The organism is Nocardia sp. CA-145437 (assembly GCF_050956485.1).
Taxonomy (GTDB): domain Bacteria; phylum Actinomycetota; class Actinomycetes; order Mycobacteriales; family Mycobacteriaceae; genus Nocardia.
Map to the genome: position 1 here is coordinate 1,150,443 of NZ_CP191204.1, position 55,059 is coordinate 1,205,501.

56 protein-coding genes and 1 riboswitch (2 of these 57 running past the window's edge) are annotated in these 55,059 nt (G+C 68.6%); of the genes, 32 read left to right on the forward strand and 24 right to left on the reverse strand.

Going from position 1 to position 55,059, the window contains the following annotated elements; translation table 11 throughout:
• Window positions 1-38, reverse strand: a riboswitch (SAM riboswitch); it reaches 74 nt to the left of the window's first position.
• A 33-nt stretch (window positions 39-71) separates the two neighbouring features.
• Window positions 72-809, reverse strand: a complete 738-nt coding sequence (locus ACQPYY_RS05005) for a TetR/AcrR family transcriptional regulator (protein ID WP_433592902.1) — start codon at window positions 807-809, stop codon at window positions 72-74.
• Window positions 810-944: 135 nt separating this feature from the next.
• Here ACQPYY_RS05005 and ACQPYY_RS05010 point away from each other — a divergent pair, with 135 nt between their 5' ends.
• From ACQPYY_RS05010 to ACQPYY_RS05020, 3 genes are all read left to right on the forward strand, one after another.
• A complete protein-coding gene (locus tag ACQPYY_RS05010) occupies window positions 945-2,441 on the forward strand; it encodes an MFS transporter (protein WP_379105369.1) in 1,497 nt (498 codons plus the stop codon).
• 115 nt (window positions 2,442-2,556) lie between these two features.
• Complete coding sequence (locus ACQPYY_RS05015) at window positions 2,557-3,189, forward strand: hypothetical protein (RefSeq protein WP_433592903.1); 633 nt, start codon at window positions 2,557-2,559, stop codon at window positions 3,187-3,189.
• Window positions 3,190-3,336: 147 nt separating this feature from the next.
• Window positions 3,337-6,753 (forward strand): BTAD domain-containing putative transcriptional regulator, encoded by a 3,417-nt coding sequence (locus ACQPYY_RS05020; protein WP_433592904.1) that lies wholly within the window; start codon window positions 3,337-3,339, stop codon window positions 6,751-6,753.
• A 23-nt stretch (window positions 6,754-6,776) separates the two neighbouring features.
• Here the strand turns inward: ACQPYY_RS05020 and ACQPYY_RS05025 are convergent, their stop codons facing one another.
• Complete coding sequence (locus tag ACQPYY_RS05025) at window positions 6,777-7,412, reverse strand: hemerythrin domain-containing protein (RefSeq protein ID WP_433592905.1); 636 nt, start codon at window positions 7,410-7,412, stop codon at window positions 6,777-6,779.
• Window positions 7,413-7,681: 269 nt separating this feature from the next.
• Between ACQPYY_RS05025 and ACQPYY_RS05030 the strand changes: the two genes are divergently transcribed.
• The 4 genes from ACQPYY_RS05030 (at window position 7,682) to ACQPYY_RS05045 (ending at window position 11,420) form a co-directional block, all read left to right on the forward strand.
• Window positions 7,682-8,899 (forward strand): NADP-dependent isocitrate dehydrogenase, encoded by a 1,218-nt coding sequence (locus tag ACQPYY_RS05030; RefSeq protein ID WP_357282226.1) that lies wholly within the window; start codon window positions 7,682-7,684, stop codon window positions 8,897-8,899.
• A 297-nt stretch (window positions 8,900-9,196) separates the two neighbouring features.
• Window positions 9,197-10,435 (forward strand): MFS transporter, encoded by a 1,239-nt coding sequence (locus tag ACQPYY_RS05035; protein WP_433592906.1) that lies wholly within the window; start codon window positions 9,197-9,199, stop codon window positions 10,433-10,435.
• A 56-nt stretch (window positions 10,436-10,491) separates the two neighbouring features.
• Window positions 10,492-10,983: an ester cyclase gene (locus ACQPYY_RS05040; RefSeq protein ID WP_433592907.1), complete on the forward strand. Its 492-nt coding sequence runs from the start codon at window positions 10,492-10,494 to the stop codon at window positions 10,981-10,983.
• Window positions 10,984-11,183: 200 nt separating this feature from the next.
• Window positions 11,184-11,420: a hypothetical protein gene (locus ACQPYY_RS05045; RefSeq protein ID WP_433592908.1), complete on the forward strand. Its 237-nt coding sequence runs from the start codon at window positions 11,184-11,186 to the stop codon at window positions 11,418-11,420.
• Window positions 11,421-11,456: 36 nt separating this feature from the next.
• On the opposite strand, the gene crcB (ACQPYY_RS05050) is transcribed toward ACQPYY_RS05045, so the two are convergent.
• Window positions 11,457-11,816, reverse strand: a complete 360-nt coding sequence (crcB, locus tag ACQPYY_RS05050) for a fluoride efflux transporter CrcB (RefSeq protein ID WP_433592909.1) — start codon at window positions 11,814-11,816, stop codon at window positions 11,457-11,459.
• Window positions 11,813-12,316 carry a fluoride efflux transporter CrcB gene (crcB, locus tag ACQPYY_RS05055; RefSeq protein WP_433592910.1) on the reverse strand — a complete coding sequence of 168 codons (504 nt, stop codon included), beginning with the start codon at window positions 12,314-12,316 and terminating at the stop codon, window positions 11,813-11,815. The genes crcB (ACQPYY_RS05050) and crcB (ACQPYY_RS05055) overlap by 4 nt, the downstream gene beginning before the upstream one ends.
• 114 nt (window positions 12,317-12,430) lie before the next feature.
• On the opposite strand from crcB (ACQPYY_RS05055), the gene ACQPYY_RS05060 reads away from it, so the two are divergent.
• The 9 genes from ACQPYY_RS05060 to ACQPYY_RS05100 all read left to right on the forward strand — a co-directional run bounded on the left by ACQPYY_RS05060 (window position 12,431) and on the right by ACQPYY_RS05100 (window position 22,195).
• Window positions 12,431-13,741, forward strand: a complete 1,311-nt coding sequence (locus tag ACQPYY_RS05060) for an RNA-guided endonuclease TnpB family protein (protein ID WP_433592911.1) — start codon at window positions 12,431-12,433, stop codon at window positions 13,739-13,741.
• Window positions 13,742-13,880: 139 nt separating this feature from the next.
• Window positions 13,881-14,528 carry a TetR/AcrR family transcriptional regulator gene (locus tag ACQPYY_RS05065; protein WP_379105387.1) on the forward strand — a complete coding sequence of 216 codons (648 nt, stop codon included), beginning with the start codon at window positions 13,881-13,883 and terminating at the stop codon, window positions 14,526-14,528.
• 147 nt (window positions 14,529-14,675) lie between these two features.
• Window positions 14,676-15,881, forward strand: a complete 1,206-nt coding sequence (locus ACQPYY_RS05070) for a lipid-transfer protein (protein WP_379105389.1) — start codon at window positions 14,676-14,678, stop codon at window positions 15,879-15,881.
• Between the two features lie 28 nt (window positions 15,882-15,909).
• On the forward strand, window positions 15,910-16,353 hold the full coding sequence (locus tag ACQPYY_RS05075) for a type II toxin-antitoxin system Rv0910 family toxin (protein ID WP_433592912.1): 444 nt from the start codon (window positions 15,910-15,912) through the stop codon (window positions 16,351-16,353).
• A gap of 14 nt (window positions 16,354-16,367) precedes the next feature.
• A complete protein-coding gene (locus ACQPYY_RS05080) occupies window positions 16,368-17,231 on the forward strand; it encodes a MaoC/PaaZ C-terminal domain-containing protein (protein WP_433592913.1) in 864 nt (287 codons plus the stop codon).
• Window positions 17,232-17,252: 21 nt separating this feature from the next.
• Entirely contained in the window at window positions 17,253-18,131 is an 879-nt protein-coding gene (locus tag ACQPYY_RS05085) for an SDR family oxidoreductase (RefSeq protein WP_379105394.1), read from the forward strand.
• An 18-nt stretch (window positions 18,132-18,149) separates the two neighbouring features.
• The gene (locus ACQPYY_RS05090; RefSeq protein ID WP_433592914.1) at window positions 18,150-19,412 is read left to right on the forward strand and encodes an acyl-CoA dehydrogenase family protein; all 1,263 of its coding nucleotides are present in this window, start codon (window positions 18,150-18,152) and stop codon (window positions 19,410-19,412) included.
• 93 nt (window positions 19,413-19,505) lie between these two features.
• Complete coding sequence (locus tag ACQPYY_RS05095; protein WP_433592915.1) at window positions 19,506-20,429, forward strand: alpha/beta fold hydrolase; 924 nt, start codon at window positions 19,506-19,508, stop codon at window positions 20,427-20,429.
• Complete coding sequence (locus ACQPYY_RS05100) at window positions 20,426-22,195, forward strand: AMP-dependent synthetase/ligase (RefSeq protein ID WP_433592916.1); 1,770 nt, start codon at window positions 20,426-20,428, stop codon at window positions 22,193-22,195. The genes ACQPYY_RS05095 and ACQPYY_RS05100 overlap by 4 nt, the downstream gene beginning before the upstream one ends.
• Here ACQPYY_RS05100 and ACQPYY_RS05105 read toward each other — a convergent pair.
• The 3 genes from ACQPYY_RS05105 to ACQPYY_RS05115 form a co-directional block, all read right to left on the reverse strand.
• A complete protein-coding gene (locus tag ACQPYY_RS05105) occupies window positions 22,192-23,574 on the reverse strand; it encodes a family 1 glycosylhydrolase (protein WP_433592917.1) in 1,383 nt (460 codons plus the stop codon). The genes ACQPYY_RS05100 and ACQPYY_RS05105 overlap by 4 nt on opposite strands.
• Window positions 23,575-23,757: 183 nt before the next feature.
• Complete coding sequence (locus tag ACQPYY_RS05110) at window positions 23,758-24,582, reverse strand: SAM-dependent methyltransferase (RefSeq protein WP_433592918.1); 825 nt, start codon at window positions 24,580-24,582, stop codon at window positions 23,758-23,760.
• Between the two features lie 82 nt (window positions 24,583-24,664).
• Window positions 24,665-25,519 carry an alpha/beta fold hydrolase gene (locus tag ACQPYY_RS05115; RefSeq protein WP_433592919.1) on the reverse strand — a complete coding sequence of 285 codons (855 nt, stop codon included), beginning with the start codon at window positions 25,517-25,519 and terminating at the stop codon, window positions 24,665-24,667.
• A 69-nt stretch (window positions 25,520-25,588) separates the two neighbouring features.
• Here ACQPYY_RS05115 and ACQPYY_RS05120 point away from each other — a divergent pair, with 69 nt between their 5' ends.
• The 4 genes from ACQPYY_RS05120 to ACQPYY_RS05135 all read left to right on the forward strand — a co-directional run bounded on the left by ACQPYY_RS05120 (window position 25,589) and on the right by ACQPYY_RS05135 (window position 28,649).
• Window positions 25,589-26,395 (forward strand): exodeoxyribonuclease III, encoded by an 807-nt coding sequence (locus ACQPYY_RS05120; protein ID WP_433592920.1) that lies wholly within the window; start codon window positions 25,589-25,591, stop codon window positions 26,393-26,395.
• Window positions 26,392-26,892 (forward strand): ribonuclease domain-containing protein, encoded by a 501-nt coding sequence (locus ACQPYY_RS05125; RefSeq protein ID WP_433592921.1) that lies wholly within the window; start codon window positions 26,392-26,394, stop codon window positions 26,890-26,892. Before ACQPYY_RS05120 ends, ACQPYY_RS05125 begins: the two co-directional genes overlap by 4 nt.
• Window positions 26,892-27,413: a barstar family protein gene (locus ACQPYY_RS05130; protein WP_379105412.1), complete on the forward strand. Its 522-nt coding sequence runs from the start codon at window positions 26,892-26,894 to the stop codon at window positions 27,411-27,413. Before ACQPYY_RS05125 ends, ACQPYY_RS05130 begins: the two co-directional genes overlap by 1 nt.
• A 111-nt stretch (window positions 27,414-27,524) precedes the next feature.
• The gene (locus ACQPYY_RS05135; RefSeq protein ID WP_433592922.1) at window positions 27,525-28,649 is read left to right on the forward strand and encodes a PQQ-binding-like beta-propeller repeat protein; all 1,125 of its coding nucleotides are present in this window, start codon (window positions 27,525-27,527) and stop codon (window positions 28,647-28,649) included.
• Here the strand turns inward: ACQPYY_RS05135 and ACQPYY_RS05140 are convergent, their stop codons facing one another.
• On the reverse strand, window positions 28,650-29,288 hold the full coding sequence (locus tag ACQPYY_RS05140; RefSeq protein ID WP_357282208.1) for a TetR/AcrR family transcriptional regulator: 639 nt from the start codon (window positions 29,286-29,288) through the stop codon (window positions 28,650-28,652). It lies immediately after the preceding gene.
• 114 nt (window positions 29,289-29,402) lie between these two features.
• Here ACQPYY_RS05140 and ACQPYY_RS05145 point away from each other — a divergent pair, with 114 nt between their 5' ends.
• From ACQPYY_RS05145 to yhjD, 3 genes are read left to right on the forward strand one after another with little or no spacing between them, the layout of a single operon-like run.
• Window positions 29,403-30,338 (forward strand): oxygenase MpaB family protein, encoded by a 936-nt coding sequence (locus ACQPYY_RS05145; protein WP_433592923.1) that lies wholly within the window; start codon window positions 29,403-29,405, stop codon window positions 30,336-30,338.
• A 22-nt stretch (window positions 30,339-30,360) separates the two neighbouring features.
• Complete coding sequence (gene trpS, locus ACQPYY_RS05150) at window positions 30,361-31,386, forward strand: tryptophan--tRNA ligase (RefSeq protein ID WP_433592924.1); 1,026 nt, start codon at window positions 30,361-30,363, stop codon at window positions 31,384-31,386.
• A 30-nt stretch (window positions 31,387-31,416) separates the two neighbouring features.
• Window positions 31,417-32,448 (forward strand): inner membrane protein YhjD, encoded by a 1,032-nt coding sequence (gene yhjD / locus ACQPYY_RS05155; protein WP_433592925.1) that lies wholly within the window; start codon window positions 31,417-31,419, stop codon window positions 32,446-32,448.
• Here yhjD and ACQPYY_RS05160 read toward each other — a convergent pair whose 3' ends face one another.
• From ACQPYY_RS05160 to ACQPYY_RS05170, 3 genes are all read right to left on the reverse strand, one after another.
• Entirely contained in the window at window positions 32,449-32,904 is a 456-nt protein-coding gene (locus tag ACQPYY_RS05160) for a DUF6294 family protein (protein WP_433592926.1), read from the reverse strand.
• A 98-nt stretch (window positions 32,905-33,002) separates the two neighbouring features.
• A complete protein-coding gene (locus ACQPYY_RS05165) occupies window positions 33,003-34,307 on the reverse strand; it encodes a serine hydrolase (protein WP_433592927.1) in 1,305 nt (434 codons plus the stop codon).
• Between the two features lie 18 nt (window positions 34,308-34,325).
• On the reverse strand, window positions 34,326-34,997 hold the full coding sequence (locus ACQPYY_RS05170; RefSeq protein ID WP_357282202.1) for an ester cyclase: 672 nt from the start codon (window positions 34,995-34,997) through the stop codon (window positions 34,326-34,328).
• Between the two features lie 240 nt (window positions 34,998-35,237).
• Here ACQPYY_RS05170 and ACQPYY_RS05175 point away from each other — a divergent pair, with 240 nt between their 5' ends.
• Window positions 35,238-36,752 (forward strand): MFS transporter, encoded by a 1,515-nt coding sequence (locus ACQPYY_RS05175; protein WP_433592928.1) that lies wholly within the window; start codon window positions 35,238-35,240, stop codon window positions 36,750-36,752.
• Window positions 36,742-37,362: a TetR family transcriptional regulator gene (locus ACQPYY_RS05180; protein ID WP_433592929.1), complete on the forward strand. Its 621-nt coding sequence runs from the start codon at window positions 36,742-36,744 to the stop codon at window positions 37,360-37,362. The genes ACQPYY_RS05175 and ACQPYY_RS05180 overlap by 11 nt, the downstream gene beginning before the upstream one ends.
• Here the strand turns inward: ACQPYY_RS05180 and ACQPYY_RS05185 are convergent.
• Both ACQPYY_RS05185 and ACQPYY_RS05190 read right to left on the reverse strand, forming a co-directional pair.
• Entirely contained in the window at window positions 37,359-38,249 is an 891-nt protein-coding gene (locus tag ACQPYY_RS05185; protein WP_433592930.1) for a phenylalanine 4-monooxygenase, read from the reverse strand. The two genes, ACQPYY_RS05180 and ACQPYY_RS05185, sit on opposite strands and share 4 nt — an antisense overlap.
• Before the next feature lie 162 nt (window positions 38,250-38,411).
• Window positions 38,412-38,873: a hypothetical protein gene (locus ACQPYY_RS05190; protein WP_433592931.1), complete on the reverse strand. Its 462-nt coding sequence runs from the start codon at window positions 38,871-38,873 to the stop codon at window positions 38,412-38,414.
• A 127-nt stretch (window positions 38,874-39,000) separates the two neighbouring features.
• Between ACQPYY_RS05190 and ACQPYY_RS05195 the strand changes: the two genes are divergently transcribed.
• On the forward strand, window positions 39,001-39,624 hold the full coding sequence (locus ACQPYY_RS05195; RefSeq protein WP_433592932.1) for a PadR family transcriptional regulator: 624 nt from the start codon (window positions 39,001-39,003) through the stop codon (window positions 39,622-39,624).
• Window positions 39,625-39,685: 61 nt separating this feature from the next.
• Here the strand turns inward: ACQPYY_RS05195 and ACQPYY_RS05200 are convergent, their stop codons facing one another.
• The 4 genes from ACQPYY_RS05200 to sdhC are packed head-to-tail and all read right to left on the reverse strand — an operon-like array spanning window position 39,686 to window position 43,070.
• Complete coding sequence (locus ACQPYY_RS05200; RefSeq protein ID WP_379105438.1) at window positions 39,686-40,453, reverse strand: succinate dehydrogenase iron-sulfur subunit; 768 nt, start codon at window positions 40,451-40,453, stop codon at window positions 39,686-39,688.
• Entirely contained in the window at window positions 40,453-42,204 is a 1,752-nt protein-coding gene (gene sdhA / locus ACQPYY_RS05205; RefSeq protein ID WP_379105696.1) for a succinate dehydrogenase flavoprotein subunit, read from the reverse strand. The genes ACQPYY_RS05200 and sdhA overlap by 1 nt, the downstream gene beginning before the upstream one ends.
• Before the next feature lie 33 nt (window positions 42,205-42,237).
• Complete coding sequence (locus tag ACQPYY_RS05210) at window positions 42,238-42,669, reverse strand: succinate dehydrogenase hydrophobic membrane anchor subunit (protein WP_379105440.1); 432 nt, start codon at window positions 42,667-42,669, stop codon at window positions 42,238-42,240.
• Window positions 42,670-42,677: 8 nt separating this feature from the next.
• Window positions 42,678-43,070 (reverse strand): succinate dehydrogenase, cytochrome b556 subunit, encoded by a 393-nt coding sequence (gene sdhC, locus ACQPYY_RS05215; RefSeq protein WP_433592933.1) that lies wholly within the window; start codon window positions 43,068-43,070, stop codon window positions 42,678-42,680.
• A gap of 302 nt (window positions 43,071-43,372) precedes the next feature.
• Between sdhC and ACQPYY_RS05220 the strand changes: the two genes are divergently transcribed.
• From ACQPYY_RS05220 to ACQPYY_RS05230, 3 genes are all read left to right on the forward strand, one after another.
• On the forward strand, window positions 43,373-43,774 hold the full coding sequence (locus tag ACQPYY_RS05220) for a cytidine deaminase (RefSeq protein WP_433592934.1): 402 nt from the start codon (window positions 43,373-43,375) through the stop codon (window positions 43,772-43,774).
• Window positions 43,775-43,861: 87 nt separating this feature from the next.
• Complete coding sequence (locus tag ACQPYY_RS05225) at window positions 43,862-45,148, forward strand: thymidine phosphorylase (RefSeq protein WP_379105698.1); 1,287 nt, start codon at window positions 43,862-43,864, stop codon at window positions 45,146-45,148.
• Window positions 45,149-45,258: 110 nt separating this feature from the next.
• Window positions 45,259-46,350: an adenosine deaminase gene (locus ACQPYY_RS05230; RefSeq protein WP_379105446.1), complete on the forward strand. Its 1,092-nt coding sequence runs from the start codon at window positions 45,259-45,261 to the stop codon at window positions 46,348-46,350.
• Window positions 46,351-46,421: 71 nt separating this feature from the next.
• Here ACQPYY_RS05230 and ACQPYY_RS05235 read toward each other — a convergent pair whose 3' ends face one another.
• From ACQPYY_RS05235 to ACQPYY_RS05255, 5 genes are all read right to left on the reverse strand, one after another.
• Window positions 46,422-47,660 carry a primosomal protein gene (locus tag ACQPYY_RS05235; RefSeq protein WP_379105448.1) on the reverse strand — a complete coding sequence of 413 codons (1,239 nt, stop codon included), beginning with the start codon at window positions 47,658-47,660 and terminating at the stop codon, window positions 46,422-46,424.
• A gap of 33 nt (window positions 47,661-47,693) precedes the next feature.
• Window positions 47,694-48,017, reverse strand: coding sequence for a YbaB/EbfC family nucleoid-associated protein (locus ACQPYY_RS05240; RefSeq protein ID WP_433592935.1), 324 nt, complete (start codon window positions 48,015-48,017; stop codon window positions 47,694-47,696).
• On the reverse strand, window positions 48,014-48,367 hold the full coding sequence (locus ACQPYY_RS05245) for a hypothetical protein (protein ID WP_433592936.1): 354 nt from the start codon (window positions 48,365-48,367) through the stop codon (window positions 48,014-48,016). Before ACQPYY_RS05245 ends, ACQPYY_RS05240 begins: the two co-directional genes overlap by 4 nt.
• Window positions 48,364-49,647 carry an NlpC/P60 family protein gene (locus ACQPYY_RS05250; protein ID WP_433592937.1) on the reverse strand — a complete coding sequence of 428 codons (1,284 nt, stop codon included), beginning with the start codon at window positions 49,645-49,647 and terminating at the stop codon, window positions 48,364-48,366. The genes ACQPYY_RS05245 and ACQPYY_RS05250 overlap by 4 nt, the downstream gene beginning before the upstream one ends.
• Before the next feature lie 561 nt (window positions 49,648-50,208).
• On the reverse strand, window positions 50,209-50,526 hold the full coding sequence (locus ACQPYY_RS05255) for a type VII secretion target (RefSeq protein ID WP_433592938.1): 318 nt from the start codon (window positions 50,524-50,526) through the stop codon (window positions 50,209-50,211).
• Window positions 50,527-50,663: 137 nt separating this feature from the next.
• On the opposite strand from ACQPYY_RS05255, the gene upp reads away from it, so the two are divergent.
• A complete protein-coding gene (gene upp / locus ACQPYY_RS05260) occupies window positions 50,664-51,287 on the forward strand; it encodes a uracil phosphoribosyltransferase (RefSeq protein ID WP_379105459.1) in 624 nt (207 codons plus the stop codon).
• Window positions 51,288-51,394: 107 nt separating this feature from the next.
• Here the strand turns inward: upp and ACQPYY_RS05265 are convergent, their stop codons facing one another.
• On the reverse strand, window positions 51,395-53,008 hold the full coding sequence (locus tag ACQPYY_RS05265; protein ID WP_433592939.1) for a phospho-sugar mutase: 1,614 nt from the start codon (window positions 53,006-53,008) through the stop codon (window positions 51,395-51,397).
• 10 nt (window positions 53,009-53,018) lie between these two features.
• Window positions 53,019-53,822: a purine-nucleoside phosphorylase gene (locus ACQPYY_RS05270; RefSeq protein WP_433592940.1), complete on the reverse strand. Its 804-nt coding sequence runs from the start codon at window positions 53,820-53,822 to the stop codon at window positions 53,019-53,021.
• A 205-nt stretch (window positions 53,823-54,027) separates the two neighbouring features.
• Between ACQPYY_RS05270 and ACQPYY_RS05275 the strand changes: the two genes are divergently transcribed.
• Window positions 54,028-54,732, forward strand: coding sequence for an enoyl-CoA hydratase/isomerase family protein (locus tag ACQPYY_RS05275; protein WP_379105465.1), 705 nt, complete (start codon window positions 54,028-54,030; stop codon window positions 54,730-54,732).
• A gap of 184 nt (window positions 54,733-54,916) precedes the next feature.
• Window positions 54,917-55,059: the 5' end (the start) of a M20 family metallopeptidase gene (locus ACQPYY_RS05280; RefSeq protein ID WP_379105700.1), read on the forward strand. The gene runs 1,045 nt beyond the window's last position; 143 of the gene's 1,188 nt are visible here — the first part of the coding sequence; its start codon is at window positions 54,917-54,919; its stop codon lies off the right edge, out of view.

Here is a 55,059-nt window from a genome sequence, read left to right on the forward strand (position 1 = left end):
ATCAGCAAGCCGGGGCCTTAACGCTGATGCTCTTGACCTAATGCGGGATTCTAGCGGCCGTCCGGCCCGATCTACGCAGTGGGGTTTGTCGCATTTTCGGTGGTATTTCCCCCGTTTACGGGGGGAAATACCGTTGTCGCACCGCAACAGGCCCGCCGGAATTCGCCGAATGCCGCCTGGACGCTGTCGGCGAGCATGCGGGCGGTGGTGACGGTGGTGCAGTCCGGGAGCTCGTCGCTGTCGTCGAACTCGCATTCCATGCCGACCCGCACGATGCCGTGCCAGGTGGTGGCGATGAGCCGCACGGTGAGGTGGTCCTCGGGCAGGCGCAGGCGTTCGGCGAGCACCTCGGACACGGCCCGGGTCTTGGTGTCGGCCGATTCCATGCTGAGCGCGCGGACGGCGACGCTGTCGCGGGTGATGCGCTGCATCTGCTGGAACCAGCGGAAGGGCACGGGCGTGTCGGAGTCGATGATCTGGTCCACGACCGCCAGGAACGCGCCGAGCAGCGCCTCCATCTCGTCGCCGGTGACGGGCTGGGCGCGCAGCTGATCGGCGAGGGCCTGTCCCCAGCCTTCGATGGGGGCGATGACGATCGCCTCCTTGCTCTCGAAGTACCGGTTCACGGTGCGCGGGGAGACGTCGGCGGCGTCGGCGATCTGCTCGACGGTGGTGGCGTCGAAGCCCTGTTCGTCGCACAACCGCAGGGCGACGTCGATGATCCGGGTCCGGGTCTGCTGCTTCTTGCGCTCACGCAGGCCGGGGCGGTGACGCGAGATCACACCGATGTGACTTGACAACTCCGACATCCCTCCATCGTAGGTCCTTGATGTGTTTTCCTGTCCCAGTATGACAACTGTCGCGCTGCGACATTTTTCCCTTGACGCCAATTGTCGGTTGGGGTCACTATGGTGAAGCTGCCTTCGAATCCAGAGGAGAGGCTCATGACCGTAGCGACGGACGCTCTCGGTACAGACGAAAAAGCAAGTCCCGCACAAGATTCCAGGCGTTGGTGGGCGCTGGGCGTGATCGCCATGGCGCAGCTGATGGTGGTCCTGGACGCCACGATCGTCACCATCGCCATGCCGTTCGCGCAGCAGGATCTGCACATCAGCGACGGTGACAAGCAGTGGATCTTCACCGCGTACACCCTGATCTTCGGCGGTCTGCTGCTGCTCGGCGGCCGCCTCGCCGACTACCTGGGCCGCCGCCGGATCCTCATGGTCGGCCTGATCGGCTTCGCCGCGGCCTCCGCGCTCGCCGGTCTCGCGCAGAACCAGGCCGAACTCTTCGCGGGCCGCGCGCTGCAGGGCGCGTTCGGCGCGCTGCTGGCCCCGGCCGCGCTGTCGCTGGTGTCGGTGACCTTCACCGAGGCCAAGGAACGGGCTCGGGCCTTCGGCGTGTTCGCCGGCGTGTCGGCGGCGGGCGCCGCGCTCGGACTGATCGCCGGTGGCGCGCTCGTCGAGTACGCGAACTGGCGCTGGTCGCTGCTGGTGAACACCCCGGTCGCGCTGCTGGCCCTGGTCGGCGCGTTCGCCTTCGTGGTCAAGGATGTGCCCGCGCCCCGCACCGGCGGCTACGACCTGCCCGGCGCGGTCACCGTCACTCTCGGCCTGATCTCGATCGTGTACGGCTTCAGCCGCGCGGCCTCCGACGGCTGGACCGCCTCCACCACGCTGGCCCTGTTCGTGGTGGGTGTGGCGCTGCTGGCGGCGTTCGTGGCCATCGAGGCCCGGACCGCGAATCCGCTGCTGCCGCTGCGTATTCCGGGTGAGATCAACCGCGGCGGGTCGTATCTGATCGCGCTGCTGGTGCCGATCGCCATGTTCGCCATGTTCCTGAACCTGAGCTTCTACCTGCAGATCGTGGAGCACTACTCGGCGCTGAAGACGGGTGTGGCGTTCCTGCCGTTCCCGGCCGGCATCGTGGTGTCGGCGGGTATCGCCTCGGCGGTCCTGCCCAGGATCGGGCCGCGGCCGCTCATGCTGGCGGGTTCGGTGCTGGGCGCGGCGGGCCTGGTGTGGCTGTCACGGCTGGAGTACGGCGACAGCTACGCGACCGCCCTGCTGCCCGCCATGATCCTGATCGCGCTGGGCATGGGTGCGCTGTTCGTGTCCATGCAGACCACCGCGCTGCACCAGGTCGACGCCGAGGATTCGGGCGTGGCCAGCGCGCTGCTGAACGCCGCCCAGCAGGTGGGTGGTTCCATCGGCACCGCGCTGCTGACCACCATCTCGGTGCAGGTGGCCGAGCGGTACGTGCGCAACAACATGACCGTCGACCATGTGATGGAGCGGGCCTCGATCCACTCCTACAACGTGGCCTTCCTGATCGGCGCGATCTTCTTCGCGCTGTGTGTTCCGATCGCGGCGTTCATGGTTCGGGACAAGCCGCAGAACCTGCTCGAGGGTGACGAGCACGCCGTGCACGTGGGCGTGTGAACCACCGCCGGTGATTCCGCACCGTGCCCGCCGCGAATCTCGCGGCGGGCACGGTCCGTTTCGGCCGCAAGTCGGCGGCAAGTCGCGGTGCATCGCCCTGGCCGACAGTACGACCATGACGATGACGATGATGCCCACCGCGACCGATCCGGACCTGCGGCTGCGCGCCGGCGCGCTGATCGCCGGCGGCGTGCTGTTCGCCGTGGGCAATGCCCTGCACCCGCTGGAACATTCCGAGGCGGCCGAACAGTCCGCCACCTGGGGTGCCGCCCACCTGACCTTCAGCGCCGGCGCGATCCTGATGGCGGTGGGACTGCCCGTGGTGTTCGCCGCCTGGCGAGACAGGAATGACTGGCCCACAAAGGTTTCCGCGGTCGCCCGGGTCCTGCTGTTCGTCGGGCTCACCGTCGCGATCCCGGTCGGCGCCTACCACGAGATCTATGTCGCGCCGCGCCTGTCGCACCATGAGCAATCGGCGATCGAGGAGGCCGCCCTCCCGGTGAACGGGCCGCTCGCCGCCGCCTTCCTGCTGGGATTCATCCTGCTGGCGGTGTGCGCGCTGGCGGCCCCGCGTCCGCTCCTCGGGCGTGGGTCCGCGGTCGCGCTGATCCTCGCGGTGGTCGCGATGGCCGGGGCCGAAGGGCTGCCGGGCGCGGAGGGGTGGTGGATCATCCCGGGCACCATCGCCGTCGGACTCGTTCTCGCGCTCGGCGGCTTCCGTGCGCTTCGACTGCCCGCGAGGCGATAAGCCGCCTGGGACAGCGGTCGCCCGCGCGTGCCTGTCGCGGACAGGCGTGGGCGACCGGTGTGTTGCGGTATCGGCGGTCGCCGGTCCGGATCGGCGTCAGTCGTTCGCTGTGTTAGCGAATGGGCTGTCGCAGCCGATGTATCGCCCGTGGTGTTCGTGGAAGTGCTGGGCGCACTGCGGGTGACGGTGGGCGGTCGGCCCGCCCCTTTGCGCGGGCCGAGGCAGGGGGCGGTGCTGGCGCGCCTGGTTTCGGCCGGGGGCGAGGTGGTTTCGGCGGATCGGCTCATCGAGGATCTGTGGCAGGGGGAGCCGCCGCCGAAGGCCTCGGGGGCGTTGCAGGCGCACATCTCGTATCTGCGGCGGGCATTGGAGCCGGATCGGCCGCCGCGCGCGCCCGCCGGAGTGCTCGTGTCGCAGACCCCCGGATACGCGCTGCGCCTGCCGGTTTCGGCCGTCGACGTCTGGCAATTCGGTCACCTGATGTCCGCCGCCGCCACCGAATCCGATCCGGCCGCCCGCCACCGCCTCCTCGATTCCGCGCTGGCGTTGTGGCGCGGCCCCGCCTATGCCGCCTACGCCGACGCGGCCTGGAGCGCCGCCGATATCGCCCGCCTCACCGATATGCGCTGGACCGCGGTGGAACAGCGGGCCGAGGCCGCCCTCGCCCTGGGTCGCCCGGAGGAGGCCGTCGCGGCCCTGCGCCGCCTGGTCGACGAACACCCCGAACGTGAAGCCGCCGTCCGGCTGCTGGCCCTCGCTCACTACCGCCAGGGACGCCAGCTCGAGGCCCTGGCCACGCTGCGCGACCTCCGCGCCACGCTCAACACCGAATTCGGCATCGACCCCAGCCCGCCGGTGCGCGAGCTGGAAGCCGCCATCCTCGCCCACGACCCGGCCCTCACGCTGCCCGCGCCCGCCGAGCCGTTCGCCGCGGAATCAGGTTCGACACGTTCACATTCCACCGATGAGGTCGCGACGATCGCATCGGTGGGGCCCGATCGGCCGGAACCCGTGCCACCGGTATCCGCCCCGGTCGGCTATGCGGGTCAACGTGCGGCCCTGCTGTCCGCCGCCCGCGAAGCCGCAGGCGGCCGCGGCCGATTGGTGTGGCTGGAAGGTGAGGCCGGAGCCGGCAAGACGACGCTGGTGCGATCGGTCGCCGACGAGCTCGCCGCTGCCGGCTGGCGGACCGCGGTCGGCCGCTGCCCCGAGGTCGACGGCGCTCCGGCGGCCTGGGCCTGGATGGAGCTGACCGGTGAATCCGGCGGCAAGGCAGCGGATCTCGGCGCGGACGCGACACCGTTCCGGCTGTCGCTGGGCGTGGTCGACCGCTTCGCCGAATGGACCGGACAGCCCATCGATACCCCGGGTGGGCGGATGAGCCCCGGCTCGGTCGTCCCGGATACACCGAGTTCGGTCGATACGGCGAGTGCGGCCGGGCCGGTGCTGGTGGTGCTGGAGGACGCGCATCGGGCGGACAGCGCGACCCTGCAGATCCTGCGGCAGGTGGTGGCGTGGTCGGCGCAGGCTCCGGTGCTGTTCGTGGTGACCATGCGCGGATCGGAAGTGGGGGACGAGGTTCGGGCCACGTCGGCGGCACTGGCGGCGGTGACCTCGGGACGGCTGGAGCTGACCGGGCTCGACCTCGAGGCCGTGCGGGCGGTCGCGGGGGCGGCCGGTCTGCGCGGAATCGACGATGCCACGGCCGAATTGGTGCGCGATCGCACCGGCGGTAATCCGCTGTTCGTGGCCGAGTTGGCGAAACTCGCTGCCGCCGAGGGGGATCTGCTGGCGGTGCCGGCGGGAGTCAGCGATGTGCTGCATCGCCGGATCGCGCGGCTGCCCGCCGAGGCGGCGCGCATGCTGCGGCTGCTCGCGGTGTGGGGCGGCGAGTCGGATTTCGACGCGCTGCTGGAGCTGACGGGCGAAACCGAAGGGGCCCTGGTCGATCTGGTCGACACCGTGGTGGTGGCCGGGCTGCTGCGCCTGGAGTCCGGGGGCCGGATCCGCTTCGGGCACGCGCTGACCCGGGACGCGGTCTACGCGGGCATTCCCGCGCTGCGCCGGGGCCGCATGCACTGGTCGGCGCTACGGGTGGCCGAGCGGGTGAATCCGGTGGATCCGGCGCTGCTCGCCCATCACGCCCTGACCGGCGCGCACGCGGGAACCGCCGGGGAGGCGCTGGGGTACGTCCTGGCCGCCGCCCGGCAGGACGGTGCGCGCCGCGCGTTCGCCGAGGCGGAACCGCTGTGGCGGGCCGCGCTGGATCTGCACACGCTCGCGGGCCATCGCGAGGACGGCCCCGATCCCGTTGTGGGCGCGGCCATTCTGGAAGTCCGCTGCGCCCTGGTCAACGCCCTCGCCTACCGCGGCAACGACGCCGCCGCCCGCGCCGAGCGCGCCGCCGCCCTCGACCTGGCCGAGCATCTCGCCGCGCGCACCGCGTCGTTCACCGGTGCCGCCATCGATCCCATCGCCCTGGCCCTCTGTTCCTGGCGAGCGCCGCTGATCTGGGGTACCCGGGACAAGCGGCTGCCGGATGATCGGGTGATCGGTGCGTTGCGGGCGGCGCTGGATCGTCCGCTGCCCGAGGCCGTGCGGGTGCGGCTGCTGGTGGGCTTGGTCGTGGAGGTCGAGGGTGATGACGACGCGCTGGCGTTCGCGGCGTCCGCGGAGGCGGTGGCGACGGCACGGGACCTGGGGGATCACGAATTGCTGTGCGCGGCCTTGAATGTCCGCGCGTATGTCGCGCTCGGCCCGGATCTGTGGGATGAACGTGCGGCGTTGGCCGACGAGCTGCTGGCGGTGTCCACGGCGGCGGGTCTGGTCGAATTCCAGGCGGTGGCGCACTTTCTGGGCTGCCTGATCGCCGGTGCGGACAACGATCTGGTGCGGGCGCGGCGGGCGGCCGAGCGCGGGCTGGAGTGCGCGACGGGTGGTCAGCTGCATCAGATGCTGATCGTGCTCACGCTGTTCGATGTGGTGCTCACGGTGCTGCGCGGCGATCTCGACGCCGCCGAGCGCGCGTACGCCGAGGCCAGCGCGCGAATGGTCGCGGCGGGCGCGGCGAACGGCGCGGAGCTGCTCATCGCCGGGGGCATGATGCTGGGCTGGGCGCGCGGCGATCTGTCCGGCCTGGTGGAGCCGATGGCGCAGGTGTACGCGATCTCGCCCGAGGCGCTCGCGCACCCGTACGCGCTGGCGCTGCTCGACAGCGGTGACATCGACGCCGCGCGTGCGGTTTTCGCCGCGGCCGCGCCGATCCGCCGGGACCACTACTGGTCGGTCATGGCGGTCTTCCGTTCCCGGGTCGCGCTGCGGCTCGGCGAGCTCGAGGCCGCGGCCGAGTGCTACCGCGACATGCTCCCGCGCTCGGGCACGGTCGCGGGCCTCGACACCGGTTCGGTCGTCTACGGTCCGATCGACACGGTGCTGGCCGAGCTGGCCGACGCGCTGGGCGACCCGGAGGCCGCCGCCGCGCATCGAACCCGCGCGACCGAGGTCGACGCCCATCTCACCGCCCAGCTCGCCACCCTCCCGTCGGCGGCGCGAACTCGTCGGTAGGGCATTCGGCTGTGCCCGCCGGGTCAGCTCCCGGCGATGAGGGCTTCCCGGCGCCGATGCCCGCGCCCGAACCAGCGCAGCATGAGGCCGAGCACGAGCCCGCCCTCGGCGGTGGCGCGCTCCCATTCCTCGGGCGTGCACATGCCGAACATGCGCGGCAGTTCGAAGCTCATGGTCGCGCCCTTGCGGGCGGCGGCTTCGACGGCGCTCCACTGCTCGGCGTCGAGGTGGGCGGTGATCACCGGGAAGACGGTGTCCTCCTCGTCGGCGATGTGCTCGCTGAGCAACGCGTTCAAGCGGCCGAGGTGGTCGCTGAGCGCCGCCGCGGATCCTTCGCGGGCGAGTTCGCGCGCGCCGTCGCGCACGCTGTCCAGGATCGGGTCGAGCTGGGCGTGGTCGTCCTCGAGTTCGCGCACGTCCACCGCGCCGGTGCCGCGCAGCAGCGGCCACAGCACCTCGTCCTCGATGGTGTGGTGGTGGTGGATGCTGTCGCAGAGCAGCAGCAGGTATTCGGCGATGGCCGCGGCTCGCCGGGGTGGGCAGTCGGCGCGGCCGGCGGCGATGTCGAGGGTCAGGTCGGTGAAGCGCGCGGTGTCGGCGATCATGGCGCGGTGGGCGAGGCGCATGCCCAGCAGGTCGGGCTCGGTGGTGGTCGGCATACTGGAGACTGTGGGCCCGATCACTTGCACCCTACTTGCGAGTAACTGAGGGCGGGTTCCCGCACAGCGGGGGCTGCCCGCGCGGTGAGGTCCATAGCAGCAGTACGCTTGTCTTGCTTGACGCCACATCGGACATGGACCTGGTACCACAGGTCCGGTGCCGGGAGTCATGCGTATACGTTGTCTGTTGAACAGCTGGGGTCCGCTACAAGCGGTGCTCACCGGCCGTGCAATGGGAGCACCACCTTCCTAGGAGGACACGAAGATCCATGTCCAAGATCAAGGTTGAAGGGACCGTCGTCGAACTCGATGGCGACGAGATGACCCGGATCATCTGGCAGTTCATCAAGGACAAGCTGGTCAATCCGTATCTCGACGTGAACCTCGAGTACTACGACCTCGGCATCGAAGCCCGCGACAAGACCGATGATCAGATCACGATCGACGCCGCGAACGCCATCAAGAAGCACGGCGTCGGCGTCAAGTGCGCGACGATCACCCCCGATGAGGCGCGAGTCGAGGAATTCGGCCTCAAGAAGATGTGGCGGTCGCCGAACGGCACCATCCGCAACATCCTGGGCGGCACGATCTTCCGCGCCCCGATCATCATCTCGAACGTTCCGCGTCTGGTTCCGGGCTGGACCAAGCCGATCATCATCGGCCGTCACGCCTTCGGTGACCAGTACCGCGCCACCGATTTCAAGGTGCACCAGGCGGGCACCGTCACCCTGACCTTCACGCCCGAGGACGGCTCCGAGCCGATCCAGCACGAGGTCGTGCGCATGCCGGAAGACGGCGGCGTGGTCATGGGCATGTACAACTTCCAGGAGTCCATCCGGGACTTCGCGCGGGCCTCGCTGAACTACGGCCTGCAGCAGAACTACCCGGTGTACATGTCGACCAAGAACACCATCCTCAAGGCCTACGACGGCATGTTCAAGGACACCTTCGAGGAGGTGTACCAGACCGAGTTCAAGGACGAGTTCGACGCGGCCGGTCTGACCTACGAGCACCGCCTGATCGACGACATGGTCGCCTCCGCGCTCAAGTGGGAGGGCGGCTACGTCTGGGCCTGCAAGAACTACGACGGCGACGTGCAGTCCGACACCGTGGCGCAGGGCTTCGGCTCGCTGGGTCTGATGACCTCCGTGCTGCTGACCCCGGACGGCCGCACCTGTGAGGCGGAGGCGGCGCACGGCACCGTGACCCGTCACTACCGTCAGCACCAGCAGGGCAAGCCCACCTCCACCAACCCGATCGCCTCGATCTTCGCGTGGACGCGTGGCCTGGCCCACCGCGGCAAGCTGGACAACACCCCCGAGGTGATCGGCTTCGCGCAGACCCTCGAGGACGTCGTCATCAAGACGGTCGAGTCCGGTCAGATGACCAAGGACCTCGCGCTGCTGGTCGGCGGCGACCAGGGCTACCTGACCACCGAGGAGTTCCTCGGCGTGCTGGACGCCAACCTGGCTCGCGAGATTCGCTGAAACCCCCACTCCGGGTGGACGTTCCGACGTCCGAGGAGAGCCGCGCGAACGTGAACAGCGCGAAGCGGTGACGATGGCGGCCGGGACCACAGTCCCGGCCAGAACATCCAACCGCGCCCAACGGGCACCTGCCCCCACCGGAACCGGTGGGTGGGCGGGTGCCCGAACTGTCTTCCGGCCCGGGAATCGTCGCGGGACCGGATGGGTTGGCTCCGGGCCCGTCGGTGAGTGAGATCACCGGTCCGGACGGTATCGGGATCGTTCGCCGCTGTGTTGCGCTTGGTTGTGCCAGAATCCATGTCCGCTGCCGCAGCCACCGCCGATGAGACCGTCCTGATCAGGGCGGACGATCCCGTCGAGGCGTCCGCGCGCGGGCGGTGGCCGGTGCCCGCCATGCTGGCGCTGGCCTTGGGCGGGTTCGGGATCGGCACCACCGAATTCGTGACCATGGGGTTGCTGCCCGATATCGCGAAGTCGATGGCGGTGTCCGAACCGGCCGCGGGACACATCGTTTCCGCCTACGCGCTCGGTGTGGTGGTCGGGGCTCCGGTGATCGCGGCGTTGTGTGCGCGGGTACCGCGCAAGCGGCTGTTGATGGTGTTGATGCTGGCGTTCACGGCGGGCAACGCGGCCAGCGTGGTCGCGCCGACGTTCGCGACGCTGACACTCGCGCGGTTCGTGTCGGGTTTACCGCACGGCGCGTATTTCGGGGTCGCGTCGCTGGCGGCGGCCTCATTGGCCCCGGTGGGGCAGCGGGCGAAGGCGGTGGCCGCCGTTATGCTGGGATTGAGCGCCGCCAATGTCGTCGGCGTTCCCGCGGCGACTTGGCTGGGCCAGAATCTCGGCTGGCGGGCCGCTTTCGCGGTGGTCGCCGTGATCGGTCTGGCGACGGTGGCCGCGCTCTTCCGATTCGTGCCCGAGTTGCACGGCATTCGCATGACCGACCCCCGCACCGAACTGACGGCGCTGCGGCGTCCGCAGGTGTTGCTGACCCTGCTGGTCGGCGCGATCGGCTTCGGCGGCATGTTCGCGGTCTACACCTACATCACCACCACGCTCACCGATGTGGCGGGCGTGCGGATCGGCCTGGTGCCGCTGGTGCTGGCGTTGTTCGGGCTGGGCATGGTGGCGGGCAATATCGCGGGCGGCGTGCTGGCCGACCGTGGCGTGGATCGCGCGGTGTTCGTCTCGCTGCTGGCGATGGTGGTGATCCTGGCGGGTTATGTTGCGGCGGTGCACAATCCGTACACGGCGGCGGCCGGGGCGTTCCTGGTCGGCGCGTCGGGCGCGGCGCTGGCCCCGGCCCTGCAGACCCGTCTGATGGATGTCGCCCACGACGCGCAAACCCTCGCCGCCGCACTGAATCACGCGGCCCTCAATATCGCGAATGCCGCGGGTGCGTGGCTGGGTGGCCTGGTGATCGCCGCGGGGATGGGCTACACCGCCCCGGCGGTGGTCGGCACCGGGCTGGCGGTGCTGGGCGTGCTGCTCTTCATGGCGACCGTGTCGCTCGCGCGCCGGCCGGAGCGCCGGTAGCCGGGTATTTCCGGTTCGGCCCCTTCGCCTTCTGGTGTCGCGGGTGGATCATGAATATGGCGCCGAATTACCAGTGGAAGACGTTTCCTGCACGAAAGGACGGGAACGACATGTCAGAGCAGAACAAAGCCACGGCCAAGCGCATATTCGATGCCTGGAACGCCAGGGATCTCGATGTCTTCGATGAAGTGATCGCGGCGGACGCCATCGATCACGATCCACAGAATCCGCACGCGGAGGTGCACGGTCCCGCGGCGCTCAGGCGGCAGGTGGAGATGTACCTCGCCGCGTTCCCCGATACGAGAATGCTGGTCAACGAGCAGTTCGCGGAAGGCGATTTCGTCCTCACCCGGTGGACGGCGTCGGGCACCAACCAGGGCCCGTTGATGGGGATGCCCGCCACCGGAAAGCCGGTCGTCATCGCGGGCATGACCGTCAACCGCTTCCAGACCGACGGCAAGATCGGCGAGAGCTGGGCGAACTGGGACACGCTCGGGATGTTGCAGCAGCTCGGTGTCATTCCGGCGGCGCAGTCGACGTCCGCCTGATTCGTCCGCTGTCCGGGTGGTGTGGTGCGGCGTGCGGGCCGGACCACACCGCCCCGATCAGGTGCGCGCCGGTCTTGCGGTGACCGGCGCGAGTGATGTTTGCTGAAACAGTGCTGGCAATCCGCTCGAGTGTCCAGTAGGGAGCGGGAGCACGCGTTTCGCCGAGCTGACATCGTTCTTCTACGAAGGGACTTCTCGTCATGCGCGCAGTCAGAACCGCCGTCCTCGCCGCGAGTTTGCTAGCCGGGCTGATCGTGCCCGCTCTCGCCGTGCCCACCATCGCCTCCGCCGACGCCATCAGTTGTGGCCAGGACCTCAACGGCTGCGCCTCCGCGTGCCGGGATCGGGTCGGCAATTCCTATGTCCGCCTCACCGACTGCGTCATGACCGAAGCGGGCTGGACCTGTGCCGCCTGCATGTACAACTCGCAGACCTGATCGGCGGCGGCTCTGGCCGACCCGGCGGCAGCCGGGTCAGACCAGGGCGTGTGCCGTGGTGAAGCCCAGCAGCGCCGCGCCCAGACCGGCGACGAGGCTGACCGTCACATTGAGGGCGGCGTAGAGGTACGAGCGTTCCTCGGTGAGACGGATGGTCTCGTAGCCGAACGTGCTGTACGTGGTGAGCGCGCCACAGAAGCCGGTGCCGAGCAGCGCGAAGGTGGGGGAGGAGGTGGCCGCGCCGGTGAGCGCGCCCAGGATCAGGCAGCCCGCCAGATTGACGGTCAGGGTGCCCCACGGGAACACGCTGTCGTGACGGGTCTGGATGGCGCGGTCGGTGAGGTAGCGCACGGGTGCGCCGACCATCGCGCCGAGGATCACCAGCAGTCCGGTCATGCCGCCGCCTTCCGGTAGCCGCCCGCCGCGCGGGTGAGCCGCACCGCGAGCAGGGTGGCCAGGAGCGCGCAGCTCAGCGTGGCGGCCAGATAGGCGAATGCCGTTGCGACAGTGCCGGGTTCGAGCAGTGCGCGGGTCTCGTTGGCGTAGGTGGAGAACGTGGTGAACCCGCCGAGGATGCCGACGCCGAGGAACGGCCGCACCAGCGGGTGGGTGGTGCGCAGTTCGGTGACGATCACCATGAGCACGCCGATCAGGAAGCAGCCCAGCACATTCGTGGCGAAGGTGGCCCACGGGAATCCGTGCGCGGGAGTCGGCCAGATCTGGGCGAGGCCGTAGCGGGCGAGTGCGCCGATGGCGCCGCCGATCGAGATGACGGTCAGGATCGCGCCCTGGGAGTGCAGCAGTTCCTGCCGCTGTTCGGAGTTGCTCAGATTGATGTCGCGGTCGATCGGTTCGGCCACCTCCGGATAAGCGGTCGCATCCAGTTCTCTGGTCACGGTAGGTCTCCTGCACCGGTGCACATGTCGCGTGTCTTGGCACGGTTCGCAACAGTGGTGCCGGGTTTCTGGCGCGTCAGCTTGTTGTCGGTGGTCTTGGTTATGGTCACTGGCGTGAAGGTGGTGCAGGCGTTCAAGTTTGCGCTGGACCCTAACTCGGCGGCGGAGGCTGCCTTGTTCGGGCATTGCGGTGCGGCGCGGTTCGCCTATAACCACATGCTCGCACGGGTGAAAGCAGTCGTCGACCAGAGGAGTGCCGAGTGCTCCTACGGCCTGACCGGTGATGAGCTGACCCCGACGTTGAACTGGTCGGCCTACGGTTTGCGCAAGGACTGGAATCAGCGCAAGGATACTGCCGCCGTTGAGCGCGACACGGGGCTGCCGTGGTGGAGTCGGTATTCGAAGGAAGCGTATTCCTCCGCGATGGCTGATCTGGCTGCGGGCCTGCGCAACTGGTCGCAATCCCGTCACCGAAAGCGTACGGGGCGGGTCATGGGATTTCCCCGGTTCCGTCGCCGCAAGGGCGATGGGGTGGGGTCGTCGGTGCGGTTCACCACTGGCACGATCCGCCTCGAGGGCCGCACCCGTGTGGTGCTGCCGGTGATCGGGTCGATCAAGACCCACGAATCCACCCGTAAACTCGCCCGCCGCATCGAGGCGGGTACCGCGCGGATCATGGCGGCGACGATCAAGCAGGAGCGGGCGCGATGGTTCGTTGTGTTCACCTGTGAGGTCGACCGCAGTGACGGTGGTGTGCACGCAAATCCGCGTCATATCGACAAGCACTTGGCCCGGTTACGGCGCGAATCGCGGCGGGTGTCGCGCAGGAGGGGCCCCGACCGGCGCACCGGTCAGACGGGGTCGGGGCGATGGCATCGCGCCAACCGGGTCCGGAATCGGGTGTATCACCGGATTGCCAACAGCCGCCGCGACAGCCTCCACAAGCTCACCAGTGGACTGGCCGGCACTTACGGGGCGATCGCGGTTGAGGATTTGAACGTTGCTGGGTTGCTGCGCAACCGGCGGATGGCCCGCGCCATAGCTGACTGCGGCTTCGCCATGCTTCGACATCAACTCGAGTACAAGACAGCGTGGCGCGGCAGCGTTTTTGTCGTCGCGGACCGGTGGTATCCGTCGAGCAAGACCTGTTCGGGCTGCAAGGCAATAAAAGCCACGTTGTCTCTGACCGAACGGATATTCACCTGTCAGGTGTGTGGGCTGGTCCTGGACCGAGATTTCAATGCCGCCCGTAACCTAGCCGATCAGATAGGCATCCTCTTCCCGGAGTGGCCGGGTGAGGCGAAACGTGGACGCCGAGGCGATGTCAGACCTGCACAGCGGGCAATCGCCGATGAAACGTCTACCCGACGACCGCTCATAACGGCGGCACAGGGACCCCAGCGCAGTAATGCGCTGGGCAACTGAGACCGATACACACAGTTGAACGGTAGGGACTGTTGGCGGCGCGCGCTTCGCGGATCGGTAGTGGATGAGATCCTTTCGCTCGATGGCCAGCAATTCGGGCGCGAACATACACGGGTGTATGTAAGTGTAAGATTCCGGCATGACCAGCTCCGCCGTCTCGAAGCCGCCGCGCCGCACTCAGGAACAACGCAGCACCGAGACGCGGACGCGATTGCTGGACGCCACCATCGAGTGCCTGGTCGAGTACGGCTATGCCGGAACCACCACGCCGCGGGTGGCCGAACGCGCGGGGGTCACCCGCGGCGCGCAGGTGCATCACTTCGGGTCCAAGAGTGAGCTCGTGGTCGCCGCGATCAGTCACCTCGCGCAGCGGCGCACCGAGGCGGCGATGAAGGAGATCGGGCGGGTTCGCAGTACGGAGGATCCGATCGCCGCGACCCTCGAGGCCATGTGGGAGCTGCATCAGGGCCCGCTGTTCATCGCGGCCATCGAGTTGTGGGTGGCCAGCCGCACCGATCGGGTGCTCGCGGTGGAGATGGAGAAGGTCGAGCCGTTCGTGAACAACGCGGTGCTGCTGGCGGTGGCCCAGCTGGTGCCGAACGAGCTGGACCGCAAGAACGTGCGCGATTTCGCCTACACGGCCATGGACACGCTGCGCGGAATCCTGGTCACCAACTTCATCTCACCGGATCCGGAGCGGGCGCACCGGCGCTGGCTGCGGGCCTCGGCGCAGCTGCGGCTGGCGGCCGCGGCGGTCATGCCGGACTTCCATCTCGGCGACCGATAACCGCCACCCTTACCGACGCCGCTGTATGTGCGGCCGGATCGGCCTGACCTTCTGATCTTGCCGTCCCGCTGTGGATTCGCCGTACCCCCTTGCGGCTTTACATACAGCTTTGTATGTTTGTTTTCGTTCCCCTATGTGAGGAGTTCGATGACGAACAAGGTCTACGTCGTCGGCGTCGGCATGACGAAGTTCGAGAAGCCGGGGCGGCGCAAGAACGAGGACGACAGCGCCTGGGACTACCCGGACATGGCCCGGGAGTCCGGCACCAAGGCGCTCGCGGACGCGGGGATCGACTACCGGGAGGTCGAGCAGGCCTACGTCGGTTACGTCTTCGGGGAGTCCACCTCCGGCCAGCGCGCCGTCTACGAGCTGGGCATGACCGGAATCCCGGTCGTCAATGTCAACAACAACTGCTCCACCGGCTCGACCGCGCTCTACCTTGCGGCACAGGCGATTCGGGGCGGCCTGGCCGAATGCACCCTGGCCCTGGGCTTCGAGAAGATGCAGCCGGGCTCGCTGGGTTCGGTGTGGGACGACCGTGAACAGCCCATGGCGCGCCACATCATGGCGCTGGCGGAGATCTCCGAGGTGCTGTTCCCGGTGGCCCCGTGGATGTTCGGCGCGGCCGGACGCGAGCACATGGCCAAGTACGGCACCACCGCCGAGCACTTCGCCAAGATCGGGTACAAGAACCACAAGCACTCGGTGAACAACCCGTATTCGCAGTTCCAGGACGAGTATTCGCTCGACGACATCCTGGGCTCGCGGATGATCTACGACCCGCTCACCAAACTCCAGTGCTCGCCGACCTCCGACGGCTCGGGTGCGGTCATCCTCGCCTCCGAGGACTTCGTGGACCGCCACGACCTGTCGCGGCAGGCGGTGGAGATCGTCGGCCAGGCCATGACCACCGACTTCGGCTCCACCTTCGACGGCAGCGCCAAGAACCTCATCGGCTACGACATGAATGTTCAGGCGGCCGAGAAGGTCTACGCACAAGCCGGTCTCGGCCCCGAGGACTTCCAGGTCATCGAGCTGCACGACTGCTTCTCCGCCAACGAGTTGCTGCTCTACGAGGCGCTGGGGCTGGCCAAGGAGGGCGAGGCCGGTCATCTCATCGACTCCGGCGCGACCACCTACGGCGGCAAGTGGGTGGTGAACCCGTCCGGCGGCCTGATCTCCAAGGGGCACCCGCTGGGCGCGACCGGTCTGGCGCAGTGCAGCGAGCTCACCTGGCAGCTGCGCGGCACCGCCGACAAGCGGCAGGTCGACAACGTGACCGCCGCCCTGCAGCACAATATCGGGCTCGGCGGCGCCGCCGTCGTCACCGCCTACCAGCGCGCCGAGCGCTGACCTTCGACTCGACGAGGAGCGAAAAGCCATGGGACACATCGAAGCCGGCAAGAACCTCAGCGCGACCCCCGATGCCCTGTGGGCGGTGGTCTCGGACCCGCAGACCTGGGACAAATGGTTCTCCATCCACGAGCGCTGGATGGAGGAGCCCCCGGCCGTACTGGCCCCGGGTGCGAAGCTGACCGCCAAGATCCTCATGCTCGGCATGGCCAACAAGATCGAGTGGGTGGTGGAGAGCGTCGAGACCCCGAACCGACTGGTGCTCAGCGGCACCGGCATGGCGGGCGTGAAGGTGCAGTTCTCCTTCGACATCACCCCCGAGGGCGGCGGCAGCAAGTTCTCCGTCGCGGGTGACTTCGAGGGCGCGCTGATCAAGGGCGCGCTGGGCAAGGCGGTCGAGAAGGACGGCCTGACTCAGCTGGACAAGACCCTGACCGCGCTCGACGCGCTGGCCACATCGGCGAGCCGGTGAGAGGGCGAGGCGAGATGGCGTCGACGGCAGTCGAATTCGACGAGTCCGGCCTGAACGCCTGGTCGGACGAGGAGTCCTTCGAGGTCACGCGGGAGCGGATCGCCGAATACGCCGCTGCCACCAACGATCCCATCGCCGCGCATCTGAAAGGTGATGTGGCCCCGCCGGTCTTCGCCATCGTCCCGGTGTTCGACGCCATGATGGCGCCGGTCATCGACGTGGCCCCGATGAACATCTTCGGGCGGGTGGTGCACGGGGAGCAGGACTTCCACTTCCACCGCCCGATCCGGCCCGGTGATCAGTTGGTCGCCCGGGCCCGCGCCATCGGTTTCGAGGGCAAGGACAACGGGTCCACCATCACCATCCACATCGAAACCCGTTCCGGCGATGGAGAACTGGTCAACGAGCAGTATCTGACCGCGTTCTTCCGGAATGTCGACGCGGGCCGGCAGGCCGGCGCGGCCGCTCCGGCTCACCGTTTCGATGCCGCGCTGGCGGAGCAGCCGCCGCTGGCGACGGTCGCGGCCCACGTGGACGCGGACCAGACCTACCGCTACGCACCGGCTTCGGGGGATCCGGTGCCGCTGCACCTGGATGACCAGGTGGCCAAGGACGCCGGTCTGCCCGGCATCATCGCGCACGGCCTGTGCACCATGGCGATGTCGTCGTGGGGCGTGCTGTCGCAGGTGGCGGGTTCGGATGTGGCGAAGCTGCGCCGATACGCGGTGCGGTTCTCCAAGATGGTCTTCCCGAACGACGACCTGGAGACGCAGATCTGGAAGGTCGGTTCCGCCGACGGCATCACCACCTACGCCTTTCGCACCGTGCGCGGCGACGACACCGTCCTGAGCGACGGACTCGCCGAGATCGCCGACTGATCGAGAACTGAGGAGACATTCATGGGCGCACTCGAGGGACGGGTTGCCATCATCACCGGCGCCGGGCGCGGTATCGGTCGTGAGCACGCGCTGTTGTTCGCCCGGGAGGGCGCGACGGTCGTGGTGAACGACCTCGGCGGCAGCAATGCCGGTGAGGGGTCCGACGCCGGTCCGGCGCAGCAGGTGGCCGAGGAGATCATCGCCGCAGGGGGGCGCGCGATCGCCAACACCGACAGCGTGGCCGACTGGCAGGGCGCGAAGAACCTGGTGGATCAGGCTGTTTCGGAGTTCGGCCGCCTCGATGTCGTGGTGAACAATGCCGGCATTCTGCGCGACGCCTTCGTCGCGGGCATGGAGGAGTCGCAGTGGGATTCGGTGCTGGCCGTGCATCTCAAGGGGCACGCGGCGGTGCTGCGGCATGCGGCCGGGTACTGGAAGGAGCAGTCCAAGGCGGGTAATCAGCCCAATGCCGCGGTCATCAATACGGCCTCCGCGTCGGGCACCACCATCCCCAATGCGGGGCAGGCGAATTACGGTGCGGCCAAGGCGGGTATCGCCGCGCTCACCCTGGTGGCGGCCGATGAGCTGGCCCGTTACGGCGTGCGTGTGAACGCCATCGCGCCGATCGCCCGGACCCGTCTCACCCTGGCCACCCCCGGCATGGGCGAGATGATGGCGGCGCAGCAGGCGGGCCTGGAGGATGGCGAGTTCGACGCCTTCAGCCCGGCCAATATCTCCCCGCTGGTGGCGTATCTGGCCACCGAGAAGTGCCCGATCACCGGCAAGGTGTTCGCGGTGCAGGGCGGCGCCATCTCGGAGCTGGCGGGCTGGCACGACGTGAAGACCATCGAGACCGAGGGCCCGTGGGCCATCGACGATATCGCCGGGCGACTGCCGTAATCAGGAAGGCGGACAACGATGTTCGAATGGTCCGAGACCGATGAGCTGATCCGCGACGCGGTGCGCGGCTTCATCGCCAAGGAGGTGCGGCCGCACCTCGACGCCCTCGACAGCGGCGAGCTGCTGCCGTACCCGATCATCCGGAAGCTGTTCGGCGAGTTCGGGATCGACGCCCTCGGCGAGGAGGCGATCACCGGACTGCTGGCCCGCCAGCGCAAACGGGAGGAAGCCCGCGCGGCGGGCGAGCCGCTGCCGGAGAAGAAGGAGCGCTCCGGTGACGGCAGCCCCTTCTCCGGGCAGGAGTCGATGATGGCGGTGCTGGTCAGCGAGCTGTCCGGGGTGTGCATGGGTCTGGTGAGCGCCATGGGCGTGAGCATCGGCCTGGGCGCGACCACCATCCTCGCGCGCGGCACCCTCGCGCAGAAGGAACGCTGGCTGCCCGATCTGGTGACCATGAAGAAGGTCGCGGCGTGGGCGATCACCGAACCCGATTCCGGCTCGGACGCGTTCGGCGGCATGAAGACCTACGTCAAGCGTGACGGTGAGGACTACATCCTCAACGGCCAGAAGACCTTCATCACCAACGGCCCGTACGCCGACACCGTGGTCGTCTACGCCAAGCTCGACGAGGGCGACGGCGCCGACAAGCGGGAACGCAAGGTGCTGACCTTCGTGCTGGACAAAGGCATGGAGGGTTTCACCCAGGGCAAGCCGTTCAAGAAGATGGGCCTGCACGCCTCACCGACCGGCGAATTGTTCTTCGACAATGTCCGGTTGGGCCGGGACCGGCTGCTCGGCGAGACCGAGGAGCACGAGGGCGGCGACGGCCGCGAGAGCGCGCGCTCCAGTTTCACCGCCGAGCGGATCGGCGTGGCCTTCATGGCGCTGGGCATCGTCAACGAATGCCACCGGCTCTGTGTGGATTACGCGAAGACCCGCAAGCTGTGGGGTCAGGAGATCGGCCGCTTCCAGCTGGTGCAGCTCAAGCTGGCCAGGATGGAGGTGGCGCGGATCAATGTGCAGAACATGGTCTTCATGGCCCTGGAACGCAACCGCGCCGGCAAACCCCCGAGCCTGGCCGAGGCCTCGGCCATGAAGCTGTACTGCGCGGAGGTCGCCACCGACGTGGCCATGGACGCGGTCCAACTGTTCGGCGGCAACGGCTACATGGCCGAATACCACGTCGAACAACTGGCCCGGGACGCCAAGTCCCTGATGATCTACGCCGGCTCCAACGAGATCCAGGTGACCCACGTCGCCAAGGGCCTGCTCGGCCGCTAGTTCCGGTGATTCCACGACACGGTCCGCCCGCGCACCGCTCGGGCGGACCGTTCGCTGATCGGCTCGGGTCGATCGGCACTACGACAGGAGCGCATGACAATGGCGTCATCCGACAAGACGGCGGCGTCATCCGACGACCACGCGGCCGCCGGGGCAGTGATCGAGGAACGAACGGTGTCCTACGCCGGTGTCCGTACCCGCGAACTGGCCGTCGCGGGAGCCGGGCTACCGATCGTGCTGCTGCACGGCTACGCCGACAGCGCCGACACGTGGCGCGGGGTACTGACCCGGCTGGGCGCGACCGGTCGGCGGGCGCTGGCGGTGGATCTGCCCGGCTTCGGCCTCGCGCAGGATCGCCGGTCCGGCGCGCTGACTCCGCAGTTCGACGAGTTCGCCGACGCCGTGGTCGCCGCGCACGGTCCGGTGGTGCTGGTGGGGAATTCGCTGGGCGCGGCGACCACTCTGCGGGCGGCTGCACGGCATCGGGACGGGCGAGTGGCGGGGATCGTCCTGCTGGACGAGCCGCTGCTGGCCCGGCATCGCCCGGCCCGGCTGGTTCGCCGCCGCGAGTACACACGGCTGTTCGGCCTCGCCAGCGCGCTGCCGGTGCCGGCTCCGGTCCTGCGCTGGGGGATCCGGCGGCTCGCCGCGGCCTTCTGCTACGGCCCCGGGGTCACGGCCGACCCGATGTACGTGGACACCTGGCTCCGCTCGATCCCCGACATGCCCGCCGCGGCGGCGCGGGCGCGCGATGCCGTGCGCTACGCCCGCGAACACCCGAACGGACACGGTGACCTGAGCATCGGCTGCCCGGCCCTGGTGGTGCACGGCGCGAAGGACCGGATCATCCCGGTCGCCGCGAGCCGCGAGCTGCACGCATTGTTGCCCGGCAGCGAGCTGGTGGTGCTGCCGCGCGCCGGACACTGCCCGCAGGTCGACTATCCCACCGAGGTCACGCGCCTCGTCCTCGATCACGCCGCCCGCGTGGACCCACGATCCGAATGGAGTGCTTCGTGACCGGTGATCCGACCACCCTGTGCGAGGCGTTCCAGCGCACCGCGGGCCGATTCCCGGACCGGGTGGCGCTGACCGGGGCCGACTGCGGACGGGAGCTCACCTGGGCCGACTATGCCCGCCGGGTAAGGGAATTGGCCGTCGGACTGGCCGGTATCGGGGTGGCCGCTGGGGACACGGTGGCCGTCATGCTGACCAACCGGGTCGAGTTCCATCTCGTCGACACCGCGATCCTGCACCTGGGGGCCACGCCGTTCTCGATCTACAACACCTTCACCGCCGAGCAGATCGCGCAGCTGTTCGCCAATGCGGAAAACCGGGTGGTGATCACCGAGTCCCGCTTCCTGGCGACGGTCCGGGCCGCCGATCCGGACGGTCGGATCGAGCACATCGTCTGCGTCGACGGTGAATTCGCGGACACGCTCACCCTGGACGCCGTCATCGCAACGCCCGTAACGGATTTCGACTTCGACGCGGCCTGGCGTGCGGTGCGCTCCGAGGATCTGCTCACCATCGTCTACACCTCCGGCACCACCGGTCCGCCGAAGGGCGTGGAGCTCACGCACGCCAATCTGCTGTTCGAGTTCGCGGCGATGGAGGCGCTGGCCCTGATCGGACCGGACGATCGGGTGGTGTCGTATCTGCCCGACGCGCATCTGGCGAATCGGGCGTTCGCGCACTACAACAACCTCATCCGGGGGGTGCAGATCACCACCGTCGCCGACCCCAAGCAGCTGATCGCCACCCTGCCGCAGGCCCGTCCCACCCTGTTCCTCGCGGTCCCCGCCATCTGGTACAAGGTGAAATCCGGCATCGAAACCCTCATCGCCGCGGAACAATCCACGCCGCGCGGACTGTTGTTGCGGTGGGCCGTCGACACCGGTGCGAGTGTGGCGAGACTGCGGTTCGCGGGCCGGAGCGCGCCGCTGTCGTTACGGATTCAGCTGATCCTGGCCGACCGCCTGGTATTGCGGACCTTGCGCGCCCGCATGGGACTCGACGCCATCAGAATCGCGGTCAGCGGCGCCGCACCGATCGCCCCCGATGCCATGGCCTTCATTCTGGGACTGGGCTTTCCGGTCTGCGAGGCCTGGGGCATGACCGAGTCCTCGGCCGCGGCTACGGCGAACCGCCCCGACGCCATCCGGATCGGGACGGTCGGGCAGGCGCTGCCCGGCGTCGAGGTACAGGTGGCCGCCGACGGTGAACTGCTCATTCGCGGACCGCTGGTCATGCGCGGTTACCGCCACGATCCCGAACAGACCGCCGCGGCGATCGATGCCGAGGGCTGGCTGCACACCGGCGATATCGGCGGCATCGACGCCGACGGCTACGTGCGTATCCTCGACCGCAAGAAGGAACTCATCATCAACGCGGCGGGCAAGAATATGTCGCCGTCGAATATCGAAGGCGCGGTGCGGGTTTCCTGCCCGCTGGTGCAGTCGGTGATGGCCGTCGGCGACAACCGCAAATACGTGACGGCCCTGCTGACCCTGGATCCCGACGCCTGCGCCGCCTACGCGCGCCGGCACGGTCTCGCGGACGGCGCGCCCGCGGTGCTCGCCGAGCATCCCGGCGTACTCGCCGAAATCGAGTCGGGCATGCGGGAAGCCAATGCCCGGCTGGCGCGGGTCGAACAGATCAAGCGCTATCGGGTGCTCCCGGTGACCTGGGAACCCGGGGGCGATGAGCTCACGCCGAAGATGTCCCTCAAACGCAAGCCCATCGCGGCGAAGTACGCCGCCGAGATCGAGGCGCTCTACGACTAGTTGGGGACGGACACCGGCCGCAGGCAGTCGCCGAACGGGATGGCGACCGAGCAGAAGGCGGGTTTACGGGTGGGGCGGTAGTCGGCGACGACACCGCCTCGTGCCGTGATGTCCTTGAACGCCGCCACGGCGTCGGTGGGGCGGCGGGTCAGGGACGGGTCGGTCTTGGCGTCGACGGTGTAGAGGCCGAATCGCGGTGAGAAGCTGCCCCATTCGTAGTTGTCGGTGAGGCTCCAGTAGTTGTAGCCGATGACGTTCATGCCGTCGGCCTTGGCGCGCTGCAGCCAGTAGACGGTGTCGCGCAGGTGGTCGGCGCGGTCGTAGCTGTCGGAGCGCGGGGCGGCGTTCTCGGTGGGCAGGCCGTTCTCCACCACGTAGATCGGCAGGCCCGGGAACTTCTCGGTGTAGTTGCGCAGGTTGTAGTAGATGCCCTCGGGTTCGATGGCGTTCTTCCACAGTTCGTCGCCGAGCAGCGCGGGGCTGGGCAGGTTCGTCAGGGACGCGCCGTAATAGAAGTCGACGCCGATGTAGTCCATCTTGCCCTTGATCCGATCGGCGAACATCATGTCGGTCAGGTCCTGCACGATCGGGTACTGCGCGATATTGCTGGTGACCTTCGCGCCGGGCTGGCGCGCGTGGATGTAGTCGTAGATCGAGTTGTGCGCCTGGACCATCCGGTCGAACATGGGCAGCGCGTCGAGCACCCCGATGTCACCGATCTTGATCGACTGCGCGACGTAGCCCATCGGTTCGTTGATGGTGACCCACATCGGGTCGTAGCTCGCGTACCGGTCGACGACCTGGCGCATATTGGCGAGCCAGTCCGACACGATGTCCTGTTTCTTCCAGCCGCCGCGATCGGCCTCCCAGCCGGGGATGACCCAGTGGTCGAGGGTCAGCATGGGGCGCATGCCCGCCGCGCGGATCTTCTGCAGAACCGTGTCGTAGAACTGGAAGTCGCGCTCGTCCCACACGCCCGCCTTCGGCTGCACGCGCGCCCATTCGATGCTGAGCCGGAAGACCTTCAGGCCCATGCCCGCGGCGAGGTCGATGTCCTCGGCGTACCGGTCGTAGAAGTCGACCGAGTTCAGGTAGGGGTCGTGCGCCTTCCCGGAGGTGGCGTACCGGCTCCAGTTGCTGTCGGGCGCACGGCCTTCGGACTGGAACCCGGACATGGCGACGCCCCACATGAAGTCGGAGCCGAAGGGATTCACCGTGGTCGGCGCGCCCGAACTTCCGGTGCCGGACCCGCTGGCGCTACCCGATCCCGAGCCGCTGGAGCTACCCGAGCCCGCGCTGCCCGTACCGGCGCTACCGGTTCCGGCGACGTCCGCGGGTGCGGAGGCAGCCACGGCGGACCCGCCCGCCACAATGGCCACGGCCGACAGAATCGAACACAGGACGCGCGTAGGTCTCATCGCGGCGGAATCTCCAGAACTCGGGCGGGCGCGGCGTGACGCCGCGGGGGTGGCCGCCCAGACTCTACTGGTCAATCGTCCAGAACGGGACCCTTTCGACTGGAACTCATTTCAGATCGGGTTTCCCGAAGAATTCGGGCGGGGTCAGGGCTTGCGGGCCAGGGCGGCGGAGATCAGCTGCTCCCAGACGCTCAGGTCATGGTGGTCGCCGCCGATGCGGGAGACGCCCTCGGCGGTGGGTTCGGGGCGCCACAGGGGGCAGGGGACCAAGCCGGGTTCGAGGATCTCGAGGTTGCCGAAGAGGGCGAGGATCTCCTCGTCGGAGCGCCAGCGGCCGCGGCCGAAACTGGCCTGCAGCTTCTGCTCGGCGAGGCGGGTCTCCTCGTTGAAGCCGGAACGGAAGTGGGAGATGTAGAGCATGCTGCCGGACGGGATCTGGTCGGCCCAGTAGCGGACGATCTGGTCGGGCTTCTCGTCATTGTTGAGGTGGTGCAGGATCGCGCTGAAGATCACCGCCACCGGACGGTCGAAGTCGATGAGCCGCTCCACTTCCGAGTGATGGCGGATCTGCTCGGAGTCGCGCAGGTCCGCGTGCAGCACGGTGGTGTACTCGTCGGTCTCCAGCAGGGCGCGGCCGTGCGCCAGCACGATCGGGTCGTTGTCGACGTAGACCACGTGCGGATCGGTCTGGTGCCGCTGCGCTACCTGGTGCACATTGTCGGCGGTGGGCAGCCCGCTGCCGATGTCGATGAACTGGGTGATGCCCGCGCGGGAGATCTCGCCGATCGCGCGCACCAGGCAATTACGATTGGCGTACGCGATATCCACCGACCCCGGCAGATCCTTGATGAAGAAGTCCCCGATCTCCCGATCGGCGGTGTAATTGTCCTTGCCGCCCAACAGGTAGTCGTACACCCGGGCGATGCTGGGCTTGGACTGATCGATCTGCGGTTGTTCCATCTTCCTCATACCCCAATCGGAGGGACGCCTCGGTCGGAGTAATCCTATGGAAGAGAACGCTTTCCAGCGTGGGTTCGCGGCAACGTCCGATTCAGACGGCCCGCAGGCGGGTGCGGCTGGCGTAGACGTGTTCGGCGATGAGGGTCGCGATGCGGTCCGGGGCCTCCAACATCGGGACATGCCCGACATCGTGGACCAGGATGCGGTCCGTGGATTCGGGGAGTTCCTCGAGAAAACGCTTCGCGTACACGCGATTCGGGATGATCCGGTCGTTCTCGCACAGCAGCAGCCGCACCGGCGTGCTCAGCGTGGACAGCTGCTCGAGGGCGGGGAAACGCAAGCCGCTCACCAGCATCGGCAGCATGGCCGGGCAGTGCAGGGCCGAGGTGATGGCCGCCTCCAGCCCGGATCGCGAGGCCGCCTTGGTGTTCTTGGTGAGCAGCATGGCCACCGCCTGCCGGGTGAGGCCGCTGTAGGTGATCGCGTCGGGCAGATGCTTGCCGATCTCGACCAGCGGCACCAGCGCCGCGAACTTCAGTCCCACCCGCAGTTGCAGCAGCGAGGGGGATTGCCAGCCGCCTGCGGGCGCGATCGCGGTGAGGGTGCGGGCCCGGCCGCGGCGGGCGAGTTCGAAGCCGACCCAGCCGCCGAGCGAATTGCCGGCGATATGGCAGGTGCGCCAGCCCATCTCGTCGAGCTGGTCCTCGACCTTGTCGGCAAGGGCACTGATATCGATGAACCAGCCGTCGAGTTCGGGCCCGCCCCAGTGTCCGGTGAAGGCGGGAGCGAACACTTCGCAATGGCCGGCCATGCGTTGCGCCACCTGCTGCCAGCAATGCGGGGACATCATGAATCCGTGCAGGAGGAGCAGTGGTTCACCGGAGCCGGTGTGAATGGCCCGAACGGGCGCGCGCGGGGTGGAGGGCTTGGCGGTGCCTGACGTCATCGTCGTCACCCCTTCCTGGACCTCGATGTCCGTGAAGAGAGTCGGTAATGCGCATTGTACGGTCGTGAAGTGGCGAAAATCATCAGTACGTGCAACGTGAACGGAGTTCGTGCCGCCTCGGGCAAGGGACTGCTCGAGTGGCTGGCCGCTACCGAGGCCGATATCGTCTGCCTGCAGGAGACCCGGGCGACCGATGAGCAAACGCGTAGCGCACTAGCGCCCGCGCTGGACGCCGGATGGTTCCTCAGCCATGCCGAACCCGGTCTGAAGGGCCGGGCGGGCGTGGCCATCCTGTCCCGGCACCAGCCGGACGCGGTGCGGATCGGGGTCGGCCTGCTCACCGGCGGAACCTGGTCGCCCGTCGAGGAATTCGCCACCCTGGGCAGGTATATCGAGGCCGATTTCGAGGACCTCACCATCGCCAGCGTCTACGTCCACACCGGCGAGGCCGACACCCCGATGCAGGACGAGAAGTACCGCTTCCTCGACGCCATCGGCGCGCGCATGCTGGCCCACCCCGGCGAGTTCGTGATCATGGGCGACTGGAACGTGGCGCACACCGAACTCGATATCAAGAACTGGAAGGGCAACCTCAAGAACGCGGGCTTCCTGCCGCAGGAACGCGCGTGGGTGTCGTCCATGCTGGCCGCCGGATACGCCGACGTGGTACGAGACCTGCACCCGGGCGTGCCGGGACCGTACAGCTGGCACTCCTACCGCGGCCGCGCGTACGACAACGACGCCGGGTGGCGGATCGACTATCAGCTGGCCCGCGGTGAGATCGCCACGCGCGCCAAGCAGGCCGTCGTGGAACGCGCCGCCACCTACGCCGAACGCTGGTCCGACCACGCGCCGGTGACGGTGCAGTACCGATGAGGAAGTTGTCGAAGAAGTCGAGCGCCTGGCTGACGCTGGGCGTCGCGATCCTGCTGTTGCTCGTGGCCTTCATCGCCAATCGCGCCAACAACGATCATCCGCGGGACACGGGCAGCGCCAAGCCCGTCGCCACCTCGACGGTTCGGACCACCGCCAAACCGGGCGGCGTCACCCCGGCGCCGGCCGACCAGGCCGCGCCGCCGTCCAAGGTCGCGGGCGTGCCCGACCGCGCCTACGCGACCCTGGTGGAGATCGACACCGGACGCTGGCCGGATTCGGCCGATTCGCCCGGCACCAAGGGCGGTGACACCTGGCAGAACCGGGACGGCAGCCTGGCCCGCAAGGACGCCGCCGGGAAGGCCATCACCTATCAGGAATGGGATGTGAATCCCAAGCAGCGCGGCCAGACCCGCGATGCCGAACGCATCATCACCGGCAGCGACGGTTCGGCCTATTACACGGGGGACCACTACAAGACATTCACGAGGATGCGCTGATGACCGAGCCCACGCCGTTATCGCAGTTCCTCTCCGCCCCCGCCGCCGCCGAGATCTCCGATACCGCCGCGCGCACGGCCGCCCCCGCTCCCGTCCTGGGCGTGCTGCCGGTCGGCGCGGCCGAGTTCTCCGGCGTCCGCTACCGGATGCCGGACGGCTACCTGTGCCGGGAACTGCGCGGCCGCAAGATGCGCACGGTCACCGAGGTCTTCGACGAGTTCGCCGCGGCCTTCCAGTTCCCGTACTACTTCGGGGAGAACAAGGACGCTTTCGACGAATGCCTGCGCGACATCGACGACTTCGTCGGCGCCGCACCGGGGTACGTGGTGGCCATCCGCAACGCGGCCCTCATGCTCGACCGGCAGCCCGGCGAACGCGACTGGTTCGCCGAGGCCATGACCGACTGCGCCGCCATCTGGGCCGCCCGCGGGATCCCGTTCCGCGTCGTCCTCCAGGACGCCACCCCGCCCGGCCTCCCGGTGATCCCCCTGGCCCTGGAGCCGGAAACCTCCGCTTCCTGACTCCCGACCGCCCGGCCCCGTCACTTCGAAAAGGCCGGGCGGTTTCGTATTCGGGCGGGGCCGGTTGGACCTATAGTCGCTGACAGTGTGTCGAGCGAGTAGGGAATCGGTGTGATCGAGCGTCGGAATGTGTTGCGGGGCGGGGTGATTCTGGCGACCGCGGGGGTGCTGGCCGCGTGCGGGACGCCGCGGCGGGAGCGCGCGACCGCGGCGTCGGGCAGCGTGGCCTGGGAATACAAGGCTGACAGCGCGGTCAAGGGGGTGCGGTACGGGGCCGGGACGGTCGTGGCCGAATCCGACTCGACGCTGACAGGGATCGATGCCAAGGCCGGGCGGGAGTTGTGGCGGCTGCCGATCACGACGCCCGGCATCGGGCAGCGGTCCTGCCTGTGGAACGGCGCGTTGGTGGCGCCCGGCGCCGAACCCGACGCCGCCGGTGACCGGGTGGTGGCCGTGGATCTGGCATCCGGGCAACGGAAATGGGTCTTCGACGCGCCCGACGGCGTGACGGTCGCCGGGGTGTACGGGGTTCGGGACCAGGTGCTGTACCTGATCGCGGCCGACCCCGGCGGCAAGGGGCGGGAAGCGTGGGCCGTGGACATGGCGAGCAAGACGGTCCGCTGGCGGGTGCCCTGCGAGAGTGACGGGCTGACCGTGCCCGAGAGCGGTTCGCTGCTGTACAACCGGAAGCCGGGCAGCGGCGGCGATCTCGTCGCGCTCGACCGGGAGACCGGTGAGACGGCCTGGTCGCGGGCGGGCGACAGCGCGGTCTCGGCGAGCACCATCGCTTCCGGCCTGGTCAAGGGCGCGGTGCTGGCCAGCGACGGCGCGCACACCGTGTCCGGCCTCGACCCGAAAACCGGTGCGGCGCTGTGGACCACACCCGCCCTGCCCTACGCCGCCGGCACGGTCTTCGGTTCCGGCGACGCCTACTTCCTGTGCGACGGTTCGAAACTGCACGCCATGAGCCCCGGCGGTGACACCTCCCCGCTCTGGAGCCTCACCGTCTCCGACAAGGGCGACGCCGTCGACGCGGCCGGTTACGGCGCCGCGGGCTCCTTCTACCTGCTGGCCGCCCGCACCCTGCGCGCGATCGACGCCCGCACCAGCAAAATCCGCTGGATGCAGACGATTCCGGACAAGCCGGGCCAGGAGGTCCACTTCGCCGTCGGCGACACCCACTGCTACGTGGAATCCACCGCCGATCCCGCGACGCTCACCGCCATCGCGCGCTGATCAGCGGCGCAGTCCGCGGGCCAGGTCCTCGCCGAGCAGGACGAAGATGTCGGTGGTGGCGTCGACGAGGTCTTCGCGGGTCATGGGGAGATCGCCCTGGAGCCACGCGGAGAGGGTGTGGACCAGGCCACCGACCAGGTAGTTCGCGCGGAAGCCGATCAGGGCGTCGGGTTCGGCCTCGGCGATGCCGTAGAAGTCGATGCCCTCGGCGGCCACCAGATTCGCGAACGCCTTGATGGTGTGGGTTGTGCGGGTGCGCAATTCGGGGGTGGCGGTGCTGACGACCAGGGCCACCCGGGCCTTGCGGGGGTCGTCGGTGAGGACGCCGATGCCGGCGCTGATGGCGGCGTGCGCCTTGGCGCGGGTGTCGTCGGGGGCGGCGTGCAGGCCCGCGATCAGGGCGGCGGCCAGTTCCTCGGCGATGGTGTCGAACAGGGCCGACAGCACGGCGTCACGGCCGTCGAAGTTCTCGTAGTAGTAGCGCTCGTTGAGGCCCGCGCCGGTACACAGCGCGGAGACGGTGAGTTTGTCGAGGCCCTGGGTGCCGAGGATGTCGAGAGCCGCGCCGATCAGGGCGGCGCGGCGCTGGGTGCGCCGTTCGTCGGCGGAGACGCCGCCGTAGGTCCGTTGCCCGGTCACGAACCGATTCTGGCACGGGAGCGATTCTGGCAGAAGGTCTTGCCAGAATCCGTGATCTGGGGGACTCTGTTTCCAGATGTGGTGGCGGCCATCACACCGGACCGGGAGGCAACGATGCCTGCACAGAGTGGCTACTTCTCCGACGACTCGATGATCCGGCGGGTCATGCGGAAACGCGCGGTCGGAGTCACCTACGGCCAGCGGGCGCTGGTCATCGGCGCGGTGCATCCACTGCTCTACGTCGGGACCGCCGAGAACACCCAGCACCGGACCACCCCGTACACCCGCCTGGCCCTCACCGGCCGCCTGTTCGAGGCCGTCTCCCTGGGCACCCGCGAAGAAGCCGACCGCGCACGGGAATTCACCCGCAAGCGCCACGCCCCCGTGGAGGGCGCGCTGCCCGAGTCCGCGGGCACGGCCAACCCGGCGGGCACCCGCTACTCCGCCAACGACCCGCACCTGATGTTCATGACCATGGCCTTCACCTTCGACTCCGCCGAGGTCATGCACGATCTGCTGGTCCGCCGCCTCACCCCGACCGAGCGCGAGGGCCTCTACCAGGACTATGTGCGCTGGGGCGAACTGTTCGGCATGCCGCGCACCGCCGCGCCCTACACCTACCGCGAATTCCGCGACTACTTCGACGGCTACCTGGCCTCCGATCAACCCCACCTCACCGACGAGGCCAAACTGGTCGGCTCCTACCTGATGGGCCAGCGCGTCCCCCACCCCCTCCCGATGCCCGCCCAGCAGGCCCTCTCCGGCTTCTCCCTCCTGGTCCAGGGCAGCCTCCCCCAGCGCATCCGCGACCTGTACGACCTGTCCTGGGGCCTGCGCGAGGAGGTCGCCTTCCGCGGCCTGGCCCGCGCGGTCCGCACCGCCCACATCTCCCCGCCCCTGCTCGGCAACCCGCTCACCGCCCCCATGACCGGCCCCAGCTACCCGCTGTACAAGCTGGTCACCCGGCGCGAACAGCGCCTGATCGGCTCGGGCCGGGCCAGCATGCCGGGGGTGGACCCGCGGTCCTGGGTGGCCAGAAATACGGCCTAGCCGACATGCGAAGATCGGGGGTATGTCGAGTCCTGAAGCGACCGCTGAGCGTAAGCAGCGGGTACTGTCCGGAATCCAGCCCACCAGCGATTCCTTCCACCTCGGCAACTACCTTGGCGCGCTGCAGTATTGGGTGCGGCTGCAGGACGACTTCGACGCCTTCTACTTCATCCCCGACCTGCACGCCATCACCGTGCCGCAGGACCCGAAGGAGCTGCGTACGCGGACCAAGGTGTCGGCGGCGCAGTTGCTGGCCCTGGGCGTCGACCCCAAGAAGTCGACGCTGTTCGTGCAGTCGCAGGTGCCCGAGCACGCCGAGCTGACCTGGGTGCTGAACTGCATCACCGGGTTCGGCGAGGCGAGCCGGATGACCCAGTTCAAGGACAAGTCGGTCAAGCAGGGCGCGGACAACGCCACCGTCGGCCTGTTCACCTACCCGGTGCTGATGGCCGCCGACATCCTGCTCTACCGGCCCCAGCTGGTGCCGGTCGGTGAGGATCAGCGCCAGCACCTGGAGCTGACCCGAAACCTGGCGCAGCGCTTCAACACTCGCTACAAGAAGACCTTCGTGGTGCCCGAGGCGCACATCGTGACCGGCACCGCCAAGATCTACGACCTGCAGGACCCGACCTCGAAGATGAGCAAGTCGGCGGCCTCGGAGTCGGGTCTGCTGAGCCTGCTCGACGACCCGAAGGTCTCGGCCAAGAAGATCCGCTCCGCGGTCACCGACACCGAACGGGAGATCCGCTACGACCCGGAGACCAAGGCGGGTGTGAGCAATCTGCTGGTCATCCTGAGCTCGCTGACCGACACTCCGATCGTCACGCTCGAACAGGACTACGCCGGCAAGGGCTACGGTGACCTGAAATCGGATACCGCCGACGCGTTCATCGAGTTCGTGACTCCGCTGCGCGCGAAGGTGCAAGAATACATGTCTGACCAGGGTGAACTCGACCGTGTCCTCGCCGCCGGAGCCGAGCGGGCACGGGAGGTCGCCGGGCGGACTCTCGCGCAGGTGTACGACCGGGTGGGTTTCCTCGCCCGCTGACCCGGCCGCCGCGCGCCCAGGTGTGCGGAGGTGGCGGTGTTCGGGAATCTCGTCGACAACGTCGAGACGTGGATCAGGACCCAGATCCGGCGACGGCCCTGGCTCGACCACATGGTCCGGGCCGGGGGCCGGTATCAGCGGCAGCGCGGCGACTACTACGCCGCGGGCATCACCTATTTCACGGTGCTGTCGCTGTTCCCGCTGCTGATGGTGGGTTTCGCGGTGGCGGGCTTCGTGCTGTCGCGGAATCCGCAGTGGCTCACCGACATCCAGGACAAGATCGTGGAGAACATTCCGGGCGCCGCGGGCAGCTCCATCAACGATCTGATCCACCAGGCCGTGAATTCGCGGGCGAGCGTGGGCACCATCGGTCTGCTGGCCGGCGCGTACGCCGGGCTCGGCTGGATCGCCAACCTGCGGGCCGCGCTCACCGAGCAGTGGGATCAGCCCACCAAGAAGCGGAACTGGTTCGCATCCAAGGCGTCCGACCTGCTGGCGCTGATCGGGTTGTTCCTGGCCATCCTCGTCTCGCTGGGCCTGTCCGTGCTGGCGTCGAGCGGGCTGATCAGTAGCCTGCTGGATCGCCTGCACATCCATCAGACGGCCTGGATGACAGCGCTGCTCACGCTGGTGTCGCTGCTGCTCGCGGTGCTCGCCAACTGGGCGGTCTTCGCGTGGATGATCGCGCGGCTGCCGCTGCACCCGGTCACCTTCCGCAGCGCGGCCCGCGCGGCCCTGATGGCCGCGGTGGTGTTCGAGGCGTTCAAACAGCTGGCCACGATCATCCTGCGATCGGTGGTGAACGGCCCGGCGGGCGTGGTGTTCGGTCCGATCATCGGGCTCATGGTGTTCAGCTACTTCACCGCGCGGATCATCCTGTTCGCCACCGCCTGGGCCGCCACCGCCTCGGACAACGAAGTGCCCGAGGACATTCCGGCGCCCGCCCCGGCGGTCATCCGGCCGCGGGTGACGGCGGCGGGCTTCCCGGCGGGAGCGGGTGCGGCGTGGTTCGGCGCGGGAGCGTTTGCGGGAGTACTGCTTTCGATGCTGCGCCGTCGCTGACTAGCAGTGGCTGCGCAGGTTCATCTTCGCGACCAGCGGGTAGAGGTTCTTGTTGAACGAGCCATCGGCGAACCAGCGGTACCTCTTGTGCTTGTCGGGCAGGTTCTGGGAGAACTTCGCCTGGTCGTTGTAGTCGTAGTAGTGCACATTGTGCAGCGTGGTGAGCACCGCGCCATTGCTGTCGCGCAGCTCCGCCCACATCAGCCAGGCGTCGTCGTTGCTCGACGAGGTGACGGTGCCGTCGAACCAGGCGTGGCCGTCGGAGTCGATGGTCCACTTGGCGCCGCCGAACAGGGTGCAGTCGCCGCTGTGCAGGTCGTGGTCCCAGGAGTACCACTTCTGGGCGGCCGCGGACGCGGGCCCGGCGGAGGTGGTGGCGCCGAAGACGCCGAGGGCGAGCACCGCGGCGGCCAGCGGGGCCAGGCGGCGCAGGCGGGAGCTGCGGGTGGTTTTCATGGTGGGGTCCCCTCCAGAGTCGTGACCGGGATTCCGGCGTGTGACCACTGTGCGAGGACCCACCAACGGGGAACCAATGACGGACCAACGGTCGCCGATCAGCGGCGGCGGCTCAGCCTCCGCGCCGCCAGCAGCAGCGCCACGACCAGGAAGACGCCGCCGACGATGAGCACGGTGCGCAGATCCTGGTGGTCACCCGAGCCGGTGTCCGACTCCGGGGCGGCCTCCGACTGCGGCGCGGGCGGACTGGCCAGTGCCACCGAGGGATTCGCCGCGGCGGACCCGTCGGGCATGGTGCCGATACTCGACCCGGCCGGGAGCGCATAGGCCCAGTCGAGCAGTTTGGCCGCCTGCTCCCACGGCCGGAACGGCCGCACATCCGCCTTGAGCAGGCTCACCACATAGCGGCGGCCATTGCGTTCGGCGGCCGCCACGAAGGTCTGCCGGGCGTCGTCGGTGTAGCCGGTCTTGCCGCCGATCGCGCCGTCGTACTCGAACAGCAGATGGTTGTCGTTGGCGATGGGGAAGCCGGGATGATCCTTGTCGCCGGGGATCTTCGGGTCGGCGGGGAAGCCGGGGAAGTCCACCTGCTCGGTGTGGATCAGCTCCGCGAACAGCGGCAGCGTCATGGAATGCCGGAACAGCATGGCCAGGTCGTAGGCCGAGGTGCTCATGCCCGGCCCGTCCAGCCCGGACGGAGTGGCGGCGCGAGTGTCGAACGCCTGCAACCGTTTCGCCATCGCGTTCATCTTCGCGACGGTGGCGTCGTCGCCGCCCAGCTGGGTCGAGATGGCATGCGCCGCATCGTTTCCCGATGCCATGATGAGCGCCTGGAACAGCTGCTTGTTGGTGTACGTGCCACCCGGGCCGATGCCGACCCGGGTGCCGTCGGCGTTCGCGTCGTCCTGGGTGCCGGTCACCACGGTGTCCAGGTCCAGGGCCGGGATCGCCACCGCCGCCAGCAGCACCTTGATGGTGGAGGCGGGGCGATACCGGCCGTGTGGATCCTTGGCCGCGAGGACCGCGCCGGAGTCCAGGTCCGCCACCTCCCACGCCGTCGCCGAAATCCCTTCCGGCAGCGGCGCGGCCCCCGCCGGCAGGATCACCCCGCATCCGCCCAGCCGCTTGCCCCCGATGGGCGGATCCGGGATCGGCAGGGCCGCCGGAGCCTTCTGCCCGGGTTCGGGCACCTCGGAGGAGTCGATGGGGGACGGCGGTGTGGTCTTGTTCGGGCAGGTGTCGGTATTGGGGGTGGTGAACGGCGTCGTGGACGGCGCGGTGGTCGACGGCTCGGCCCCCGCGGTTCCCGGTAGCACCGGCCCGAAGGCGGTGCCCGAGAACGCGGTGAGGCCCGTCGCGAGCGTCGCGGCGGCGAGGAGGCGCGAATACCTGCGGTTACTCATCGCGCCCGACTTTATCGCCTAGTTGGCGGAGTGGTTGACAGGGCAGCCGTGGGCGAGCGGGCCGAGCAGCTTGTTGTTGTCGTAGAAGTGCTCGAGCTCGACGATGCGCAGGTCCTCGGAGACCTTGGCGATGGTCACGCCGGTCATCTCGATGAGCTCGCCGGTGGGCTGGTGGCCCTTGTACTCGCCTTCGTAGCGACCCCAGTGGCGCCACTTGAAGGTGACGGTCGGCGGGCCGGACAGCACCTCGAGGACCTCCCAGAAGAAGCCGCCGGGGAAGGCGGTGTGGAAGATCTTGTGCGAGGACTCGAAGTCCTCGCCGGCGACATCGTAGAAGGGGTTCTCGCCGATCAGGATGTTGTAGGACCCGATGCGCGCGAATTCCTCGGCGTCCTGCCACTGGCCGCCGTTGACACGGCCGCGGTAGTGCTCGGCCACCAGGGACACCCACTTGGCGGGGTCCTTCTTGTGCGAGACCTCCATCTCGAAGACCTTCACGAGCTCTTCGACGATGTGCTCCAACGAATCCGGCGCGTGCTGGGTGCTGCGCTCGACCGGAATGACTTCCTTGCTGAGGTGGTAGTCGGGCGCGCCCTCACGCCAGTCCTCCGGCGCGGCCGCGGCGATCACGGCGTCGCGGCCCTGCAGGTGCAGAGGGGTCTCGACGGATTCTGTTGCTTGGTCGGTCATTTCGTGCCTCACGTGTCCAGACCCTTTGCGGGGTCGTCGATCTCGAAAACGGACCGCATGACGGTAACAGCAGGAAGATGCCGTGTCGCGACGAGCATTTGAGACACCAGTACCAAAGGGCGGAATGGTGACACACCCCATTGCAGCCCCTCTGAACTCATGACACGACAAGAATTGACAGTCTCTCCAAAATGAGAGACTCTCTCATTATCGAGAAGCACTCAAATGATTGGAACTGTCATGAAAGCTGAGGGAGTGCGCCGCTGGCTGGCGCTGGGAGCCCTGGCCATCGCCATGCTGACCATCGGGCTCGACGTCACCGTCCTCACCGTCGCCCTGCCCACCCTGGCGACCGACCTGCACGCCGACACCTCCGCGCTGCAGTGGTTCAGCAGCGCGTACACCCTGGCCCTGGCCGCCTTCATGCTTCCGGCGGGCGCGCTCGGCGACCGGTTCGGCCGCAAGAAGTTCCTGCTCGGCGCGCTGGTGCTGTTCGGAGTGGCCTCCGTCGCGTGCGCGTTCGCGACCAGCTCCGGCCAGCTCATCGCCGGGCGCGTGGTGCTGGGACTGGGCGCGGCCGTCATGATGCCGCTGTCCATGGCCGTACTGCCGGCGTTGTTCCCGGACTCGGGGGAACGGCAGCGGGCGCTCACCATCTGGATCACCTCGACCGCCATCGGTCTGCCGCTCGGTCCGATTGTGGGCGGCTGGCTACTGCAGCACTACTGGTGGGGCTCTGCTTTCTTGCTCAATGTGCCGCTGGTGATCGTCGGCGCGCTCGCCGTTGCCCTACTGGTGCCGGAATCCGGCGGCGAGAACCGCTTCCGCATCGACCTGCCCGGCGTGCTGCTGTCTGCGGCCGGAATGCTCGGCATCACTTACGGTTTCATCCGCTGCGGCCAGGAAGGGTGGGGCGACGCGGTGGCCTGGATCGCCATCGCCGCGGGCGTCGTGCTGGGCGCGGTGTTCGTGCTGTGGCAGCGGCGCACCGCGCATCCGCTGGTCGACCTGGAATTGTTCGGCGAGCCCGGATTCCGGTGGGGCACCGTGTTCCTGATCCTGGTCAACTTCGCCATGTTCGGGCTGTTCTTCACCATGCCGCAGTATTTCCAGGCGGTGCTGGGCGCGGACGCCCTGGGCAGCGGCCTGCGCCTGCTGCCGCTCATCGGCGGGCTGGCGGTCGGCTCTCGCCTGGTGGACCGGTTGCTCCCCAAGATCGGGGTGCGCGCGGTACTGGTGACCGGATTCGCCCTGCTGGCAGCCGGTCTCGCGCTGGCGGCGCTGATCACGGTCGACAGTGGCTACGGGTTCGCGGCCATCGGCCTGGTGCTGCTGGGCGTCGGCATGGGGTTCGTGATGCCCGCCGCCATGGGCGCGGCCACCGACGACCTCAGCCCCGAGCGGGCCGGGTCCGGGTCGGCGCTGCTGCAGGCGCTCCGACAGGCGGGCGGCACCATCGGCGTCGCCATCCTGGGTACGGTGCTGTCCACCCAATACCGTTCGGGCCTGGGTGATTTCGATCGAGAACCGATTTCCGACGGCGTGAACGCCGGGATCGGTGTGGCCCGCAAGCTCGGCGATCCAGCCCTGCTGGACCACGTGCAGCGCGCCTTCGTCGACGGCATGAGCGCGATGCTGTGGGTGTGCACCGCCATCTGCGTGGCCGCCGCGATCCTGGCCGCCGTGGTGATCCGTCGCAAGGATCCGATCGTGCTCGCCGATCTCGATACGGGACAATCGGTTCATGTCGGCTGAGACTGCCTCCGCGACGCCCCCGGCCCCGGCGAAAGCCGCGGCCGGGGGCGGTCTGCGGGAACGGAAGAAAGAACGCACCCGCCGGACCATTCGCACCGAGGCGTTCCGGCTCTTCCGGGAGCAGGGCTACACCGAGACCACGGTCGAGCAGATCGCGGCCGCCGCCGACATCTCGCCGAGCACCTTCTTCCGGTACTTCCCGTCCAAGGAGCAGGTCGCCCTCGCCGACGACCTGGACCCGCTGATGATCGCGGCCATTGAGCATCAGCCCCGCGACATGACGCTGCTGGCCGCGTTCAAGCAGGCCACCCTCGACGCCTTCGCCTCGCTCAGCCCGGAGGAGTTTGCCTTCGAGAAGGAACGCGTCGAACTGCTCTACTCGGTGCCGGAACTGCGCGGCGCGGTCGCCCAAGAGATCCAGCGCAATCTGCTCATGGTCTCCGAGATCGCCGCCCGTTGGACCGGGCGCGCCCCTGATGATTTCGAGGTGCTGGCTTTCGCGGGCGCGCTGACCGGCGCCATGATGGCGTTCCTCGACCGCGATCCGTTCTCGCGGGACCAGATCATCCGGGTCATCGACTTCCTCGAGGGCGGCATCGGCTCGCTCTAGACCGGTTTCACGCCCACCAGTCGCGCCACCGTGTCATCGGTCATGGTCTCGAAGAACCCGCCCACCACGTCCTCGATCTCGGTGACCGACTCGGCGCAGTACAGCACCGGCTGATAGTGCGTGATGTCGTAGACGATGGTGCCCATGGCGTGGATGTCCAGCGGCCGCAGGTCGGCGTCGCGGAACTCCTCGATCTCCCCGTACGAGGACAGCAGTCCCGCACCGTAGCAACGCACTTCGCCGTGTTCGCGCAGCACCCCGAACTCGAGCGAGAACCAGAACACGTCGGCCAGGAACTTCAGCGCCCGCTCGGTCTCCAGCCGGGCCACCGCCGCGCCGACCGTCTCGTACAGGGCCGCGAAGCGCGGGCAGGCCAATTGGTTGGCGTGGCCGATGATTTCGTGGATGGCGTCCGGCTCGGGCGTGTACAGCGGCGCCGAGTGATGGCGAATGTACTGGGTGGAGTGGAAGGTCCGGTCCGCGAAGGACCCGAAGAACTGCCGCAACGGCACCAGCCCGGCGGCGGGCGCGTACCGGAATCCGGTGAGCGGCACCAGTTTCGCGGACACCTCGTCCAATTGCGGAATGTGGTCCGACGGCAGGCCCAGCCGCTCGGCCGCGTCGATGACCTCCGCGCACGCGTACTTCGCTCGCTTGCGGGCCAGCTCGGCGGACACGATCCGCCACACTTCCTGCTCCTCGGCGGTGTACTCGACATGCGGCACCGGATCGCCCGGCCGGTACTCGAGGGCCATGGCCGCGATGGCATTGCGGCGGGTCCGGTACGCGGGATCGTGCACGCCCGGATGCTCGTCGCTCAAGTGCACAGTCACATCGCCGTCGGCCCCCGTCGTGACCGGCGAGTACAGCTGCGCCTCGGTGAACATACTTCGATGCAAGCACCGCCCGGTGATCTATACAACGAACGGCGGCCCAGCTGGTCAGTTTGACCAGCTGGGCCGCCGTTTTGTCCGTGAATTCCCAATTGTGATCCGCCGCGAGCTAGGCATTCGGTCCCGTTTGCAGCCGGGCCGAACACCGCGCTCGCGTCAGCGGGCCGCGTGCTCGGGGTCGAGCAGCGCCGGCACCCGGGTCTCCCGGTCCGGGCCCGTGACCTCCGCCAGGAAGTCCCGGCTGAACAGCGCCGAGAGGATCGCGATGCCGCCGCGGTGAATCCGGAACTCGCTCTTGGCGGCGGAACCGGTCAGCCGGATGACGCGGCCCTCGGCGCGCAGCGGGCGGGTCATGTCCTTGACCCGGCCCCGGCCGGTCCACTCCAGTTCGGAGGAGTCGATGACCGCGTCCTCGGGGACCAGCAGCTTGACCATGGCGTGGTCGAGGTCGGCGTGGACGACGATCTCCGCCTCGCCCTCGATCCGCGGCGAGCGCAGGTCGATGACGACGCTGCCGTAGCGGGCCTTCACCTGGAAGGTGTTGGCATCGGTCCAGTCGCCCAGGTGCTTGGTGGTGTCGTGATCGGTGTGGATCTTCACGGTGTCGGTGGTTTTCATGGCCTCGGTCCCTTCGGGGAGTCGGTGCGGGTCGGGTTCGCCTGCTCCTTAATAGTGACATGGAGACTAGTTTCAAAGCAACTAGTTCGAAGAAACTAGTTCTTGGGCACCTAGTAAGGTGGTTGACATGACAGCCTCGACTCCGGCCGCGCGGTTCAAGCGCTCGCCCTTGGCCCTGGCGGTGCTCGGCATCCTGCACCTGGAACCGATGCACCCCTACGCCATCCAGCGCCGGATCAAGGAGTGGGGCAAGGACAAGGTCGTCAATGTCGGGCAGCGGGCGCAGCTGTACAAGACGATCGCGCGGTTGCAGGACGCGGGACTGGTGGCGGTCCGCGAGACCGGCCGCGACCAGCAGTACCCCGAGCGCACGGTCTACGAGATCACCGACGACGGCCGGACCGCCTGCCTCGCGTGGATCAACGACATGGTCGCGACGCCGCGCAACGAATTCCCGGAATTCCCTGCGGCACTGTCGTTTCTGATGCTGCTGCCGCCCGACGGGGCCCGGGTCGAACTCGGGCGGCGGGCCGACGCCGTGCGCGCCGCGCTCGAGCAGATCGAGGCGGGCCTGGCGGGGGCCACCGAGTTCGGCCTCCCGCGCGTCGCATTGCTCGAGGACGAGTATCAGCGCGCCGTCACGGCAGCCGAATTGAATTGGCTGCACAGCGTTCTCGCGGATCTCGCCGACGGCAGCCTCACCTGGTCCTGGGAGATGCTGGCCCCGTTCCAGGATCGGTCCCCGGCCTGACAACGAAAAGCCGCCCGCATCCGAAGATGCGGGCGGCCTTGGTATTTCGGCTCAGCCGGAGTCAGCGGGCGAACAGCAGCGCGCGCTTGACCTCCTGGATCGCCTTGGTGACCTCGATACCACGGGGGCACGCGTCGGTGCAGTTGAAGGTGGTGCGGCAGCGCCACACACCCTCGACATCGTTGAGGATGTCCAGACGCTCGCGGGCGCCCTCGTCACGGCTGTCGAAGATGAAGCGGTGCGCGTTCACGATCGCGGCCGGGCCGAAGTAGCTGCCGTCGCTCCAGTACACGGGGCAGGAGGTGGTGCAGCAGGCGCACAGGATGCACTTGGTGGTGTCATCGAAGCGGGCGCGGTCGTGCTGGGACTGGATGCGCTCGTAGGTCGGCTCGTTGCCCTTGGTGATCAGGTAGGGCTTGACCGCCTTGAACGCGTCGAAGAACGGTTCCATGTTCACCACGAGGTCCTTCTCCACGGGCAGGCCGCGGATCGGCTCGACGGTGACCGTCAGCTCCTTGCTGCCCTTGGGCAGCATGTCCTTCATGAGGATCTTGCACGCCAGGCGGTTGACGCCGTTGATGCGCATGGCATCCGAGCCACACACGCCGTGCGCGCAGGAGCGACGGAAGGTGAGCGTGCCGTCCAGGTAGGACTTGATGTAGATGAGCACGTTCAGGAACCGGTCGGTCGGCAGCACGGGGACCTTGAACTCGTCCCAGTGCTGGCCCTGCCCGTCCTCCGGGTTGAAGCGGGCGACCTTGACGGTGATCAGGGTCGACCCGTCCGGCACCGGAGCCGGCTTCTGCGGCGTTTCAGCGACAGCAGTCATCAGTACTTACGCTCCATCGGCTCGTAGCGGGTCTGCACAACCGGCTTGTAGTCCAGGCGGATGTCGGAGATGAGCTCCGGGCTCTGCTTGTAGGCCATGGTGTGCCGCATGAAGTTGACGTCGTCGCGGTCCGGGTAATCCTCGCGCGCGTGGCCGCCGCGGGATTCCTTGCGGTTCACCGCACCCGCCACGGTCACCTCGGCCAGCTCCAGCAGGAAGCCCAGCTCGACGGCCTCGAGCAGGTCGCTGTTGTAGCGACGGCCCTTGTCCTGCACGGTGATCCGCGAGTAGCGCTCCTTGAAGACCTGGATCTCCTCGAGCATGGACTTCAGCGACTCCTCGGTGCGGTACACACCGGCCTTGTCGTCCATGGAGTTCTGCAGCTCGGTGCGGATGTCGGCGACGCGCTCGTTGCCGTGCTCGCCCAGCAGGTTGGCCAGCCAGTCCTGCACCATCTGCGCCGGGTTCTCCGGCATGTCGACGAACTCGGCGCGCTGCGCGTACTCGGCGGCCGCGATGCCCGCGCGCCGGCCGAACACGTTGATGTCCAGCAGCGAGTTGGTGCCCAGACGGTTGGCGCCGTGCACGGAGACACAGGCGCACTCACCGGCGGCGTACAGGCCGGGCACGATGTCGGTGTTGTTGCGCAGCACCTCGCCGCGGATGCGGGTCGGGATGCCACCCATCACGTAGTGACAGGTCGGCATGACCGGCACCGGCTCCTTGACCGGGTCGACGCCCAGGTAGGTGCGGGCGAACTCGGTGATGTCGGGGAGCTTCTCCTCGAGCACGTCCTCACCGAGGTGGGTCACGTCGATGAGCACGTAGTCCTTGTTCGGGCCCGCGCCGCGGCCCTCACGGACCTCGAGCACCATGGAGCGCGCGACGATGTCACGCGGTGCCAGGTCCTTGATGGTCGGCGCGTAGCGCTCCATGAAGCGCTCACCGGAGGCGTTGCGCAGGATGCCGCCCTCACCACGGACCGCCTCGGAGATGAGGATGCCCAGGCCCGCGAGGCCTGTCGGGTGGAACTGGTGGAACTCCATGTCCTCCAGCGGAAGTCCCTTGCGGAACACGATCGCCATGCCGTCACCGGTGAGGGTGTGGGCGTTGGAGGTGGTCTTGTACATACGACCCGAACCACCGGTGGCGAAGATGATCGACTTCGCGTGGAACACGTGCAGCTCGCCGGTGGCCAGCTCGTAGGCCACGACGCCGGTCGCGATCGGGCCGTTGGGGCCGTCGGACAGGATCAGGTCGAGCACGTAGAACTCGTTGTAGAACTCCACGTCGTGCTTGACGCAGTTCTGGTACAGCGTCTGCAGGATCATGTGGCCGGTGCGGTCGGCGGCGTAGCACGCGCGACGCACGGGCGCCTTGCCGTGGTCACGGGTGTGGCCACCGAAGCGACGCTGGTCGATCTTGCCCTCGGGCGTGCGGTTGAACGGCAGGCCCATCTTCTCCAGGTCGAGCACGGCGTCGATGGCTTCCTTGGCCATGATCTCCGCGGCGTCCTGGTCGACCAGGTAGTCACCACCCTTGACGGTGTCGAAGGTGTGCCACTCCCAGTTGTCCTCTTCCACGTTCGCCAGCGCGGCGCACATGCCGCCCTGCGCCGCACCGGTGTGAGAACGGGTCGGGTAGAGCTTGGTCAGGACGGCGGTGCGCGCCCGAGGACCGGCCTCGATCGCCGCACGCATTCCAGCGCCACCGGCACCGACGATGACGACGTCGTAGCGGTGCTCCTGAATCGGTCGGGATTCACTCATCGAGGTGGCCTGTTCCTAACTGATGTTGGGGTCGAAGGTGAAGATCACGTAGGTGCCGGTGACCATGACCAGGATCATGGACACGACCAGCGCGGTCTTCAGCCAGAAGCGGGTGGAGTCCTTGCGCGCGTAATCGTCGATCACGGTGCGCAGGCCGTTGCCGCCGTGCAGCTGGGCCAGCCACAGCATGGTGAGGTCCCAGAGCTGCCAGAACGGGGAGGCCCAGCGGCCGGCGACGAACGCGAAGTTCAGGCGGTGCACGCCGCCGTCGAGCATCAGCATGATCGTCATGTGGCCGATGACCAGGATGACCAGCAGCAGGCCCGAGGCACGCATGAAGAGCCAGGCGTACTTCTCGAAGTTGTTGCCGCCGGCGCGGCGGGGCGCGCGGGGGGCGTCGAGCGAGGCGGGGCGGTCGTAGGACTTACCGAGAACAGGTGCGGTCATGTCGGCTCTCAATTCGTCAGCAGGTAGAAGAACTGGCGGCCGACTCCGGCACCGGCGACGAGGATCCAGATCGCGAGCACGATCCAGAGCATCTGCCGCTGGTAGCGCGGGCCCTGCGACCAGAAGTCGACGAGGATGATGCGGATGCCGTTGAGCGCGTGGAACAGCACGCAGACAACCAGACCCATCTCCATGAGGGCGACGAGGGGGTTCTTGTAGGTCTCGATCGCGCGGTCGTAGGTGTCCGGGCTGACTCGCACCAACGCGGTATCGAGGACGTGGACGAACAGGAAGAAGAAGATCGTCACGCCGGTGATGCGGTGCAGTGCCCAGGACCACATGCCGGGGTCGCCTCGGTACAAGGTGCGCTTCGGCTTGGCCGGAGCTTCTAGCGTGGTCATAGAGTGCGGTGCCTCCAACGTCGTTGATGGACCCGGTCAGAATCCGGCCGCGGAGCCTTCGGACTGTCGAAACCACCTGCTCACGAGCGGAATCAACATCCGGTGGCAGTGCTGCAGGCCCGTTGTCGGGAACCTGAACCGATCTGTCGTGAACTCTAAACCCAGCTTTGGAGGGGAACTAATTCGGCGTGCCGCTCGTTGGCTCAAATTGTTGTGAGTTAGGTTTGCCTTTCCTGATTTTCGCGACCAGGCAGAACGTGTAACACGGGGGTGCTGTCACGTCCATAGGAGGATGGTCCGAAATGTCCGAAATTGACTGGAAAGCCCTGCGTGACAAGGCTTTTGAAGTTATGCAAGAGGCGTATGCCCCCTATTCCGGATTCCCCGTCGGGGCCGCGGCTCTCACCGCCGACGACCGCGTGGTGAGCGGCTGCAATGTGGAAAATGTCTCATACGGTTTGGGCCTCTGCGCTGAATGTGTACTGGTCGGTAACTTGATTTCGGGCGGAGGCGGGCGACTCCGGGCGGTCTCGGTCTGCGATTCGCGGGGCGCGGTGCTCATGCCCTGTGGGCGATGCCGGCAGATTCTGCTCGAGCACGGCGGCGGCGATTTGCTCGTCGATCACCGCGACGGGCCCGTCACCCTGAATGCGCTGCTGCCGGACTCCTTCGGGCCCGACGACCTCGCCGCCGGGCAGCGGTAGAACCTCGCTATAACGGCTGATCATCGTGGCGCGCGGGGGAATCCGTGGAAAGGCGGCCGAGCCCGTGCCAGGGTGGAGGGCGTGACGGTGCACTCGGCGGTGGACGTGATTCGGGCCAAGCGCGACGGCGGACAGCTCAGCGACGCGCAGATCGATTGGGTGGTGGACGCGTTCACCCGCGGCGAGGTCGCCGACGAACAGATGTCGGCGCTGGCGATGGCCATCGTCTGGCGCGGCATGACACGCCGCGAGACCGCCCGCTGGACCCACGCCATGATCGACTCCGGGAAGCGTTTGGACTTCACCGATCTGGGCCGCCCCACCGTCGACAAACACTCCACCGGCGGGGTCGGCGACAAGATCACCCTGCCGCTGTCGCCGCTGGTCGCGGCCTGCGGGGCCGCCGTGCCGCAGCTCTCCGGACGCGGATTGGGGCACACCGGAGGCACACTCGACAAGCTCGAGGCGATACCCGGCTGGCAGGCCGACCTTCCGGTCGCGCGCATGCGGGAGCTCTTGTCCGATCCCGCCGTCGGCGCCGTCGTCTGCGCCGCCGGAGCCGACCTGGCCCCCGCCGACAAACGGCTCTACGCGCTGCGTGACGTCACCGGGACCGTGGAATCCATCCCCCTGATCGCCAGCTCCATCATGAGCAAGAAGATCGCCGAGGGCACCGGGGCGCTGGTCCTGGACGTGAAGGTCGGCCGCGGGGCGTTCCTGCGCGAGGAGGCGCAGGCGCGTGAACTGGCCACCGCCATGGTCGAACTCGGCACCGACGCCGGGGTGCGGACCGTGGCCCTGCTCACCGCCATGGACACCCCGCTCGGCCACACCGCCGGAAACGCCCTGGAAGTCTGCGAATCCCTCGACGTGCTCGCCGGCGGCGGACCCGCCGATGTCGTCGACCTCACCCTCGCCCTGGCCCGGGAGATGCTCGCGCAGGCCGGGATCACCGATGTCGACCCCGCTGACGCGCTCGCCGACGGCCGCGCCATGGACCAGTGGCGGGCCATGGTGCGCGCCCAGGGCGGTGATCCGGACGCCCCGCTGCCGCAGGCCCGCCACACCGAAACCCTGCGCGCGCCCGCCGCGGGCACCCTGATCCGCCTCGACGCCCTCGACGTCGGACTCGCCGCCTGGCGGCTCGGCGCGGGCCGGGCCCGGCAGGGCGATCCGGTGCAGGCCGGGGCGGGCGTCGAAATGCACGCCAAGCCAGGCGATTCCATCACCGAGGGGCAGCCGCTGCTCACCCTGCACACCGACACCCCCGAGGCCTTCCCGGTGGCGCTGGACCTGCTGCGTGGCGCGTTCACCATCGACGGCACCGTCCAGTTGCCGCTGCAACCCTTGATCCTGGACCGCGTCACCGCCTGAAGATGAAGGATTCGCGCCGGTCAGCAACGTGAGGGCAACGACATGCCGAACTGTCGGTGAGTCGGGTCAACAGTCCTGCCGCAGAACGGGAATGCGGCTAACGTTGCTACATGACTGGACCGACGCCCCTCACTCTCGCCTCGATCCGCCAGGCTCCCAAGGCGGTCCTGCACGATCACCTCGACGGCGGGCTGCGACCCGCGACGGTGCTGGAGCTCGCCCGCGCCGCCGGATACGACCAGCTACCGGCAAGCGACGCCGAATCCCTCGGCGCCTGGTTCCGGGACGCGGCCGACAGCGGCTCGCTCGAACGCTACCTGGAGACCTTCGCCCACACCGTCGCCGTCATGCAGACCCCCGAAGGTCTGCGCCGGGTCGCTCGCGAATGCGCCGAGGACCTCGCCGCCGACGGCGTCATCTACGCCGAGGTGCGGTTCGCGCCCGAACAGCACATCGAGGCCGGACTCACCCTCGACGAGGTCGTCGAACACACCATCGCCGGATTCCGGGAAGGCGAGGCGGCCGCCGCCGCGGCGGGCACCCCCATCACCGTGGTCTGCCTGCTCACCGCCATGCGGCACGCCGCCCGCTCCCGCGAGATCGCCGAACTCACCGTGCGCTGGCGCGACCGCGGTGTCGGCGGCTTCGACATCGCGGGCGCGGAAGCCGGCTACCCGCCCAGCCGCCACCTCGACGCCTTCGACTACATGCGGGCCAACCTCGCGCACTTCACGATTCACGCGGGCGAGGCGTTCGGGCTGCCGTCCATCCACGAGGCCGTCGCCTTCTGCGGCTGCGAACGACTCGGGCACGGCGTGCGCATCACCGACGACATCACCGACGGCCCCGACGGGCCGGTCCTCGGCGTGGTCGCGAACTACGTCCGGGACATGCGGATTCCGCTGGAACTGTGCCCCTCCTCGAACGTGCAGACCGGGGCGGTGCCCTCGCTCGACAAGCACCCGTTCGACCTGCTCGCGCGGCTGCGGTTCCGGGTCACCGTGAACACCGACAACCGGCTCATGAGCGACACCACCATGAGCAAGGAGATGCTCAAGCTGTCGGAGACCTTCGGGTACGGCTGGAGCGATCTGGAACGGTTCACCATCAATGCCATGAAGTCCGCGTTCATCCCGTTCCCGGAACGACTGCGGCTGATCGACGAGGTGATCAAGCCCGGCTACGCGGTGCTGCTGGGATAGCGCCCGCCGGAAAGCGATTCGAGCCGCACCCACGGGGGTGCGGCTCGAATCGTGTCGGGGGTCGGACCGGGTCAGCCCTTCTGCAGGCGGGCCTCGAAGACCGACTCCAGCGCCTTCCACGCCTCCGACTCGGCCTGGAACGGCGGGTTCGGGGCCATCCGGGTCGGGTCCGGGTTCAGCAGGTAGGAGACGTACCAGCCCAGGGGAGTGGAGACCGCCAGCGCCGACTCGACGGCGTCGTCATCGGCGTAGTCGGCGGCGTCGGTGAACAATTCGACCGCCAGGTCGAGCTGATCGGTGTCCACGGACTTCGGGCCGGAGGCCAGGTCCTCGGACAGACCGGGCAGCACGTAGACGTTCTCCTCGTCGACCTCCACCTCGAGCGAACCGTCCACGGCGGCGGTCTGCACCTCGCCGTAGGTGCTCACCCGGGCCAGGTCGTGATCGTGGTCGTCGGCCAGGTAGCGGGCCAGGGCGCGCTCGGAACCGAAGACCGTGATCGAGCCGTCCTTGCCCAGGAAGATGGGCTCGTCGTCGACGTAGCAGCGCAGCGTGAAGAAGGTGCCGTCCGAGGAGATGATCTTCACCGGGTCGATGCCGACCTCGTGCCAGAAGGACGGCTCGCCCTCCTCGTCGTCCTCGTCCAGGTCGACGTCCTCGATCTCGTCGTCACCCTCGGCCGCGTCCTCGGCGTCGACGATGTTCTCCTGCGCCGCAAGCAGTTCCGCCTCGGCCACCGAGACCGCGTCGGCGTCCACGTCGGGCACCGTCACCACCGAATCGATGGCGTCGATGACGGCTTCCCAGTCCTTGGCGATGGCCGCGCCGATCTGGTCCCACAGCTCCTCGCCCTCACGCCCGAGGAAGGCGCTCACCCCGCCGGCCAGCGCGCCCAGCACCGGGTGCGAGCCGAAGAACTTGGTGACGGGGTCGAGTTCGCACACGTCGCCGATATTGCGGACCATCTCGAGGGTCTCCTCGAGCTCGGAGACCACCTCCGGGTCCGGGTCGTCGGCGGCCAGCTCGGGCACGCCGACCAGATCGAAGACGAACTGCTCCTCGGGCTCCAGCTCGGCCGCCGACAGACCGGCGATGATCTTCCAGGCCGGATGATCCACCAGATCGTTGTCGGAGTTGGTGCGGATGAACGCGGCCAGCTCCGCGACGGAGTCGAAACCGTAGAGGTCTTCCTCGTGACCGAGGAATGCCTGCCACTCATCGTCACCGTCTCGCCAGCGGGGTGCCCAGAGGGTGACAAGATCGCCTTTGGTCAGGCCCAGCGCGATCGGGACGATGTCTCCAGAAGCCATGACCGGAAGCCTATCCAGTCGTCGCGTCAGGCACTATCCGGGTCGCCCCCAACATTTTTTGGAAATCAGCGCGTCGTTCAGGCGGGTGATGATCCGGGCCCGCTGCGCGGTCGCCTCGGCGGCGGCCCGCCGCGCCGCCCACAGGATCAGCCGGGAGACCTCGGCCGGAGGCCGGGACGTCACCGATTCGGCCAGCCACAGGCCGGTCAGCGCGCCGTGGGCGTCCACCTCGGCGGTGACCGAACCGTCCTCGGCGACGCAGCGGCCGCGCACTCCGCCCAGGTCGCGCAGGGCCGCTTCGAGGGCTTCCAGCTGATCGTTGACGCCTCGGACCAGGGCGTCCATCTCGGCGCTCATCGGTTCCGCAACCAACCGGCCCGGCCGGTGTCGGCGTCGTCGAGCCGATCCAGCTCGTCCACCGCGGCCTGGCGGGCGGGCAGGCCGAGCCGGTCCAGGACCGGGTCCGGCACCCCCGTCGCGGCCAGCTGTTCGCGCCGCCGCGACCGCGCCACCAGCGCGGACCGTCGGGTCAATCGGAGGATCTCGTCGGCGAGAGCCTGTGCGCCGTACCGGTATTCACCGCGCTCGAACCGGATCTCGACCGGCATGCCCTGATCGGTGGCCGACACCGTCACCGTGCCCGCCCGATTTCCCGACGCCGCGACCGTCACCGGCGGCACCTGCGCCGATTCCCGCCGCGCGCTCATGCCGTCGGCCTGTAGAAACCGAGGAAACGCATGCCCGAATTCTCCGTTCGTATCGGTCCGATCTGGACGGGATCGCCCGCCTCCACCAACTGCCCGTTCCCGATCACCATCGCCACGTGCCCGTCCCACACCGCAAGATCACCGGGCATCAAGCCCCCTGGACCGACACTGGGATGCCCGAGCCCCTGCTCCTGCGCCAGCCGCGGCAGCGAAACCCCCGCCTGCCCATAGGCCCACTGCGTCAGCCCACTGCAATCCACCCCCACCCCGGGCGTCACCCCACCCCACACATACGGCGTCCCCACCGCACTCAACGCCCTCCGAACCGCCTCCGCCGCCTGCTCGTTCGGCGCCTCCACCCGACTCCCGTCCGGCAATGTCACCCACACCCCACCCGGGTGCGTCCCGCCGCCCGGCGAATCATGGCCGACCCCGGACGACTTCGGCGTGAACGCGGACGCCGTGGTGGTCCGCACACCGCCCGGCGAGTGCCCGGTCCCGAGTAACGTGCGCCCGACAGCCGTGATCGTGTCACCGCCACTCGTGACCGGATCGCCGGTCGAGGTGGCTGGGCTGACATGAGGCCACCGGTCGCCGGGGTGCGTGCCCGCCGAAGCCGGGACGGTCTCCACCGCTTCTGGTGACGGGCTCACCGCCGGAGCAGCGCCCGTCCCGTCCGGCAGCGGATTCGCGCCGGCGGGACCGGTGCCCTCATCGACCGGAACACCCGCGATATCGCCCGGCGCATCGCCCCCGGGAGTCACGATCGCCGGTGCCGGAATCGGACCGCTCAATTCCGCCATGGCAGCCGTCTCACTTGCCAACTCCGCCCGCACCCGTTCGACGACCCGCACCGCTCGGCCGATGTGGTCGATCGCGGACTCGACAGCGGCCGTCGTCCCGCCCGGCGTATCCGCACTCGCTCCGAGCGCAGCCAACTCGGCCCGGAACGCCCGCAGAATCTCCTCCAACTCCCGCCGCCCGTTCGCGACCTCCGTATCCGCACGCTCCAGGATCTCCGCCATCGCCTGCCCGCGTTCGGACGCCGTCGCCGCCATGGTCCGCGTCCGCAATGCGTTGTCCAGCGCCGCATCCCCGGCCCGCCCCCGCCACGCGTCGTACATCCGATCGACACTGCCCCGGCTCTCCGCGTGCGCCTCATCGACGACCCGCACGGTCTCCCGCAGCACGTCGGCGGTGGTGCCGCGCCCGGACCCGAAACTCCGCAGCAGCTCGACGATCGGCCTCTCCAGCTCCGACGCCGTCACGTCATCGCTCATCGACGAACCCCCGGCCGAATTGCCCTGTCCATCCGCCCCTTTCGGTCGGCGCCGCGACCTCGGCTCCGCCGGGGAGGCCCGCCGACTTGCGAGCCGGACCCCGAGCCGCCCGCGGGATCCGGCCACCGACCGTCGGAAAGTACTGGGGGACGGTGAAATCCACGGGGGTCGGGCAGCGTCGGCAGGGCCGCCCAAACAGCGGTGATGGTCCGTGGCCGGGTCTGCTGCCCCGGTGGCGTGGACGTGCGCCCGGCTCCGCAGCGGCGCGCGGCTCGGTGGCGCGGCATCCGCCCGTGAACGAATCACGGCTCTTCGTAAGCGTTCGGTTGGCACGCCCGCCGGGGTCGCGCCGAATCAGCATGTTTGCCGCGCAGGGTCTTTGGGGTGACGCGATCATGCGTCCAGCTCGGTGGTGGCGCGCAGGGCAGCGGCGCGCGGCCCGACGGTGCGGCGTCCGGCGGTGGACGAATCGCGGCTCTTCGTGCGGCGCGTGGTCGGTACGCACGGCGGCGTCGCGGTGAATCAGCATGTTTGCCGCGCAGGGTCTTTGGGGTGACGCGATCATGCGTCCAGCTCGGCGGTGGCGCGCAGGGCGGCGGCCCGGGTGTGGTCGTGGTCGGTGTAGGTCGTCGCGGCGGTGTCGGTGGCGGCGCTGGTGGCGGTGAAGAGGGTGGTGAGGTGGGTCAGGGTGGTCGTGTGGGTGGCGTGGGCGGCGGCGTAGGCGGTCAGCAGGTCGGCGCCGATCAGGCCGAGGGTGTCGGCGAGGGCGGTGGGGGCGGCGGTGGCGGCGTGGGTGGTGGCGGTGGTGAGGCGGGTGGCGAGGGCGGTGGTGGCGGTCGCGTAGGTGGTCAGGCCCTCGGGGTGGATCGAGACGTGCATGGGTGCCCCCTTCTTGCCCGGTCGGCGGGCGGAAATGTGGTGTACCGGGTTGGACGCGGGTGGGGGCCGGATGGTTCCCGGTGGGGAGAATCGCGGTGGAGGGATCTTCAGGGCGGGGGCTGACCTATGGTTTTCCTATGCGCACACTCGTTGTGGACCATCCGCTGGCGGCCGCGTTGTTGACCACCATGCGAGACGCTCGGACGACCAATCCGACTTTCCGGGCGGCGCTTCGGGATTTGACGGGGATTCTGGTGTACGAGGCGATGCGGGACGCACCGGTCGAGCGGTTTCCCATCGCCACGCCGGTGGCCGCGGCGGAGGGGGCGCGGTTGAACGCGCCGCCGCTGCTGGTGCCGGTGCTGCGGGCCGGCCTGGGGATGGTGGAGACGGCGGAGAATCTGATTCCGGACGCGCGGATCGGGTTCGTGGGGCTGGCCCGCGACGAGGAGACGCATCAGCCGACGCCGTACATGGAGTCACTGCCGGAGGACCTGTCGACCACGCCGGTGATGGTGCTGGATCCGATGCTGGCGACCGGCGGATCCATGGTGTACACGCTGGATCTGCTGGCGACGCGCAAGGCTCGTGACATCACCGTGGTGTGTGTGGTGGCCGCGCCGGAAGGCATTGAGGCGCTGGAGAAGTCGGGACACGCCGTGCTGCTGGTCACCGCCTCGGTGGACCGTGGCCTCAACTCCGACGCCTACATCGTGCCGGGTCTCGGTGACGCGGGGGACCGCCAGTTCGGGCCGCGCTGAATCACTCCCAGGCCGCACCGAACCGCTCCCGGGCCGCACCGAACCGCTCCCAGGCCTGCGCCGAACCACTCCCGGGGTGCGATTCCGGAAGTGGTCGCGGCAGCGGCTCAGAGCTGCTGGAAGTACTTGCGGAGTTCGGCGAGCCGCTGCGCGGCCACCGCTTTCGCGTCGTCGAGCGCATCCGGCCCCGCCACGGGTTCGAACGCTTCCAGATAGCACTTGAGCTTGGGTTCGGTGCCGGACGGGCGCACCACCACCCGGAACGAGTCCGCCTCGAAAACCAATGCGTCGGTACGCATCCGCCCCCGGAGCTGTGCCATGTCGGTGCAGGTCACGGGTTCCCCGGCGATCTCGCGCGGGGGTGTCTCCCGCAGTCGCGCCACGACGTCCGCGGCGGCCGCCGCATCGGCCAGACGCAGTGACACCTGGTCGCCGGCGTGGACACCGAACTCGACCGCGTACTCGTCGAGGACGTCGAGCACGGTGCGGCCCTGCGCCTTCAGCTGGGCGACCAGATCGGCGGCGACGACCGCGGCCGAGATGCCGTCCTTGTCGCGCACGGCGGACGGATCGACGCAGTGCCCGATCGCCTCCTCGTACGCGTAGACGAGCCCCTCGCCCGCGCGGGCCAGCCACTTGAACCCGGTCAGCGTCTCGGCGTACCGCGCTCCGCGAGCGGCGGCGATCTTGCTGAGCAGCCGTGAGGACACGATGGTGGTGGCGACCAGGGCGTCCGGGGCGGCGGTCCGCAGCACGAAATCGCCCAGCAGCACCCCGGTTTCGTCGCCGCGCAGCATCCGCCAGCCATCCGGCCCGCGCACGCCGAGCGCACACCGATCCGCGTCCGGGTCCAGCGCGATGGCGAGGTCGGCGTCGAGCCGTTCGCCCAGATCGAGCAGCAGATCCGCCGCCCCCGGCTCCTCGGGATTCGGGAACGCCACGGTCGGGAAGTCCGGGTCCGGCGCGAACTGTTCCGCGACCACCAGCACTTCGTCGAACCCGGCGCCTCGCAGCGCGGCGACGCCCAGCTCCCCGCCCACGCCGTGCATGGGGGTCAGCACGATCCGGATATCGCCGCGCCGCCGGACATCTCGCGTGGCCGCGGCGGGATCGTCGGCGGTCGCCTCGATGTCCTCGATGCTGAGTGGTGCGTCGCCGCCGATGAGGCGGGGCAATCGGGTGACCCGGGCCAGGTACCGGCGGACGATCTCCGCGCCGATCGCGTCCGGCGGGGTGCCCCCGGGCAGTGCGAGCCGCTCGGGGTCCGGGGCGGTCGGGTCGGGGTCGGTGCGGGGGATGTGGCCGTGGATCGCGTCGATGCAGCGCTCGATCTCGGTGTCGGCGGGCGGGACGATCTGTGAGCCGCCGTCGAGGTAGACCTTGTAGCCGTTATCGGTGGCCGGATTGTGCGAGGCGGTGATCTGCACGCCCGCAACGGCTTTCAACTCCCGCACCGCGAACGCGACCACCGGGGTCGGCACCGGGCGGGGGAGCGCGAGCACGGAGAATCCGGCCGCGGCGAAGACTTCCGCCGCCGCGGTGGCGAATTCGTCCGAGCCGTGCCGGGCGTCGCGGCCGACGATGACGATCCCGCCGCCGAGACAGCGGTCGCGCAGCCACGCGGCGATGCCCGCCGATGCCCGCGCGACGGTGTCGATGTTCATGCCGTCCGGGCCGTCCTGGAGAGGACCGCGCAGCCCGGCGGTTCCGAAACGCAGCATGCCCGCGCGCCTAGAGGCGTTCCAGCACGCCGCGCAGCAGCTTGCCCAATCTCGGTGCGGCGGCGTGGCCTTCGGCCAGGACTTCGGCGTGCGAGAGGTGCTGTCCGGTGACGCCCGCCGCCAGATTGGTGACCAGCGAGATGCCGAGCACCTTGGCCCCGCCCTCGCGGCAGGCGATGGCCTCGAGCACCGTGGACATGCCGACCAGGTCCGCGCCGATGGTGCGCAGCATGCGGATCTCGGCGGGGGTCTCGTACTGCGGTCCGGTCAGGCCCGCGTACACGCCTTCGGTGAGGCTGGGGTCGATTTCCTTTGCCAGCGCGCGCAATTCGGGATCCCAGGCGTCGACCAGGTCGACGAAGTTCGCGCCCTCGATGGGGGTGCGGCCGGTGAGATTGATGTGGTCGCTGATCAGCACGGGCTCGCCGACCGACAGCCCGTCGCGAATGCCGCCCGCCGCGTTGGTGAGCAGTACGGTCTGCGCACCGGCGGCCAGTGCGGTGCGCACGTTGTGAACAACCTTGCTCGGCTCGTGTCCCTCGTAGAGGTGCTGGCGGCCCATGAGCAGCAGCACGGGCGAGTCGCCGACGTGCACCGAATGGATGGTGCCCTGATGTCCCTGCGCGGTGGGCGATCCGAACCCCGGCACCTCGGCCATGGGGATGGATGTGGATGGTTCGCCGATCTCGGCGGCAGCTTCCTGCCAGCCTGATCCCAGCACCACGGCGACGCGATGCTGCTGCACTCCCGCACGTTCGGCAATGGCTGCGGCGGCTAGTTCGGAAACCCCGCCCATGGCCTTCTCGGCTAGCATGTCGCCGAGTCTAATTGCCTCCGCTTCGCTACGGCTGTTCGCGGCCCTCGTAACCCCCGTCTTCCCTCCTCGGCTCCTCCGCTTCGCTCCCCCGCTCCAAGGCGGAGGTCTATTCCAGCCGCAGTCCAGACCTGGGCGGACCGCGAACCTGCGAGGCTTGCTACCCGCGAGTAGCAAGCCCTTTTGTGGGCGTTACCCTCTGCGCATGGCGTATTTGAAGCGTGACGGGGATGTGTTCGTGCTGTTCCTCGGTACCGAGGGTCAGACCATCGACAGCGAGAACCGTTTCCACCCGGACTGGATCACCGAGGTCCACGCGCTGCTCGACGAGGTCGAGGCGTCCGAGGGCCCGGCCGCGCTGGTGGTCACCGCCAACGGCAAGTTCTTCTCCAACGGCCTCGACACCGACTGGCTGTTCGGCAACTTCGACAAGAACTGCTGGTACCTGGACCGCGTGCACTCGCTGTACTCCCGGCTGCTGACCTTCGGCATGCCGACCGTGGCCGCGGTGAACGGGCACGCCTTCGGCGCGGGCGCCATGCTCGCCACCTCCTGCGACTTCCGCGTCATGCGCGCCGACCGCGGCTTCTGGTGCCTGCCCGAGGTGAATCTGGGCATGCCGTTCACGGTCGCCATGAACGCGCTGCTCACCAACCGCCTGATCAACCAGGTCGCGGTGGAGGCCATGACCACGGGCCGCCGCTACGGCGCGGACGACGCCCTCGCGGCCGGAATCGTGGACGCCAAGGCGGACGCTGAGTCGTTGCTGGCCACCGCCATCGCCCGCGCGGACCTGCTCAAGGGCAACCGCAAGCCGAACCTGCCGGTCATCAAGAAGGCCCTGCATCAGGTGGCGCTGGCCGGGCTGGCGGTGGAGACCACCCCCGAGAACCTGGCGTTCAACCCGTAACCGACGGCCTACACCGGAGATTTTCCGGCTTACCTGCTGCGACAGAGTTGCGCGGCAGTGCGAGACTGTTGAGATGTCACCATCGCGCAACGGCGATGACCGGAGATCCTGCGCACCGATCGGACGTCCCGAGACGTCCGTGTCGTCGTCGCATCGTCCGGCCGTGGCATCGGCCGATCCGGCGTTGCTGGCCGCGGCCGATGCCGCGATCGCCGGCTACCGCGATCAGCTGATCGCGCTCTCGCACGACATCCACTCCGAGCCCGAATTGGCATTCGAGGAATTCCGGAGTGTCGCCAAGACGATCGAGCCGCTGCGCGAACGCGG

Bases quoted from the DNA above. Each gene is read 5' to 3' on its own strand.
- ACQPYY_RS05255 (WP_433592938.1), bottom strand. From the start codon at position 50,526: ATGCACGTCTCGATCCACCCCGAGGGCCTGACCACCTACGCGACCGCC.
- ACQPYY_RS05095 (WP_433592915.1), top strand. From the start codon at position 19,506: ATGACAATGGCGTCATCCGACAAGACGGCGGCGTCATCCGACGACCAC.
- ACQPYY_RS05125 (WP_433592921.1), top strand. From the start codon at position 26,392: ATGAGGAAGTTGTCGAAGAAGTCGAGCGCCTGGCTGACGCTGGGCGTC.
- ACQPYY_RS05030 (WP_357282226.1), top strand. From the start codon at position 7,682: ATGTCCAAGATCAAGGTTGAAGGGACCGTCGTCGAACTCGATGGCGAC.
- ACQPYY_RS05200 (WP_379105438.1), bottom strand. From the start codon at position 40,453: ATGACTGCTGTCGCTGAAACGCCGCAGAAGCCGGCTCCGGTGCCGGAC.
- ACQPYY_RS05110 (WP_433592918.1), bottom strand. From the start codon at position 24,582: ATGAGGAAGATGGAACAACCGCAGATCGATCAGTCCAAGCCCAGCATC.
- ACQPYY_RS05010 (WP_379105369.1), top strand. From the start codon at position 945: ATGACCGTAGCGACGGACGCTCTCGGTACAGACGAAAAAGCAAGTCCC.
- ACQPYY_RS05270 (WP_433592940.1), bottom strand. From the start codon at position 53,822: ATGCTAGCCGAGAAGGCCATGGGCGGGGTTTCCGAACTAGCCGCCGCA.
- ACQPYY_RS05170 (WP_357282202.1), bottom strand. From the start codon at position 34,997: ATGACCGACCAAGCAACAGAATCCGTCGAGACCCCTCTGCACCTGCAG.
- ACQPYY_RS05245 (WP_433592936.1), bottom strand. From the start codon at position 48,367: ATGAGCGCGCGGCGGGAATCGGCGCAGGTGCCGCCGGTGACGGTCGCG.
- ACQPYY_RS05230 (WP_379105446.1), top strand. From the start codon at position 45,259: ATGACTGGACCGACGCCCCTCACTCTCGCCTCGATCCGCCAGGCTCCC.
- ACQPYY_RS05180 (WP_433592929.1), top strand. From the start codon at position 36,742: ATGTCGGCTGAGACTGCCTCCGCGACGCCCCCGGCCCCGGCGAAAGCC.
- ACQPYY_RS05035 (WP_433592906.1), top strand. From the start codon at position 9,197: ATGTCCGCTGCCGCAGCCACCGCCGATGAGACCGTCCTGATCAGGGCG.
- ACQPYY_RS05190 (WP_433592931.1), bottom strand. From the start codon at position 38,873: ATGAAAACCACCGACACCGTGAAGATCCACACCGATCACGACACCACC.
- ACQPYY_RS05250 (WP_433592937.1), bottom strand. From the start codon at position 49,647: ATGAGCGATGACGTGACGGCGTCGGAGCTGGAGAGGCCGATCGTCGAG.
- ACQPYY_RS05275 (WP_379105465.1), top strand. From the start codon at position 54,028: ATGGCGTATTTGAAGCGTGACGGGGATGTGTTCGTGCTGTTCCTCGGT.
- ACQPYY_RS05265 (WP_433592939.1), bottom strand. From the start codon at position 53,008: ATGCTGCGTTTCGGAACCGCCGGGCTGCGCGGTCCTCTCCAGGACGGC.
- ACQPYY_RS05065 (WP_379105387.1), top strand. From the start codon at position 13,881: ATGACCAGCTCCGCCGTCTCGAAGCCGCCGCGCCGCACTCAGGAACAA.
- ACQPYY_RS05175 (WP_433592928.1), top strand. From the start codon at position 35,238: ATGAAAGCTGAGGGAGTGCGCCGCTGGCTGGCGCTGGGAGCCCTGGCC.
- ACQPYY_RS05015 (WP_433592903.1), top strand. From the start codon at position 2,557: ATGACGATGACGATGATGCCCACCGCGACCGATCCGGACCTGCGGCTG.
- ACQPYY_RS05130 (WP_379105412.1), top strand. From the start codon at position 26,892: ATGACCGAGCCCACGCCGTTATCGCAGTTCCTCTCCGCCCCCGCCGCC.
- ACQPYY_RS05220 (WP_433592934.1), top strand. From the start codon at position 43,373: ATGTCCGAAATTGACTGGAAAGCCCTGCGTGACAAGGCTTTTGAAGTT.
- ACQPYY_RS05090 (WP_433592914.1), top strand. From the start codon at position 18,150: ATGTTCGAATGGTCCGAGACCGATGAGCTGATCCGCGACGCGGTGCGC.
- ACQPYY_RS05085 (WP_379105394.1), top strand. From the start codon at position 17,253: ATGGGCGCACTCGAGGGACGGGTTGCCATCATCACCGGCGCCGGGCGC.
- trpS (WP_433592924.1), top strand. From the start codon at position 30,361: ATGTCGAGTCCTGAAGCGACCGCTGAGCGTAAGCAGCGGGTACTGTCC.
- ACQPYY_RS05045 (WP_433592908.1), top strand. From the start codon at position 11,184: ATGCGCGCAGTCAGAACCGCCGTCCTCGCCGCGAGTTTGCTAGCCGGG.
- sdhC (WP_433592933.1), bottom strand. From the start codon at position 43,070: ATGACCACGCTAGAAGCTCCGGCCAAGCCGAAGCGCACCTTGTACCGA.
- ACQPYY_RS05210 (WP_379105440.1), bottom strand. From the start codon at position 42,669: ATGACCGCACCTGTTCTCGGTAAGTCCTACGACCGCCCCGCCTCGCTC.
- upp (WP_379105459.1), top strand. From the start codon at position 50,664: ATGCGCACACTCGTTGTGGACCATCCGCTGGCGGCCGCGTTGTTGACC.
- ACQPYY_RS05185 (WP_433592930.1), bottom strand. From the start codon at position 38,249: ATGTTCACCGAGGCGCAGCTGTACTCGCCGGTCACGACGGGGGCCGAC.
- ACQPYY_RS05160 (WP_433592926.1), bottom strand. From the start codon at position 32,904: ATGAAAACCACCCGCAGCTCCCGCCTGCGCCGCCTGGCCCCGCTGGCC.
- ACQPYY_RS05115 (WP_433592919.1), bottom strand. From the start codon at position 25,519: ATGACGTCAGGCACCGCCAAGCCCTCCACCCCGCGCGCGCCCGTTCGG.
- ACQPYY_RS05165 (WP_433592927.1), bottom strand. From the start codon at position 34,307: ATGAGTAACCGCAGGTATTCGCGCCTCCTCGCCGCCGCGACGCTCGCG.
- ACQPYY_RS05040 (WP_433592907.1), top strand. From the start codon at position 10,492: ATGGCGCCGAATTACCAGTGGAAGACGTTTCCTGCACGAAAGGACGGG.
- crcB (WP_433592909.1), bottom strand. From the start codon at position 11,816: ATGACCGGACTGCTGGTGATCCTCGGCGCGATGGTCGGCGCACCCGTG.
- ACQPYY_RS05025 (WP_433592905.1), bottom strand. From the start codon at position 7,412: ATGCCGACCACCACCGAGCCCGACCTGCTGGGCATGCGCCTCGCCCAC.
- ACQPYY_RS05235 (WP_379105448.1), bottom strand. From the start codon at position 47,660: ATGGCTTCTGGAGACATCGTCCCGATCGCGCTGGGCCTGACCAAAGGC.
- ACQPYY_RS05080 (WP_433592913.1), top strand. From the start codon at position 16,368: ATGGCGTCGACGGCAGTCGAATTCGACGAGTCCGGCCTGAACGCCTGG.
- ACQPYY_RS05005 (WP_433592902.1), bottom strand. From the start codon at position 809: ATGTCGGAGTTGTCAAGTCACATCGGTGTGATCTCGCGTCACCGCCCC.
- ACQPYY_RS05240 (WP_433592935.1), bottom strand. From the start codon at position 48,017: ATGAGCGCCGAGATGGACGCCCTGGTCCGAGGCGTCAACGATCAGCTG.
- ACQPYY_RS05195 (WP_433592932.1), top strand. From the start codon at position 39,001: ATGACAGCCTCGACTCCGGCCGCGCGGTTCAAGCGCTCGCCCTTGGCC.
- ACQPYY_RS05145 (WP_433592923.1), top strand. From the start codon at position 29,403: ATGCCTGCACAGAGTGGCTACTTCTCCGACGACTCGATGATCCGGCGG.
- ACQPYY_RS05070 (WP_379105389.1), top strand. From the start codon at position 14,676: ATGACGAACAAGGTCTACGTCGTCGGCGTCGGCATGACGAAGTTCGAG.
- ACQPYY_RS05075 (WP_433592912.1), top strand. From the start codon at position 15,910: ATGGGACACATCGAAGCCGGCAAGAACCTCAGCGCGACCCCCGATGCC.